This is a genomic window from Haloarcula sp. 1CSR25-25, assembly GCF_032027985.1.
Lineage (GTDB): Archaea > Halobacteriota > Halobacteria > Halobacteriales > Haloarculaceae > Haloarcula.
This window is the reverse complement of the sequence record NZ_JAHYBW010000011.1, coordinates 55221-109511: the sequence shown is the minus strand read 5'-3', so window position 1 is coordinate 109511 and position 54291 is coordinate 55221. Positions and strand designations below refer to the sequence as shown.

63 protein-coding genes and 2 pseudogenes (1 of these 65 cut by a window edge) are annotated in these 54291 nt (G+C 59.6%); 43 read left to right on the top strand and 22 right to left on the bottom strand.

Annotation, left to right across the window (positions count from 1 at the left end; translation table 11 throughout):
- Together KZ498_RS22415 and KZ498_RS22410 are read left to right on the top strand one after the other, a co-directional pair.
- A protein-coding gene (locus tag KZ498_RS22415; protein ID WP_211087819.1) for a hypothetical protein crosses the window boundary here: on the top strand, positions 1-37 show its 3' end. 239 nt of this gene lie to the left of the window's left edge; the window shows 37 of its 276 coding nt (coding positions 240-276); its start codon lies beyond the left edge, outside the window; the stop codon is at positions 35-37.
- Positions 38-64: 27 nt separating this feature from the next.
- Complete coding sequence (locus KZ498_RS22410) at positions 65-997, top strand: alpha/beta fold hydrolase (RefSeq protein WP_092893795.1); 933 nt, start codon at positions 65-67, stop codon at positions 995-997.
- A gap of 4 nt (positions 998-1001) precedes the next feature.
- On the opposite strand, the gene KZ498_RS22405 is transcribed toward KZ498_RS22410, so the two are convergent.
- Complete coding sequence (locus tag KZ498_RS22405) at positions 1002-1322, bottom strand: YHS domain-containing protein (RefSeq protein ID WP_058365802.1); 321 nt, start codon at positions 1320-1322, stop codon at positions 1002-1004.
- Positions 1323-1737: 415 nt separating this feature from the next.
- On the opposite strand from KZ498_RS22405, the gene KZ498_RS22400 reads away from it, so the two are divergent.
- From KZ498_RS22400 to KZ498_RS22380, 6 genes are all read left to right on the top strand, one after another.
- Positions 1738-3210, top strand: a complete 1473-nt coding sequence (locus KZ498_RS22400) for an AarF/ABC1/UbiB kinase family protein (RefSeq protein WP_312621738.1) — start codon at positions 1738-1740, stop codon at positions 3208-3210.
- 72 nt (positions 3211-3282) lie between these two features.
- The gene (locus tag KZ498_RS22395; RefSeq protein ID WP_119713009.1) at positions 3283-4011 is read left to right on the top strand and encodes an SDR family NAD(P)-dependent oxidoreductase; all 729 of its coding nucleotides are present in this window, start codon (positions 3283-3285) and stop codon (positions 4009-4011) included.
- Between the two features lie 178 nt (positions 4012-4189).
- A complete protein-coding gene (locus KZ498_RS24800) occupies positions 4190-4372 on the top strand; it encodes a CBS domain-containing protein (protein WP_396276179.1) in 183 nt (60 codons plus the stop codon).
- Between the two features lie 40 nt (positions 4373-4412).
- A complete protein-coding gene (locus KZ498_RS22390) occupies positions 4413-5090 on the top strand; it encodes an IS6 family transposase (protein WP_312621736.1) in 678 nt (225 codons plus the stop codon).
- 35 nt (positions 5091-5125) lie between these two features.
- The gene (locus KZ498_RS22385; protein ID WP_312621735.1) at positions 5126-5440 is read left to right on the top strand and encodes a CBS domain-containing protein; all 315 of its coding nucleotides are present in this window, start codon (positions 5126-5128) and stop codon (positions 5438-5440) included.
- Positions 5441-5499: 59 nt separating this feature from the next.
- Positions 5500-6135, top strand: a complete 636-nt coding sequence (locus KZ498_RS22380; protein WP_312621734.1) for an adenylate kinase — start codon at positions 5500-5502, stop codon at positions 6133-6135.
- A gap of 259 nt (positions 6136-6394) precedes the next feature.
- Here the strand turns inward: KZ498_RS22380 and KZ498_RS22375 are convergent, their stop codons facing one another.
- The 4 genes from KZ498_RS22375 to KZ498_RS22360 all read right to left on the bottom strand — a co-directional run bounded on the left by KZ498_RS22375 (position 6395) and on the right by KZ498_RS22360 (position 10808).
- Positions 6395-7495, bottom strand: a complete 1101-nt coding sequence (locus KZ498_RS22375; RefSeq protein ID WP_220581182.1) for a succinylglutamate desuccinylase/aspartoacylase family protein — start codon at positions 7493-7495, stop codon at positions 6395-6397.
- Positions 7492-8109: an isoprenylcysteine carboxylmethyltransferase family protein gene (locus KZ498_RS22370; protein ID WP_220581183.1), complete on the bottom strand. Its 618-nt coding sequence runs from the start codon at positions 8107-8109 to the stop codon at positions 7492-7494. Before KZ498_RS22370 ends, KZ498_RS22375 begins: the two co-directional genes overlap by 4 nt.
- A gap of 5 nt (positions 8110-8114) precedes the next feature.
- A complete protein-coding gene (locus KZ498_RS22365) occupies positions 8115-10487 on the bottom strand; it encodes a copper-translocating P-type ATPase (RefSeq protein ID WP_396276177.1) in 2373 nt (790 codons plus the stop codon).
- Between the two features lie 123 nt (positions 10488-10610).
- Positions 10611-10808 (bottom strand): heavy-metal-associated domain-containing protein, encoded by a 198-nt coding sequence (locus tag KZ498_RS22360; RefSeq protein ID WP_115821780.1) that lies wholly within the window; start codon positions 10806-10808, stop codon positions 10611-10613.
- Between the two features lie 132 nt (positions 10809-10940).
- Between KZ498_RS22360 and KZ498_RS22355 the strand changes: the two genes are divergently transcribed.
- The 7 genes from KZ498_RS22355 to KZ498_RS22325 all read left to right on the top strand — a co-directional run bounded on the left by KZ498_RS22355 (position 10941) and on the right by KZ498_RS22325 (position 17142).
- A complete protein-coding gene (locus tag KZ498_RS22355) occupies positions 10941-11531 on the top strand; it encodes an AsnC family transcriptional regulator (RefSeq protein ID WP_115819513.1) in 591 nt (196 codons plus the stop codon).
- 160 nt (positions 11532-11691) lie between these two features.
- Positions 11692-14298, top strand: a complete 2607-nt coding sequence (locus tag KZ498_RS22350; RefSeq protein WP_277524693.1) for a copper-translocating P-type ATPase — start codon at positions 11692-11694, stop codon at positions 14296-14298.
- A gap of 20 nt (positions 14299-14318) precedes the next feature.
- Positions 14319-14543 (top strand): hypothetical protein, encoded by a 225-nt coding sequence (locus tag KZ498_RS22345; RefSeq protein ID WP_220619845.1) that lies wholly within the window; start codon positions 14319-14321, stop codon positions 14541-14543.
- Positions 14540-15541, top strand: coding sequence for a DUF63 family protein (locus KZ498_RS22340; RefSeq protein ID WP_312621726.1), 1002 nt, complete (start codon positions 14540-14542; stop codon positions 15539-15541). Before KZ498_RS22345 ends, KZ498_RS22340 begins: the two co-directional genes overlap by 4 nt.
- A gap of 2 nt (positions 15542-15543) precedes the next feature.
- A complete protein-coding gene (locus KZ498_RS22335; protein WP_312621725.1) occupies positions 15544-16002 on the top strand; it encodes a hypothetical protein in 459 nt (152 codons plus the stop codon).
- A 13-nt stretch (positions 16003-16015) separates the two neighbouring features.
- Positions 16016-16720 (top strand): DUF1405 domain-containing protein, encoded by a 705-nt coding sequence (locus KZ498_RS22330; protein WP_312621723.1) that lies wholly within the window; start codon positions 16016-16018, stop codon positions 16718-16720.
- A gap of 41 nt (positions 16721-16761) precedes the next feature.
- Positions 16762-17142 (top strand): plastocyanin/azurin family copper-binding protein, encoded by a 381-nt coding sequence (locus tag KZ498_RS22325; protein WP_312621722.1) that lies wholly within the window; start codon positions 16762-16764, stop codon positions 17140-17142.
- A 23-nt stretch (positions 17143-17165) separates the two neighbouring features.
- Here the strand turns inward: KZ498_RS22325 and KZ498_RS22320 are convergent, their stop codons facing one another.
- The 3 genes from KZ498_RS22320 to KZ498_RS22310 form a co-directional block, all read right to left on the bottom strand.
- On the bottom strand, positions 17166-17678 hold the full coding sequence (locus KZ498_RS22320; RefSeq protein ID WP_312621721.1) for a metal-dependent hydrolase: 513 nt from the start codon (positions 17676-17678) through the stop codon (positions 17166-17168).
- A gap of 57 nt (positions 17679-17735) precedes the next feature.
- The gene (locus KZ498_RS22315; protein WP_312621719.1) at positions 17736-19034 is read right to left on the bottom strand and encodes an APC family permease; all 1299 of its coding nucleotides are present in this window, start codon (positions 19032-19034) and stop codon (positions 17736-17738) included.
- A gap of 92 nt (positions 19035-19126) precedes the next feature.
- Complete coding sequence (locus KZ498_RS22310) at positions 19127-19423, bottom strand: hypothetical protein (protein ID WP_310916819.1); 297 nt, start codon at positions 19421-19423, stop codon at positions 19127-19129.
- A gap of 480 nt (positions 19424-19903) precedes the next feature.
- Here KZ498_RS22310 and KZ498_RS22305 point away from each other — a divergent pair, with 480 nt between their 5' ends.
- On the top strand, positions 19904-21238 hold the full coding sequence (locus tag KZ498_RS22305) for a permease (RefSeq protein ID WP_310909326.1): 1335 nt from the start codon (positions 19904-19906) through the stop codon (positions 21236-21238).
- 170 nt (positions 21239-21408) lie between these two features.
- Here KZ498_RS22305 and KZ498_RS22300 read toward each other — a convergent pair whose 3' ends face one another.
- From KZ498_RS22300 to KZ498_RS22280, 5 genes are all read right to left on the bottom strand, one after another.
- Complete coding sequence (locus tag KZ498_RS22300) at positions 21409-22089, bottom strand: isoprenylcysteine carboxylmethyltransferase family protein (protein ID WP_220619855.1); 681 nt, start codon at positions 22087-22089, stop codon at positions 21409-21411.
- 6 nt (positions 22090-22095) lie between these two features.
- Entirely contained in the window at positions 22096-22650 is a 555-nt protein-coding gene (locus tag KZ498_RS22295; protein WP_310902004.1) for a DoxX family protein, read from the bottom strand.
- A 95-nt stretch (positions 22651-22745) separates the two neighbouring features.
- Positions 22746-23714 (bottom strand): NAD(P)/FAD-dependent oxidoreductase, encoded by a 969-nt coding sequence (locus KZ498_RS22290; RefSeq protein WP_312621703.1) that lies wholly within the window; start codon positions 23712-23714, stop codon positions 22746-22748.
- A gap of 314 nt (positions 23715-24028) precedes the next feature.
- Entirely contained in the window at positions 24029-26806 is a 2778-nt protein-coding gene (acnA, locus tag KZ498_RS22285; protein ID WP_312621702.1) for an aconitate hydratase AcnA, read from the bottom strand.
- 101 nt (positions 26807-26907) lie between these two features.
- Positions 26908-27576 (bottom strand): S16 family serine protease, encoded by a 669-nt coding sequence (locus KZ498_RS22280; protein WP_310897837.1) that lies wholly within the window; start codon positions 27574-27576, stop codon positions 26908-26910.
- Positions 27577-27785: 209 nt separating this feature from the next.
- On the opposite strand from KZ498_RS22280, the gene KZ498_RS22275 reads away from it, so the two are divergent.
- A complete protein-coding gene (locus KZ498_RS22275) occupies positions 27786-28319 on the top strand; it encodes a hypothetical protein (RefSeq protein ID WP_310897838.1) in 534 nt (177 codons plus the stop codon).
- On the opposite strand, the gene KZ498_RS22270 is transcribed toward KZ498_RS22275, so the two are convergent.
- Complete coding sequence (locus tag KZ498_RS22270) at positions 28312-28737, bottom strand: hypothetical protein (RefSeq protein WP_310897839.1); 426 nt, start codon at positions 28735-28737, stop codon at positions 28312-28314. The genes KZ498_RS22275 and KZ498_RS22270 overlap by 8 nt on opposite strands.
- A 60-nt stretch (positions 28738-28797) precedes the next feature.
- Entirely contained in the window at positions 28798-29445 is a 648-nt protein-coding gene (locus KZ498_RS22265; RefSeq protein ID WP_142980476.1) for a plastocyanin/azurin family copper-binding protein, read from the bottom strand.
- Positions 29446-29561: 116 nt separating this feature from the next.
- Here KZ498_RS22265 and KZ498_RS22260 point away from each other — a divergent pair, with 116 nt between their 5' ends.
- The 3 genes from KZ498_RS22260 to KZ498_RS22250 are packed head-to-tail and all read left to right on the top strand — an operon-like array spanning position 29562 to position 30481.
- Entirely contained in the window at positions 29562-29912 is a 351-nt protein-coding gene (locus KZ498_RS22260; RefSeq protein ID WP_142980477.1) for a helix-turn-helix domain-containing protein, read from the top strand.
- 2 nt (positions 29913-29914) lie between these two features.
- A complete protein-coding gene (locus KZ498_RS22255; protein ID WP_049983676.1) occupies positions 29915-30202 on the top strand; it encodes a hypothetical protein in 288 nt (95 codons plus the stop codon).
- 3 nt (positions 30203-30205) lie between these two features.
- Positions 30206-30481: a hypothetical protein gene (locus tag KZ498_RS22250; RefSeq protein ID WP_115819528.1), complete on the top strand. Its 276-nt coding sequence runs from the start codon at positions 30206-30208 to the stop codon at positions 30479-30481.
- Positions 30482-30493: 12 nt separating this feature from the next.
- Here the strand turns inward: KZ498_RS22250 and KZ498_RS22245 are convergent, their stop codons facing one another.
- The 4 genes from KZ498_RS22245 to KZ498_RS22230 form a co-directional block, all read right to left on the bottom strand.
- Positions 30494-31393 (bottom strand): universal stress protein, encoded by a 900-nt coding sequence (locus KZ498_RS22245; protein WP_115819529.1) that lies wholly within the window; start codon positions 31391-31393, stop codon positions 30494-30496.
- A 24-nt stretch (positions 31394-31417) separates the two neighbouring features.
- Positions 31418-31951, bottom strand: a complete 534-nt coding sequence (locus tag KZ498_RS22240; RefSeq protein WP_142980802.1) for an SRPBCC family protein — start codon at positions 31949-31951, stop codon at positions 31418-31420.
- 33 nt (positions 31952-31984) lie between these two features.
- A complete protein-coding gene (locus KZ498_RS22235) occupies positions 31985-32284 on the bottom strand; it encodes a hypothetical protein (RefSeq protein WP_246058030.1) in 300 nt (99 codons plus the stop codon).
- 136 nt (positions 32285-32420) lie between these two features.
- Positions 32421-32993 carry a DoxX family protein gene (locus tag KZ498_RS22230; RefSeq protein WP_103428182.1) on the bottom strand — a complete coding sequence of 191 codons (573 nt, stop codon included), beginning with the start codon at positions 32991-32993 and terminating at the stop codon, positions 32421-32423.
- A 382-nt stretch (positions 32994-33375) separates the two neighbouring features.
- Between KZ498_RS22230 and KZ498_RS22225 the strand changes: the two genes are divergently transcribed.
- The 3 genes from KZ498_RS22225 (at position 33376) to KZ498_RS22215 (ending at position 37049) form a co-directional block, all read left to right on the top strand.
- Positions 33376-34779, top strand: coding sequence for a permease (locus KZ498_RS22225; protein ID WP_310921665.1), 1404 nt, complete (start codon positions 33376-33378; stop codon positions 34777-34779).
- Positions 34780-34911: 132 nt separating this feature from the next.
- Positions 34912-35499 (top strand): MarR family transcriptional regulator, encoded by a 588-nt coding sequence (locus tag KZ498_RS22220; protein WP_142980804.1) that lies wholly within the window; start codon positions 34912-34914, stop codon positions 35497-35499.
- Positions 35500-35624: 125 nt separating this feature from the next.
- The gene (locus tag KZ498_RS22215) at positions 35625-37049 is read left to right on the top strand and encodes a multicopper oxidase family protein (protein WP_312621688.1); all 1425 of its coding nucleotides are present in this window, start codon (positions 35625-35627) and stop codon (positions 37047-37049) included.
- A gap of 229 nt (positions 37050-37278) precedes the next feature.
- Here KZ498_RS22215 and KZ498_RS22210 read toward each other — a convergent pair whose 3' ends face one another.
- Both KZ498_RS22210 and KZ498_RS24795 read right to left on the bottom strand, forming a co-directional pair.
- Positions 37279-38151 (bottom strand): potassium channel family protein, encoded by an 873-nt coding sequence (locus KZ498_RS22210; protein WP_312621687.1) that lies wholly within the window; start codon positions 38149-38151, stop codon positions 37279-37281.
- Between the two features lie 225 nt (positions 38152-38376).
- Positions 38377-39113 (bottom strand): annotated as a pseudogene (locus KZ498_RS24795) (DUF4396 domain-containing protein).
- Positions 39114-39440: 327 nt separating this feature from the next.
- Here KZ498_RS24795 and KZ498_RS22200 point away from each other — a divergent pair.
- The 11 genes from KZ498_RS22200 (at position 39441) to KZ498_RS22150 (ending at position 48166) form a co-directional block, all read left to right on the top strand.
- Positions 39441-39737: a hypothetical protein gene (locus tag KZ498_RS22200; RefSeq protein ID WP_312621685.1), complete on the top strand. Its 297-nt coding sequence runs from the start codon at positions 39441-39443 to the stop codon at positions 39735-39737.
- Positions 39738-39798: 61 nt separating this feature from the next.
- Positions 39799-40161, top strand: coding sequence for an SHOCT domain-containing protein (locus KZ498_RS22195; protein ID WP_312621683.1), 363 nt, complete (start codon positions 39799-39801; stop codon positions 40159-40161).
- 524 nt (positions 40162-40685) lie between these two features.
- A complete protein-coding gene (locus KZ498_RS22190; protein ID WP_312621682.1) occupies positions 40686-41105 on the top strand; it encodes a DUF302 domain-containing protein in 420 nt (139 codons plus the stop codon).
- Positions 41102-41431 (top strand): SHOCT domain-containing protein, encoded by a 330-nt coding sequence (locus KZ498_RS22185; RefSeq protein WP_312621681.1) that lies wholly within the window; start codon positions 41102-41104, stop codon positions 41429-41431. Before KZ498_RS22190 ends, KZ498_RS22185 begins: the two co-directional genes overlap by 4 nt.
- A 769-nt stretch (positions 41432-42200) precedes the next feature.
- Complete coding sequence (locus KZ498_RS22180; RefSeq protein ID WP_312621679.1) at positions 42201-42575, top strand: SHOCT domain-containing protein; 375 nt, start codon at positions 42201-42203, stop codon at positions 42573-42575.
- 44 nt (positions 42576-42619) lie between these two features.
- The gene (locus KZ498_RS22175) at positions 42620-43606 is read left to right on the top strand and encodes a beta-propeller fold lactonase family protein (protein ID WP_312621677.1); all 987 of its coding nucleotides are present in this window, start codon (positions 42620-42622) and stop codon (positions 43604-43606) included.
- Between the two features lie 24 nt (positions 43607-43630).
- Positions 43631-44353, top strand: coding sequence for a class I SAM-dependent methyltransferase (locus tag KZ498_RS22170; protein WP_312621675.1), 723 nt, complete (start codon positions 43631-43633; stop codon positions 44351-44353).
- A gap of 88 nt (positions 44354-44441) precedes the next feature.
- On the top strand, positions 44442-44750 hold the full coding sequence (locus tag KZ498_RS22165) for a thioredoxin family protein (protein ID WP_312621674.1): 309 nt from the start codon (positions 44442-44444) through the stop codon (positions 44748-44750).
- 128 nt (positions 44751-44878) lie between these two features.
- Positions 44879-46222, top strand: a complete 1344-nt coding sequence (locus KZ498_RS22160) for a M20 family metallopeptidase (protein WP_312621673.1) — start codon at positions 44879-44881, stop codon at positions 46220-46222.
- A complete protein-coding gene (locus KZ498_RS22155) occupies positions 46219-47334 on the top strand; it encodes an aminotransferase class V-fold PLP-dependent enzyme (RefSeq protein WP_312621671.1) in 1116 nt (371 codons plus the stop codon). The genes KZ498_RS22160 and KZ498_RS22155 overlap by 4 nt, the downstream gene beginning before the upstream one ends.
- A 52-nt stretch (positions 47335-47386) precedes the next feature.
- Positions 47387-48166, top strand: a complete 780-nt coding sequence (locus KZ498_RS22150) for a plastocyanin/azurin family copper-binding protein (protein WP_312621670.1) — start codon at positions 47387-47389, stop codon at positions 48164-48166.
- A 78-nt stretch (positions 48167-48244) separates the two neighbouring features.
- Here the strand turns inward: KZ498_RS22150 and KZ498_RS24790 are convergent.
- Positions 48245-48352: pseudogene (locus KZ498_RS24790) on the bottom strand (IS5/IS1182 family transposase); the annotation flags it as partial.
- Positions 48353-48856: 504 nt separating this feature from the next.
- On the opposite strand from KZ498_RS24790, the gene KZ498_RS22145 reads away from it, so the two are divergent.
- From KZ498_RS22145 to KZ498_RS22105, 9 genes are all read left to right on the top strand, one after another.
- Positions 48857-49153 carry a hypothetical protein gene (locus KZ498_RS22145; protein WP_312621668.1) on the top strand — a complete coding sequence of 99 codons (297 nt, stop codon included), beginning with the start codon at positions 48857-48859 and terminating at the stop codon, positions 49151-49153.
- Between the two features lie 60 nt (positions 49154-49213).
- Complete coding sequence (locus tag KZ498_RS22140) at positions 49214-49576, top strand: SHOCT domain-containing protein (RefSeq protein WP_312621666.1); 363 nt, start codon at positions 49214-49216, stop codon at positions 49574-49576.
- A 521-nt stretch (positions 49577-50097) separates the two neighbouring features.
- Positions 50098-50520, top strand: coding sequence for a DUF302 domain-containing protein (locus tag KZ498_RS22135; RefSeq protein ID WP_312621665.1), 423 nt, complete (start codon positions 50098-50100; stop codon positions 50518-50520).
- 2 nt (positions 50521-50522) lie between these two features.
- Positions 50523-50876, top strand: a complete 354-nt coding sequence (locus tag KZ498_RS22130) for an SHOCT domain-containing protein (RefSeq protein WP_312621663.1) — start codon at positions 50523-50525, stop codon at positions 50874-50876.
- A 123-nt stretch (positions 50877-50999) separates the two neighbouring features.
- Positions 51000-51308: a thioredoxin family protein gene (locus KZ498_RS22125; protein WP_312621662.1), complete on the top strand. Its 309-nt coding sequence runs from the start codon at positions 51000-51002 to the stop codon at positions 51306-51308.
- A gap of 19 nt (positions 51309-51327) precedes the next feature.
- On the top strand, positions 51328-52092 hold the full coding sequence (locus tag KZ498_RS22120) for a plastocyanin/azurin family copper-binding protein (protein WP_312621661.1): 765 nt from the start codon (positions 51328-51330) through the stop codon (positions 52090-52092).
- Between the two features lie 238 nt (positions 52093-52330).
- Positions 52331-52678, top strand: a complete 348-nt coding sequence (locus KZ498_RS22115) for a hypothetical protein (protein ID WP_312621660.1) — start codon at positions 52331-52333, stop codon at positions 52676-52678.
- Between the two features lie 656 nt (positions 52679-53334).
- The gene (locus KZ498_RS22110) at positions 53335-53655 is read left to right on the top strand and encodes a hypothetical protein (protein ID WP_092893749.1); all 321 of its coding nucleotides are present in this window, start codon (positions 53335-53337) and stop codon (positions 53653-53655) included.
- Positions 53656-54000: 345 nt separating this feature from the next.
- The gene (locus tag KZ498_RS22105; RefSeq protein WP_092893748.1) at positions 54001-54222 is read left to right on the top strand and encodes a hypothetical protein; all 222 of its coding nucleotides are present in this window, start codon (positions 54001-54003) and stop codon (positions 54220-54222) included.
- The last annotated feature ends 69 nt before the right edge of the window (positions 54223-54291 follow it).

Genomic DNA, 54291 nt, shown 5'->3' with positions numbered 1-54291 from the left:
TTCCATCCTGTATGCGCTCTATGCGCCGAATCCCTGAATATCCCACTCGACAAAGTGTTTCGGTATGTCCTCATCTGACTTCCCTCTGGGATACGTCAAGTTCGACGATGTTCGAGAGTCGGTCCCAGAATCGACACCCATTCAGGTGTCAGAATCAGTCACACTGGAGACACTGCATCTTCCTGGTCCAGACCCAGCAATCGTATTTGTCCACGGTGGTCTCGGGTCACTTTGGAATCCGTACCCACAGCTTGACGCTTTTAAAGGGAGGCACAAACTAGTCACGTACGCGCTCGCCGGCAACGGAGAATCGACCACACGCCAAGAGCAGACCCTTTCGGGACATGTTTCCGATCTCGCGAATCTCCTCGATGAACTCGACATCGAGTGCCCTATCGTCCACGGCCACAGTTATGGTACCGCCCTCGCAATCGAGTACGCGAAGCGCAACCCGACGGCCGGGCTCGTTTTGCATGCTGGGGGTGACCACGACCTAACACCCACGTGGGAGAAACCGCTCTTACGACTGTTTCTCGCACTACAACTCTACAAGATTCCCGCGAACGACGCGCTCATACGGCAGTTAGCCTACAGCGTAGGCTTCCACGAAGGGACGTCACGTGCCGTTGTCGAAGATTTCCTGCAATCGAACCCACTTCCCCACCGTCGCTCAGCGTGGACGACTGTCACCGAGGCCTTCTGGGGGTACGACGGTCGCCTCGATATTGAGCGAGTCGATGCCCCAACGCTCGTCATCCACGGACCAGCCGACGGTATTGTTCCCATCGAGCGGGCACGCGGAACCGCGAGGCGGATTCCTGAGAGCGTTTTCTGCAGGCTACAGCGTACCGGTCACGTCGCTATGATTGAGCGCCCGAATGCGTATAACAGTCTGCTTGAAGCACTCATCAAGACGGTTCGAGAGGACCGGGATTTGGAAATGACGGTTCGAGAATCGGTCGACGAAAACGGTAGCGAAGTATCCGAAGTTCGCTAAGGAATCACGATCGTTCTGCTGCTTTATTCGCCCGTTCGAGATCGAACTGAAGGTCGGTATCGTCCTCGAGACCGACGCTCAGCAATTCCGGGTCGGCGACCGTCAGGTTGAACTCACCGACGGCGCGGCCGTAGTGCAAGCGCGGTACCATTACGCCACTCGCATCACAGAGGTGGGGTCGTGGCTCGTCGACGAATCGCTTCGGGTGCTCTTCGAAGAAATCACGACAGTCGGACGAACAGAAGTAGAACGTCGTCCCCTCGAAATCGGCGGTGATTTCGCTTGAGTCGCTGGCTTCCATACCGCAGACCGACTCAACTGGCATACTGGCAGTACGCCTCGCCCTTCCATAAACGTCAGTCGGCCATTTGCTACTGTGCGTAGGCTCCCTACTCGGTGTATACTGCGGGCTGTTTCTCGAAGCGCTGTCGACATTCTTCGCTACAGAGATAGTACGTCACCTGGTCGTGCCGGACTGAAGCTACCGCTTCGTCAACTCTGAGTTGCATACCGCAGACGGGATCCCTCGGCATTCTGTTCACAGATCCGTCTCCAAGCCGATTGGGTATTTCGAAGTAGGTCGACGGGCACGTATTAAGGGCCGTCGGAAGAACTCTATGACAACGCCCATGGTTCGATTTCTTCTCCGTCTAATTCGTATTCTTGGGACGTTCACCCCGTTCATCCTACGCTTTCTCCGTGATCGGCATCGGTTTCTGATCGTCGGTGGGTCACGCACTGTGCCACGGGACCAGCACGAGCAGCGTGCCCGCCGTCTACGGGAGGCGATGCTCAACCTTGGGCCGACGTTCGTAAAGATCGGCCAAGTTCTCTCGACGCGCCCAGATCTCGTTCCGCAAGTGTACGCGGAGGAGTTCGCAGTGCTCCAAGATGCGATTCCGGCGGGTCCGTATCGCGAGATGATTCCGGCTCTCGCCGAAGACGTCGGGTATCACTCGTACGACGACTTCGATCCCGAACCCATCGCCGGCGGATCGCTAGCACAGGTCTATCGGGCGACCTATCAGGGAAAACAGGTGGTCGTGAAAGTAAGACGCCCCGGAATCAAGGACCTCATCGAGACCGATCTGCGCATTATTCGTCGCCTCGTTCCCCTTGCATTGTTTCTCGCACCTGATCGGTTCAGTTTCTCACTCCGGAACATGGCGGACGACTTTGAGCGCATCATTCTGGAGGAACTGGACTTCGAGCGAGAGGCCCAGATGATGGAGGAGATTCGGGAAAATTTCGCTGCCGACGAGAATGAGACCGTTACGATCCCACGCGTGTTTCGTGACGTCTGCTCCGAACGTGTCCTCACCATGGAGTACGCCGAGGGAACGAAGGTTACTGACCTCGAGGAACTCGAAGCGAAGGGCTACGATCCGGAGAACGTCGCCCGACGAGTGGCGAATGCCTACTTCACGATGGGACTCGATCACGGTGTGTACCACGGCGATCCCCATCCTGGAAATCTCGCTGTCGACGATGATGGCCGCATCGTCTTCTACGACTTCGGGATGAGCGGTCGGTTCACGCCGGCGATGCAAGCGAGCGTGATCAACCTCTATCTGGCCGCTGTCAACCGGGATGTCGAATCCCTCATCGACGAACTTGTCGCCCTTGGTGCACTCGATCCCGACGCCGACAGGGCCGCCGTCGGCCACGTTCTCGAGTTAGTTATCGATGACCTCGAAGGGAGTGGTGATGTGAACTGGCAGCAGATAATCGACGTGGTCGTCGGAATGCTCCGAGAGTTTCCGTTTCGTATCCCGCCAGACGTGATGTTAGTCATTCGGGTGGGATCGATCGGTGAAGGTGTTCTTAGACAGCTCGATCCCGAGTTCAATATCCTCGCAGCTGCGCAGGCGTTCCTCCGTGAACACGGCTTCCTCCAGCGAGCAGCCCGGATGAAACTCGCCGAAGCTCAGTCTGACATCGAAACCTCCCTCTGGGCCCTCCTCCGGCTACCCACGAAATTGGATCGTGAACTGGACGCACGAGAACAGGAACGCACAGTGATACCTCAGGAGATCGCACAGAGCCAACGACGGCAGACTCGTTCGATCGGGTACGCCATCCTCGCAGGAGGAACATTTGTAGCGAGTGGTCTCGCATTATCCGTAAGTCAGATCTCTGCTACTGTTGGGGTCGTCGTCGCACTCGGCTTCACCATTTTATTCATTCATTCATCAAGGCAACAGCGTCGATAACTGATATCTCGAATACGGAGTACCTCCACGACGCCTCAAACTATTTTGTGGCGTCTATGCGAAGTACCTGATATGCTCAAAGATAAAGTTGCGATCATCACTGGTGGTGCAACCGGGATCGGCAAAGCAATTGCTTCGAAGTACATTGATTACGGAGCCGAAGTCGTTATCGCAGGTCGCACGGAAGAAACCGGCCGAGAGACTGCCGAAGAACTCGGCTGTGAATTCCACCAATGTGACGTCACGGAGTATGAGCAGGTAGAGACCCTCGTCAACAGTACGGTTGACGAATACGGACAGCTTGACGCAATCGTAAACAACGCTGGAATTGGCCAAGTAGGGTCCATCGAAGAAATGTCGCTCGAAGAGTGGGATACGGTCATTCAAATTAATCTCACGGGGGTTATGTACGGCTCGCGGGCGGCGATCCCGTATCTCAAAGACAGTGAGGGGTGCATCATTAATGTCGCGTCGATTTATGGCCTCGTTGGTGGTCCTGGATCACCTGCCTATTCGGCAGCAAAAGGTGGTGTCGTGAATTTCACACGAGAGCTCGCCATCGACTACGCCACAGAAGGGATACGTGTCAATAGTATCTGCCCTGGATTCGTTGAAACGCCGATGACAGACGACTACCTCGACCAGGAACAGTTCTACGAGTTCGTCCGAGACGAGACACCCATGCAGCGAGTGGCCGAACCCGAGGAGATCGGCGGCATTGCGATGTTTCTCGCCTCTGATGAGGCGACGTACATCACAGGCACAAACATTCCTGTCGACGGAGGCTGGACTGCCCACTAGTAACTACGGTCGCACATTCACCACACTTGGTTCCAACATTACGCGGGAGACCAGTCGGATAGTAGCAGCGCAAAACGTGCTACTATCTACCGAAGGCAAGCACCGTAACTCCCTGAGATGCTTCTATGAAGTGAGGAACTGCCGCCATATTATTTAGTCTCTCTAACCAACCCCCAGTATGGAACAGAATCGATCCGATCTCACACTACGTGTTGGGAGTATCGCCGACGAGTCAGTTGGTCGCGTTATTCCGGATACGTCGGTAGCAGAGGTCGCCCAAACGATGGTCGCCCAAACCAAATGTGCCCGCTACGTCGTTGTGGAAGAAAACGACCAGCTCGTGGGGGCACTGTCTAGTTAGGCCAGTTTGAGGAACGAGCAGGTCGAAGAGTAAGGTGTCTATGCCACTCTCAGACCTGCTCAGCGAGTGTTTCGCGGTGGAATTAGATGAATGTTGGGAGCGTGAGCGGACGGCGACGCCCGTCAGGGCGTTCGCCGTCCGGCTTCACGCGACCGGTTGTTCGCTCAGAGAAACAGAAACGATTCTGGCCGCTCTGGGCGTCAACCGGTCGTATCAGGCGATCTTTCAGTGGGTGCATCGGATCGCTGACAGCGGGTGCGACCCGCCGTCGGCGCAGCCGACGCGGGTCGCGGTCGACGAGACCGCTGTCAAACTGAACGGCGAGCTGTCTTGGCTGTATGCTGCAATAGACCTCGACACGAAGTTGATCCTTGGCGTCGACGTGTTTGCTCGGCGTGGCACCGAGCCGGCGGCTACGTTCCTCCGCGAACTAAACGAGAAACACGACCTCTCAGACGCGGTGTTTCTGGTCGATGGCTACGGCTATCTGACTGCCCTGGCTCGAATCGGGTTGAGCGGTCGGCTCGACTACGTCGATCGAAACCAGATCGAAAAGTGGTTTCAGACGCTCGCGATGCGGATCGACCGCTTCCATCAGTCGTGGGTGGGCAGTCGGCCGAGCGTCCGCCGGTGGCTTGCAGTGTTCGTGCAGTACTATAACTTTCATCGACCGCATCAGTCGCTGAACAAACGGACGCCAGCAGAGGTGCTAAACTAGACAGTGCCCTCGTGGGCATCATTACAGATCGAGATTTGATTGGCGCGCTCCTCACGCCAGATAGTGAGTTCAACGTTCTCGCAACGGATCAGAGCGAATCCAACATAACCGCCGGAGATGTGATGACCTCCGACCCCCTCACCGTAACGCCTGAGGCGGAGGTACCGAGGGTACTGCGACAAATGAACGAGGCGGCTGCCCGCCATGTTCCCGTTGTCGAAGATGGCTCAGTTGTGGGGATCGTCACCCTTGACGATCTCATCACTCACCTCGCGGGAGAAGCTGCCCATGTCTCCGCACAGATGGACAATCTCTCCGGGATCATCCGGTCAGAGTCCCAGAGAAAGTAACCTCCGCATCTGAGACTCTCGATACGTGTCTTTTTCGTGACTGACATCAAAAGAGAGACATGGCCGAACCACGGATTCTAATCCTCGGTGGACCAGGCGCAGGAAAGGGGACGCAGAGTAGAAAGGCTTCTGAGGAGTTTAATATAAAGCATATCACTACCGGGGAGGTCCTTCGGGCAAATAAGGACAGGGATATTTCAGAATTTGAATCAGAGTATGATGTCCCGCGCACATATATGGATCAAGGTGAGCTTGTTCCGGACGAGGTTGTCACTCTGCTCGTTAAAGAGGCTCTATCGCAAGTCAATGGCTTTGTTCTGGATGGGTATCCCCGCAACGTAGAACAGGCTGAGGAACTCAATAATATGACCGACGTTGACGTTATTCTATATCTTGACGTAGACGAGGAGGAACTTGTTCAACGACTCACGGGTCGCCGTATAGACCCAAAAACAGGGGACACTTATCATATAGAATACAGTCCGCCTGAAGATCCTGAAGTTGAAAGACGACTTGAGCAGCGGGATGACGATACCGAGGAGACAGTCCGTGAACGTCTACGTGTATTTCGTGAGACCACTGAACCAGTTATTGAATACTACGAAGAACGAGGCCAACTGGAACGTGTCGACGGAAAACAGTCTCCTGATGAAGTCTGGGTTGACGTAAGGAAAGCGGTTGAAAACGCGCAATAGGTCGCGAAAAAGTTGGGGTGAGCGTTACTATACCGGGCATCACCTAGCAGATCTGTACAGTTTACACACTGGTACCCGGCGAGTCTGTAGTTGAGAGGGCACAATCTTGCTGAGGTGATCTCGACGATGTTCGATAAAAGCCGACCATCATACCGTACGAATTAGAACTTGGAACGGTTATTGGCCGAAGAACGAGCCAGTAGGCAATTATGGGGGGCTCTCCGAACCGATGAAGAGCCTGTCAGCAGACGCTGGCCCGTCAAGAGAGCGGATCTCGTCCTTCATACTCACCGCTCTCACCATATTCCGGCCGCTGGAAACCACCCTCACGGTAGACATCGAACTCACCCCGCTCGATGTCGTCCCGGATGATGTCTGCGGTCGTTTCGTCGACGCTCACGAAGTGACACAGCGGATGCCCCGGGTACGCGACTGCGTTCTCGAGTACACCGACGACGAGGCCAGTTGACGGTGCACGAACGACTTCGACCTCATCTTTGAAGTGATCGGAGATAGTGAACAGCTGCTCCCCGTCCTCGACGAGCGGCTGTGGGCCCCACTTCATATCGACGAGTCCGCCGGTGGCAGCACGAAGCCACGTCTTCTCACCGTCGCGTGCGACCACACGCGTCCACCCAGGCCAAGAGACCGGCCGGTCTGGCAGAACCTCATGTTCAGCGAGGACACTCGCCACGCAGTGAAGGGCGCGTTCGAGATGCGTCGATTGGAACCGGTGGGCGCGCCCCATCTCCACAGTTACGGTCGGAACTCCCGTCTTCGATGCTGCCTTTCGGAGCGTCCCGTTTGAGCCTTCACCGTCGAGAATCACGCTCGTTCCGAATGCACGGGCGATGCGTTCGACGTCAGAGTCGCGCATATCTGCCCGAACGTGATACATCGTCGTCCTGTTGCGCGTCGAGGTGTGGAAATCCAGCCCTAGGTCGCACTTCGAGACGAATTCCTCGAAGATAGTATGGGCGAGACGTTTCGCCATCGTTCCCTGTGGATTCCCGGGGAACGACCGGTTGAGGTCCTCGTCATAGATCGGGATGTAGCGCTGTTGGGCCATGAATCCCGGGACGTTCAGTACGTGGAGGCAGACGAGTGCCCCGTGGATGTCCGGGGGACCGTAGGTTTCTGCGACCTCTTGGACGATCTTGATGCCGTTCAGTTCGTCGCCGTGCACGGCAGCACTGAGGAACATCGCCGGGCCATCATTCTCTCCGTTGACGACCGTGACCGGAATGTCGATCGGGTCGCCGTGGAAACTTGTTCCCACCGAATAGCGGAACTGGCGCTTCTCTCCGGGTGAGATGGTTTGGCCGCCGACCTCAATCGGTTGTGTCGCGGATCCAGTCATTGAGAATCACTCTCGGACTGCTCTGAATGTGTCTGCGCTGCACGTCTACTGGGTTTACCAAGGAATCGTGGAACCGCCTCGCAGTATGACTCGTATTCGCCCCCGTACTGCTCGCGGAGCCACGGCTCTTCGGCGAGTGGTGCGAGCAGGAACCACACGATTCCACCGATAGCGAGAATGACCGTTTGAATCGAACCTGCGAGGAGGCCTCCGCTGGCGAGCATGGTGATGAACCCCACGTACTGTGGATTGCGAGAGAAGCGATACGGTCCCTCAGTTTGAAGGTGGCCTTCGAGACCACTGCTCTCCCAGAATCCGAGTGTCCACATCGCCCAGATAGACAGCGCTGTGCCTGCTACGAAAACAAGCACACTGACGAGTTGCACCACCACCGGTGGTTCGTACCAGTGCCACCAGTCGAGGTATGCAATGCCGAGCAGACCCACGACGTATAGCGTCCAGGCTGTCCAGCTGACCCAGAACGTCCAGTTCCGCGTCCCATGCGGCCAGAACCGGAATGTCGGACTGACGATGGTGGCAAGGAGGCCACCCAGTAGGAGTCCCCCGGATAGGAGACCGACGCTGAACAATGTCTGTGTCGCCTGGAGTGCCATAGGGATCACGCACCAATGCCGGGCACGGAAATATCGGCGCTGCGGAGACGACGGGCGTTGATAGCGACGATGATTGTCGAGAGAGACATGAACACCGCGCCGATCGCCGGCGACAGCAGGATACCGATAGGCGCGAGGACTCCGGCAGCGAGTGGGAGCGCGAAGACGTTGTAGCCGGTCGCCCAGACCAGATTCTCCTGCATCTTCCGGTAGCTCGCCTTCGAGAGCTTGATGAGACGGACGACATCCAGGGGATTGTTGTCGACGAGGATGATATCGCCCGACTCGATGGCGACGTCGGTCCCTGAACCGATGGCAATACCGACATCTGCTCGCGTGAGCGCCGGCGCGTCGTTGACGCCGTCGCCGACCATCGCGACCAGTTTCCCCTCGGACTGGAGCGCTTCGACTTTCGTGTCCTTTTCGTCGGGGAGTACCTCCGCGAAGTACTGGTCGATGCCGAGTTCCTCCGAGACAGCCCGTGCGACGTCCTCCGAGTCACCGGTCAGCATCGCCACCTCGATATCCATCGCGTGTAGCGCCTCGATGGCCTGCCGGCTTTCTTCCCGAATAACGTCCGCCAGCGCGAATGCTGCGACGACTTCGGATTCGTCGTGGACCAGGTAGATAACCGTCTCTGCGTTCGAGCCAGCTTCCTCCGCGAAGGCAGCGATTTCGTTGGACCGCTCGATACCGAATTTCTCAATCAGGTTCGGTCCACCGATATGAACCGTCTCGCCGTCCACAGTGGCTCTGACGCCGAGACCGCGGAAATTCTCAAAGTTCGAAACCTTCGCTCGCTGGATATCCCGTTCCTCGGCGGCGTCTCGGATGGCGCGAGCGATCATATGCTCGGAGTCACCCTCGACACCAGCGGCGACTTCGAATGCTCGCTCTTCAGTCCAGTCGCCTGCCGTCTCAACGCCGACGACGCCCTGTTCGCCCTTCGTGAGGGTCCCGGTCTTGTCAAACATCACCGTGTCCAGATTTCGAGATTCCTCCATGGCGATGCGGTCGCGGATGAGCATCCCGTTTTGGGCAGCCGTGGAAGTGTTGATCGCGACCACGAGCGGGACGGCAAGTCCAAGTGCGTGGGGACACGCGATGACCAGGACCGTCACGACGCGCTCGAGGACGGTGATGTTGTACCCGGTGGCGACGACCCACGCGACGGCCGTAATCGCCGCGACGCCGAGTGCAATGTAGAACAGCCAGCCAGCTGCCTTGTCGGCGAGCAACTGGGTTCGAGATTTGGACTGCTGGGCCTCGTCGACCAGTCGCATGATGCCCGCAAGCGCCGTTTCGTCGCCAGTCTTCGTGATTTTGACGCGGAGACTCCCGTCCTGGTTGACCGTCCCGGCGACCACCTCTGATCCGGGCTCCTTCCCAACTGGTCTGGATTCGCCGGTAATCATCGACTCGTCAACGGACGACTCGCCCTCGACGACTTCGCCGTCGGCAGGCACGCTCGCGCCCGGGCGAACGAGCACGACATCGTCCTCGCCGAGTTCGGAGACGGGCACTTCCTCGGTATCTCCACTCTCGGTGATACGCTCGGCGGTATCGGGCATGAGTTTCGCGAGTTCGTCCAGCGCCCCCGAGGCCGCCCGGACCGACCGCATCTCCACCCAGTGGCCCAGCAGCATGATGTCGATCAGCGTGACGAGTTCCCAGAAAAACGGTGTCGTCCCTTCGAGAAACAGACTCGCGATCGAGTAGACGAACGCCACCGATATCGCCAGCGAGATGAGCATCATCATCCCCGGCTCGCGGTTTTTCAGTTCCGTCCGGGCCATCGAGAGGAAGGGCACGCCACCGTACGCGAAGATCACGACCGCAAGTACCGGCGTTATCCACGTACTCCCGGGGAACGTAGGGGCCGTATAGCCGAAGACGTCCTGAATGAATTCGCTGAAGACGATGACCGGAATCGAGAGGACGAGCGACACCCAGAACCGCCGCCGAAACATCGCCTCGTGGCCCGAGTGATCCGTGTGATCGCTGTGATCCCCGTTTCCACCCCCGTGTCCCTTCTCGTGGGCGTTACCACCATGGTCGTGCTCGTCGTGTACGTGCTCTGCTTCTGTAGAGTGAGCGTGCTCGGCCGCAGCGTGGCGGTGCGGGTGTTCGGCTTCGTGGTCGTTATGTGCGTGTTCGTCCGTGGATTCGGACTCCGTGGTGGCGTCTGCCGCAGTGTGAGTGTCGTCCTTCGGGAGTTTGGACTCCGGCTCGGATGACGCGTGGGCTGATGCTCGTGGTTCCGACTCTGCTTTCAATCGGCAAATTCGACAACAGTAGACGGGTCCTTCGGATTGATGCGAGGGGTGCCCCTCTTTAGAGGGATTTTCGGATGTCTCGTGGTCTGGATTGTTGCTCATGGCGTGGGTATTGGTGCCGTCCCTTATTATGCTGTCCAGACCCTGATACGGCGCGGTACCGTCAAGAGGGCCGGTGTCGAACGAGAACGGCGGGGCACTTGTGGACGTGCGTTCCGGCGGTTCTCAGGCGTGGGCGGTGTATCCAGCGTCCTCGACGGCTTGAACGAGTGACGTGACGTCAGCATCGCCATCGACGCTCGCCTGTTCGGCCTCGCGATCGGCAGTCGCGTCGGTCACGCCGCTCACTTCTCGAAGCGCGTCTTCGACTGTCTGTTCACAGTGACCGCAGGTCATTCCTTCGACAGTGATGGTCTGCGTCATACACTGGTACATACGGGAGGGGAATCTTTGTCAGTTTCTGCTTCGAATCCAAAGTCTATCTTGGAAGTGAGATGGCATTCAAATCTTGGCGCTGGGAAACAATATTGTGGTTCGGGGGTTCAATGGGGAGATATGCGTGATTTAGACGAGACAGACATGGAGATCCTCTCGCTACTAGCAGAGGACGCGCGACGCCCGTTCAGCAGCATCGGTGAGGAGGTGGATCTCTCGGGGCCAGCCGTATCAGACCGCGTGAAACGGTTAGAGGAGGCCGACATCATCAACGGCTTCACCGTCGACGTGAATCGCGCACAACTGCGAGCTGGCGTTCCGGTGTTCGTCCAGCTCGAAAACGATACCGCTGCCATCGAGTCACTTCGAAGCCGGCTCCACGACGCGGATGGTATCGAACACCTCTTCGTCACTGCCGAGGGGAAAATATGGTTCTACGGTCGTGCGGAAGGACAGAACGTTCGCCGGTGGGTCGAGGGTCTCCTCGAAGACGCGCCATCAACGGAGTACTCGGTGACGCTCGTCGACGACCTCGAATGGACACCCTCACTCGACGGCACCGAGTTCGCAATCACGTGCGCCGAGTGTGGAAATACGGTCGATAGCGAGGGCGAATCCGCTCGAATCGACGGAGACATCTATCACTTCTGTTGTCCGTCGTGCCGTGGCCGCTTCGAAGACCAGTATCAACGTCTCGAAGACGGAGTCTAGTTGTAGCCGCGATTTCCGCTCCAGATCGGCGGAGTCGATATTGGCATCCTTCGGTAGTGGAACGGAACTAGGCCTTTGAATCTAAATTCTATACTGGTCTAAAGCACTGGTCTCGAAACAGTAACTGCACTAAGGAAGGACTACGTAGTATAGGACAAGAATGGGAACGCGAACTGCACATCTCGACATCACAGGGATGACCTGTGCTAACTGTTCGGCGACAGTTGGCGACGCGCTAGGGTCCCTCGACGGCGTCGTTGAGGCGAACGCGAACTTCGCCACGGATGAAGGCTCCGTCGAGTACGATCCTGACGAGGTATCGCTCGAAGAGATATACGAGGCGATCGAAGATGCCGGGTATGGTGCGGTGTCTGACACAGTGACCATCGGCATCTCCGATATGACCTGTGCCAACTGTGTACAGACCAATGAGACTGCCCTAGAGAACACACCCGGTGTCATCGCGGCCGAGGCGAACTTCGCCACCGACGAAGCCCAGGTCCGGTACAACCCCGCGGACACGTCGCTGGATGCACTCTACGATGCCATCGAGAGCGCGGGCTACTCGCCCGTCCGAGAGGACGGCGACGACAGCGACTCTGGCGAGGACGCGCGCGACGCCGCGCGACAGGCTGAAATCCGTAAGCAGCTTCGACTGACCCTGTTTGGTGCGGTGCTGTCGGCACCTCTCCTCTTTTTCCTCGCCGAGAAGTTCCTCCTCGGCGGTGGCGTCCTCCCGGAGACCATTCTCGGAATCGAGTTCGGCTGGGCAGAGTTCCTGCTGGCGACGCCCGTCCAGCTGGTGCTCGGTTGGCCGTTCTACAAGAACTCGTACAATGCGCTGGTGAACAACAAGCGCGCCAACATGGACGTCCTGATCGCGCTGGGCTCGACCACTGCGTACGTCTACTCTGTCGCAGTCCTCTCAGGGCTCATCGCGGGCGGCCTGTACTTCGACACCGCCGCGCTCATCCTCGTGTTCATCACCCTCGGGAACTACCTTGAAGCCCGCTCGAAGGGCCAAGCCGGCGAGGCGCTCCGCAAGCTGCTGGAGATGGAGGCCGAGACCGCCACCGTCGTCGATGAGGCCGGCAACGAGGAGGAGATCCCACTTGAGGACGTCGAGGTCGGCGATCGGATGAAGGTTCGGCCTGGCGAGCAGATCCCGACCGACGGGGTCGTCGTCGATGGCCAGTCAGCGGTCGACGAGTCGATGGTCACCGGCGAGTCTGTCCCCGTCGAGAAGAGCGAGGGTGACGAGGTCGTCGGCTCGACTATCAACGAGAACGGCGTGCTCGTCGTGGAGGCGACGAAGGTCGGGAAGGACACGGCGCTTCAGCAGATCGTTCAGACGGTCAAGGACGCCCAGTCGCGCCAGCCCGACATCCAGAACCTCGCCGACCGCATCTCGGCGTATTTCGTGCCGGCAGTCATCGCCAACGCCGTTCTCTGGGGTGTCGTCTGGTACCTGTTCCCCGGAGCGCTCGCGAGCTTCGTCGAGTGGCTCCCGCTGTGGGGTGCCGTGGCAGGTGGACCTGCAATCGCTGGAGGGACCGTCACCGTCTTCGAGTTCTCGATCATCGTGTTCGCGTCGGCCGTACTGATCGCCTGTCCCTGTGCGCTGGGCCTTGCGACGCCTGCCGCGACGATGGTCGGGACGACTATCGGTGCACAGAACGGCGTCCTGTTCAAGGGCGGTGACATCCTCGAACGCGCGAAGGACGTCGACACGGTCGTCTTCGACAAGACAGGGACGTTGACGAAAGGCGAAATGGAGCTCACCGACATCGTCGTGTTCGACGGTGACGGACAGCCTCTCACGGATGGCGGCGATACTGCTGCAGATGGTGGCCAACTGACCGCTCGTGACCGTCTCGGTGAGGAAGATGTCCTTCGGCTCGCGGCCACGGCCGAACATGCGAGCGAACACCCGCTCGCCCGTGCCATTGTCGACGGCGCCGAAGAGCGGGGGATCGACGTGAGCGACCCGGACCACTTCGAGAACGTCCCCGGCCACGGCATCAGAGCGACTGTCGGCAACAGTGAGGTCCTGGTCGGGAATCGGAAGCTCCTCCGTGACAACGGGATCGACCCCTCGCCCGCGCAGGACACGATGGAGCGCCTCGAGAACGAGGGGAAGACGGCAATGCTCGTCGCCTACGAGGGCGAACTCGTGGGTGTGGTCGCCGATGCCGACACAATCAAAGAGAGCGCGAAGGACGCTATAAGTCAGCTCCAAGAACGTGGTGTCGACGTGATGATGATCACCGGCGACAACGAGCGGACCGCCCGCGCGGTCGCCGAGCAGGTCGGCATCGCTCCCGAGAACGTCCGCGCGGGGGTTCTCCCCGAGGACAAATCCGATGCCGTCGAGAGCATTCAGGACGAAGGCCGGAAGGCGATGATGGTGGGCGACGGCGTCAACGATGCGCCCGCCCTCGCCGTCGCGTACGTGGGGACCGCCATCGGCTCGGGGACGGACGTGGCCATTGAGGCGGCGGACGTGACGCTGATGCGCGACGACCCCCTCGACGTCGTGAAGGCCATCCGCATCTCGGACGCGACGCTCGCGAAGATCAAGCAGAACCTCGTGTGGGCGCTCGGGTACAACACCGCGATGATTCCGCTGGCGTCGCTGGGCCTGCTCCAACCGGTGCTCGCTGCCGGTGCGATGGCGTTCTCCAGCGTGTCGGTGCTGTCGAACAGCCTGCTGTTCCGACGGTACACCCCCGATCACGACTACAAACTGCTCGGGAAGCTGCGCTGAATACCAAAGCCACTTGATCCATGTCCTCTATTTCCCGCCGCAAGGTGCACGCGTACCTCGTCGAGACGGCCGATACTGAGCCCACGTACCTTCGGGCTCGGGATATCGCTAGCGACCTCGACGGATCGCCGAAAGCCGTCGCACAGTATCTGAGCCAGCTCCAGGACGACCTCACCGACGTGTCGCTCGAACAGTGGGGACGCTCGAAGAGCACGACGTGGCGACTGGAGGTGAGCGAGTCGTGAGCACCGTCACTCGCCGCGTCGAATCCGCCCTCCCCGCCACTGGAACTCGGGAGTGGTGGGTCCTGTATCTGCTCGCCCCGGTCGTCCTCGTCGGTGCAGCACTCCTCGCATTCCCGACGCTCGTCTACGACCGATTCGTCTGGCAGTATCTCTGGGGCCCGGTCGTCGCTGACGCTGCCGGCCAGCCAGTCACGCACGAGGGAATACGGGCCGTCCGCGGATACAACGCCGTGAACACGGTGACGTACCTCGCGGCCGTCGTGTACAGTCTCCCCGGGCTCCGAGCGTATCTCGACTCCCTCGATGTCACGTACGACGCTCGACTCGCGTACGGGTTCGCGCCAATCATCGTTGCTGGCGGAGCGATGCGCGCCCTCGAGGATATCGGCCTGCTCGGTGACTACGCCGTGCTGTTCATCACGCCGTCGATCTACTTCGTCGTCACCGCCGTCACCGTCCTTTCACTCGGCGTCGGCGCACTCGCGCGTAACCGGAATATCGGGTCCATCCCGTCGATAGTCGGTCTCGTTGGAACGGTCTGGGCGATTGGTGCCGTCGGGTGGGCGCTCTGGCACGGGCTCTCGACGTCGGCTCCACTCCGCGTGTGGGTGCCGGTCGCGACGACGGGGATCGCCCTCGGTGTGACCGCGCTCTACTACTGGGGAGCGAGCGTCGTCGATGTCGCACACCTTCGACACCCGTTGTTCCTGCTGGCCGTCTTCGGCCAGATGTGGGATGCGGCGCAGAATCTCATCGGCGTCACGTTCCTCGGCTATTCACCCAAGCTGGTTGTGACGAATCTCGTGTACCAGGCGACCGGATTCTCGGGGTCGACGTTCGTCCTCAAACTCCTCGTGACTGGCGGTATCGTGTGGTACCTCGCGGACGCGAAAGACGAAATGAACCACACCTGGTGGTGGCTCATGACGTTCTTCATCGGGGCGATTGGGCTCCCGATGGGCGTCCGTGGATCGCTTCGGATGATGCTCGGAGTCTGACAATGGAGACGATGAACACGAACGGTACGACACGACAGTACGGCGCGGCAATCGCACTCGTCTCGGGAGTCTACTCGCTGCTCTCCGCGACAGGTGGCACCGGGATGATGGGCTCGAACAGCGGGCTCCTCATGGCGCTTCTCGGCGTCGTCGTGGTCGTCCACGGCGTCGTTCTGCTGACGCCCTATGCGGATCGGCTCGGGAACGCGAGTGGTCCCCTGATGATCGGCTACTCGCTCGTGATGTTGCTCAACCAGGCGCTGGTCGGCGTCACCGGGAGTGTGAACTGGGGAATGGGTAGCGAGATGGGGTCCGGTATGAACGGCGGGATGAGCGGCGGCATGGGCTCGTCGATGACTGCCGGGATGGGCTGGGACCTCGGAATGGTCGCGCTCGCAGTCCTGATGTTGATCAGCGGCGTGATTATGGCGAACCGACGAAACGACAGCACAGGGATGTAATTCGGCGAGACGAATGACATCCGCACCTACAGCGACCACGAATCGCCTGCCCAGCTACCTTGCCCCACTCCCTCGGCGCGTCGAGGACCTCGCACTTCGGTACGCGTGGGTCATCGTTGTGATCAATCTCGCCGGAACGGCGTTCGGCTTCTGGTACTACCGCTTCCAGCTTGCTCAAACCCCGCTCGTCATGTGGCCGTTCGTCCCCGACAGCCCCGCCGCGACGCTGTTCGTCGCGCTCAGTCTCGCCGCGTGGAAGCTGGACTACGACGTCGAGTGGCTCCACATGCTCGCGTTCTTCGGCAACCTCAAACTCGGTCTCTGGACGCCGTTCGTCCAGCTGGTTCTCAACGGGCCGGGCGGTATCGAACCCTGGCTCTACTGGTTCCTCATCGTGAGCCATCTCGCGATGAGCCTCCAGTCGTTCCTGATCTATCGCTACGCCGAGTTCTCGGTCGGTGCGGTCGCCGTCACCACCGTCTGGTACGGCCTCAACGACATCGTGGACTACTTCGCGCCGCTCGTCGGGGAGTTCCACCACACGTTCCTGCGGGCCGAACTCGTCAACGGCGCACTCGATCACTCGGTGCGAGCGCACGACCTCGCAGCGGCCGCGGCCGTGACGCTGACGCTCGCCGCGACGTTTCTCGCACTAGCGACACGGGTGAAGAAGCTCGAAACAACTGAGGAGTCCTCCGCACGAGGGATGCGCCGATGAACGGCTGTTCACGACGGTCGGTACTTCGCCGGAGCGGGAGTATGCTAGCAGTCGGGGCAACCGCGATTGCTGGCTGTCTCGGAGGTAGCGGCCCGTCGGGTCCGACGGTCACGATGACGGGCGACCTCCGATTCGATCCGGCTGACGTCGCAATCGACCCCGGTCAGCAGGTTACGTGGGTGAACGAGAGTGGAGTCCCCCATACCACATCGGCATACGGAGAAGGGATTCCCGACGAGGCGTCGTACTTCGCAAGCGGCGGCTACGAGTCCGAGCAGGCTGTCCGGCAGAGTACGTCAGCGAGAGGGTTTCTCGAACGAGGCGAAACCTACAGTTACACGTTCGACGTCACGGGGACGTACCAGTATTTCTGCCTGCCACACGAGGAAAGCGGGATGGTCGGACGTGTCATCGTCGAATGACCACGAGAGTCGACCTCACTCGATCACTGACGGTGGGTCGATGGGTATCCCGGCATTCCATCGGCCATCCATAGCCAGAGCCCCAGTATCGTGACGACGGTTTGCCCGAGTACATACGGGGTCGGAGACAACAGCGCGAGCAGGTCTCCGACCGTCTCGACGTGGTGATAGTCAGTTACGACCGGCCAGAACAGAAACAGTAGCGTCTCCTCGGGGACGAACAGGTAATCCACGAGGTCCGCAGCGAGGTGTGATCCATATCCGAGCGCGTACGCCGCGCCGACTCCCCACCGGGCCCTGTGTTTCGTGACATAGAAGACAATCAGGACGACGAGTGCCGCGGTGAACACCGAGTGCGCGACCGACCGACTCGGGAGCGATGGAAGTACAAACGCGAGTGGTTTGTCGACGAGATCCGGGAGCAACGCACCTCCGAACAGGGCGAAGATCGGGACATCGTCACATCGGTCAGTAGGGCCACCAGAAATGCCTCGATAAACGAGATACGCGACTGCAGCGTGGACCCAAAAGAGCACACTCGACAATACTGTCCAGGTTACGTAAACCGTTCACGCACTGCTGCCCCGTCAGCATCACACGCCATCGATTTCGGAGCGAATAGTCTCGCGCTCGAAGTAGAGGATCTCCAGTCCCAGGAGGACGACCGTCACAACGAGGACCACACTGAAGACGGCGGGTTCCATCACGGCGAGGTGGTACACTAACGAAGGGAAGAACAGTACTGCACCCACCACGCCGACGGCGGGGAGGGTCCCTGTGCGAAGCCCCGCTCGATGCCTGAACGCGAGGAAACTCATCGATCCAAAGACGGTGATGAAGGCAAGCGACGCGAACGACGTGATTCCCTGAAGACTACCGTAGGCGGTGAACGCGGCCGTTATCAGGCCCAAGACGAGAAGCGTTCGCGTTGGAGCACCGTCGGCATCGGCATCTCCGATCCGGTCAGGAAGTAGGTCGTCTTCAAGCATTCCCGTCGCAAAGTGGGCCGCCGAGAACAGCGTGGCGTTGATCGCGCTCCCAGTCGAGAACAGTGCCGCCACGGAAATGAGGATGAACCCCATCTGCCCCATGAACGGTTCGGCCGCGATGGCGAGTGACACCTCGGGGTTCGCGGCGATCGTTTCGGGCCGAAGCAGACTCGTCGTGACGACTGCCACGAGGACGTACAGCCCGAGAGACGCGGGAATTGAGAGATAGATCGCCTGCGGGATGGTCGTCCGGGCGTTCCGAAGACTTCCCTCGTCGTAAAAGAGTAGCTGCCAACCCTGAAAGGCGACGAACGAGAGGGCAGCGGACATGAGCAACCCGCCCGTCGCGACGGAGGAGAACCCGGTCGTCAGCTGTCCTGTCCGCGCTCCAAAATAGAACCCCCACACACCGAAAATGAGGAGAATCCCGACCTTTGCCGCGACGAGGAGCACCTCGGTCACGCCACTCGCCCGGGCGCCGAGGACGTTCAGCAGTACAAACCCCAGGACGCTGAGAACCGACACGACGGGGCGGAGTGGAACCCCGAGGGCTGTTTCGACGCCGAGAAGTTTCGTCGCGAAACTACCGAATGCGAACGCGTACATCCCCATCGACCCGATATAGCCAAACAGAAGCGTCCACCCGACCATCCCAGCGACCGTCGTCGACTCACCGAACTCCTGTAAGAAACTGACCGAGCCGCCGGACACGTCGCCAAGCCGCTGGAGACGAACGTACGAGTAGCCAGCGCAGAACGCGACGACACCGCCGCCGGTAAAGGCGAGCCACGCCGCAGGCCCCGACATTTCCGCAACGACGCCAAGTACGGCGAAGATCCCACCTCCGATCATACCACCGAGCGCAATCGAGACTGCACCGAGACGGCCCAGCTTCTCGCTCATCGTCTCTCCGTTGGGGCGCCATCTTTAGACTTCTTGTTGTTTAGAATCCAAACCACCTCAGCCTGGGGAGTAGAAATCGTCTACTTCGATGCTCAGGTTCCGAAAAGCGAGTAGAACCACGCTTCAGTATCTGGATGGAGACCGTTATGAACCGCTTGGACCGCCGCAGCGACTGACACGGCGAAGATAGCGTGAACGAGATGTGTCGGAACCCACCCGACCACGACTGCACCCGCTCCGAGGACGGCAGCACAGAGGGCTCCAACGCCGATTCTAAAAAAGAACGGCCGCTGAATCACCAGCACGGTGTCCCCGTAGAGCAGGATGTAACAAAGGAACGCAAGCCCACCAGCGATGACTGCCGAGAGTAACGAGAAGAGGAGCGCCATCATCGGGATTCTCCCCTAGAATACCCAAGTCGCGGGTGAATGTACCCGAGTGCGCCGAGTACGGCCACGAGACTAAGGAGAGCACCGGTTTCCACTGCAGCGAGCGGGCCATGCGGAAGCGGTGTGAGCATCCCGAGATGGGCGATCCCGAACAGTAACCCAACGAGCGGTACGCCAACGAGTAGGTGCCCATATATTCCCTCGTACTGGTGCCAGATAGCGGGCGTTTTACTCACCGTGTACACGGTGCTCGCGAGAATGATACCCGTCACGAGAAGTTCGCTAAAGGACGTGAGCATACGACTATCCTCCCCAGCCAGCCACAAGTCAATTACTCCGCACCCGAAGTGGCGTACCCCTTGATTCCAAATTCCACTAGGGTTGTGATGCCGGTATCCAAAGGATCACAAACGAAATATCCCAGAGATGTAGCCACAACCGCATTAGGAGAGGAGCCCCTAGATGTAGGCCACCACGATAATGGACAGATCAGATTACGCGATCCTCTCGGTCATCGCCGTAATCACCGTTGCCATCGGCATCGTCACGACGACGAAACCGCTCGGAACGTTTTTCGTGGAGAGCACGAGGCAGGCCGCGACGACCACCGCCGCGATGGCGTGGATCACCTGGTGGGCGCTCGTGATCGGGTTCGCCATCGCCGGCGGCGTCGAGGCGTGGGTCTCGACCCAGCAGATTTCGGAGCTGCTCGAGGGACACGGGCCTCGCTCCATCGGCCTCGCGACGTTCTTTGGGTTCGTCTCCTCGTCGTGTTCGTACTCGGCGATCGCCACGGCGAAGAACCTCTACAAGAAGGGGGCGTCGGCTGCGGCGGCGCTGGCGGCGTTCCAGTTCGCCTCGACGAATCTCGTCATCGAGATCGGCATCGTCATCTGGTTGTTGCTGGGCTGGGAGTTCCTGCTGGCCGACGTGGTCGGTGGGCTGCTCCTCATCGGCCTGATGTCGGTCGGCTTCGTCTACGTCGTCCCCGACAAGATTCTCGATGAAGCCCGCGAGAACGTCACCGACGATGAGGGCATCACTGTCCAAGACCCGGTCTGTGGAATGGAGGTCGATCCCGAGGAGACCGACTACTCTATCGAGCATGGTGGGCAGACGTATTACTTCTGCTCGCAGTCCTGCAAGGACTCCTTCGACCCTGAGGAAGCGAACACGTCGATTCCGGAGAAAGCGACCTCGTGGTCGGGGTGGAAATCGCTCGCGGACAAACAGTGGAAGGAGTGGGCGATGCTGTGGGACGAGATCGCCATCGGGTTCATCTTCGCCGGCCTCATTGCCGGGTTCATCCCCGAAGCCGTCTGGACGAGCGTCTTCTCCGGGGCCGTGTTCGGTTTGCCGGTGTACGTCCTCTGGACGGCCGCGCTGGGTGCGATCATCGGCGTCGTCACCTTCGTCTGTTCGGTCGGGAACGTCCCGTTCGGGACCGTCCTCTGGACGCGCGGGCTCCCCTTCGGGTCGGTGCTGTCGTACATCTTCGCGGACCTCATCGTTCCGCCGATCATGAAGGCTTACGACGAGTACTACGGGACGACGTTCGCGGCGGTGCTGTCCCTGATGATCTTCGTCACCGCCGTTATCGCCGGGTTCGTGGTCCACTTCCTGTTCCTGGGCCTGGGCCTCATCCCCTCACGAGCCTCCGCGCAGATCGCCGAAGTGTCCATCGAACTCAACTACAAGCTCGTGTTGAACGTCCTCGCGACGGCGTTCTTCGCGTTCCTCTACTGGCTGCACAAACAGGATTCGGTGGCTGGCGGGGAACGCGGTGAGGAAGGGCATGCGGCGATGACGGACTGACGGGTATCTACCTGCTCACGTAGTTCACAATATGAATTTCGTCTATCAATAATTCGACGACACAGACAAGGAACATCCACGGTGTCGGGCAATTAATCCCTGACTCCCTTCCACTGCCCAACCACAGTTTCGATACGAATACCATTCATTCCAGAGCGGTCTCGTCGAAGTCATGGGTCTTTGAGATCGTCACTGCTGCTACGAGACTCAGCCACGAGATCGCGCCACTGCTCCCAGCGGGGGATAAACATCGGCACTTTGCGCTGATAAGTGCGGTAGTCCTCACCGAATGTATCGATCATATCACGCTCTTCTCTCCGTGCAAGCCACGTAAAAATCACAACGACGAGCGGAAATAGAGCGACAGAGAAGATTGTCGGCCAGTGAATGATGCCCTCGCCAAACAGAGCGATGAACAGACCGGTGTATTGTGGATGGCGGACGTACCTGTAAAGCCCGTCTGTGACCAGTCGGTCGTCCTGTCGGGCACGATAGACTTGTCGCCATCCCTGAGCAAACAGGCCGATGCCGACAAACGCCACAGCGTAGCCGAGGAGCATTGATACGAACATACCCGTTTCGCCAAACCCGATCAGTGTAGACCAGAGATTGGTACTGACGTACTCGCGGTCCAGACCGAAAAACCGGACCAGCAGATAGATCGTCAGTGGAAACCCGTACATCTCCGCATATAATGCGATGATGAACGCCTGTACCACTCCTGCGCCGACCCACTCCCGCCAGCTGTCAGGAGCGAAGTACCGATAGAAGAACCAAGAAACGACGACAATGAAGATAATCGCGAGGCCCCAAGCACCGGGATTCGTAATAGTGGTATCTATTGATGACACGCTTACTTACCCGAGTAGATACTGAGTCCAGGGATGCCGTTCGACAAGCGGCACTCCACCAACCTCGTACTGTTCAATGTACGCGTCAAGGCCGAGTATCCGTCCCGCACCGAACGCGGCGACTGAGAGGAACACGAGCATGTACGCGAAATCACCGTTGATGTAGCCATGTGTGACATCCCAGTTGCCGAAATAGAACATGAGCATCATAAATGCCCCCCAGAACGCAGCGAGCCGAGTGAGGGCACCGAACAACAACCCGAGGCCGATAAGCAGCTCTCCCCACGGTACTGCAACGTTCACGAAGTCAACAAACCACGGCGTGTTCCCCATCGCGACGAACAGATCAGCGAGTGGACTCCCGCTATTCGGAACGGCCCCGGTGAGATATCCACCGGCACTAAAACTCCCCGAGAGGACCTTGTCGAGACCACTCTGGAAGAACGCCAGTCCCATCATCAACCGAAGCGCGAAGATAAACCAGACACTCAACGTGTGTAGTCGACCGCTTGCGGTGAACCCCCCGATCGTACTTTCTAATTGAACTTCTTGAGATGCCATATCGTGCTAATTCCCGGGAAGGTGTTATAAAATCGCGGTGGGATCTCGCCATACCGGAATAAAGAGCCCTTTTCGGGGTGATCTCTCCGATACCGTCATACTGGCTGAATAGTATCGTATTCCCAGGCGTCTGTGACGGCGGCATACGTCTGCTTGATTACAGCCGGGTTGGAGAAGATCCGAGCAGCCACCCGTGGATGCCCCAAGAAGCGACGAAGAACCGCCCGTGGGGATCGATCGATGTCTTCGATGTCGATTCCAGACACCACTTGGACGGCATCACCGAGAACGGTCATCTGACGCGTCTCGACGAGGTGCCGCATAATCCGGGCGAGCAGGTACTCCCCTTTCATCGTCCGATAGAGTCGGTCTGGATACTCCTGAAGGCTTCCCTCCGCCGTCAACTTGGCTGCGAGATACGACGACTGAATTGCTTGCGAGATCCCCTTCCCGGTCAGCCGATTCGCGAGTCCAGCCGCATCCCCGACACGAACGACGGGCCACTCAGGTAGATAGGTCAGCGCAGGATCGAGACTCGGTCCTTCGGGGATGATAGCGATATTCGTCTGACTCCGAGATGGTATCGGCCAGCCGTTTCGTTCGCACGCCGCCTCAAATTCGGCTATGTAATCGGCCGGGCGTTCGCTCTCAGTCCACCCGATGCCGACGTTTGCCCGCTCGGGCGATTTCGAGAACGCCCACGCGTACCCGGTATAGCCCTCAAGAACGATCTGGCTATTCGGGTAGATATCTGAAAAGTCGCCCTCCACGTCAGCATTGAGGGCGATCATCCGACCCGCGTACTCGTCCGTTCTCCCTCGAACTTTGCTGGTAATCGACGGTTGGCCAGTCGCGTCGACCAAGAGGTCGTATTTATCGGCCAACGTCCGGAACTCCGCCTTCGTGATCTGGTGGTTCTCGTGAATCGAAACGCCCTTTTCAGCGAGGCGTTCGGACCATCGTCGTTCAACGATGTTTCGGTCGGTGATGTACGTATCGGAGGCCGGGAATCTCCCACTCCCGGTGTGCTGTCTGCTGGATGTCGTTCCGTCGTAGATATCCACACGTAACTCCGGAAGAGCATTGACGAACCCATTCGCCGACATCGAACGGAGTGGAATCTTCGAGACGGCCGTCATCGCTTCCCCACAGTTGACTCGTTTGTCGTCGTACGACTGACGTTCGAAAAGGTCTACTTCGAAACCTCGCTTGGAAAAGCCTTCAGCAGCGGCGAGACCGCCGACTGCTCCACCGAGTACTGCCACGCGTTGGATTCGCGGTAACGGTTCAGACGACTGCTGTGAGCGAGAGCGGAAACTTTCAGATCGTGAAGTAGTTGTTTCTAATACCATTTGTCACTCAGGATAGTTGCCCCTTATTAGTCCTCGGTGAGCAGTCGGCGGAGTACTAGATGCAGGATTCCGCCGTTCTCAACGTATCGAACGGCTGCGGGCGTCCCAACTTGTGCCGTGACCGGGAACTCGACTCTCGAGCCGTCGTCCCGCTCTGCAACGACGGTCAACTCGTCGTTCACGTCTAGGCCGTCGTCCAATCCACGAATCTCAATCCGCGCCGACCCGTCGAGACCGAGGGATTCCCACGAGTCACCGTCAGCGAACTGCAGCGGGAGGACACCCATGCCGACGAGGTTGTCACGGAAGATGCGCTCGTAGCTCTCCGCGATGGTTGCGCGAACGCCCAAGAGGTCAGTCCCTTTTGCGGCCCAATCGCGGCTCGACCCGGTGCCGAGTTCTTCGCCGGCGAACACCACCAGCGGCGTATCATCTTCCCGATAGCGGCGGCTCGCCTCGAAGACGGTCGTCTGCTCGCCCGTCGGCTGGTGAATCGTGTAGCCGCCCTCGACGTCGTCGAGCATCTCGTTCTCGATGCGAACGTTGGCGAAGGTGCCGCGCATCATCACCTCGTGGTTGCCCCGGCGGGCACCGTAGGTGTTGAACTCGTGAGGTTCGACACCCTGGTCGACGAGCCACTCGCCGGCGGGCTGCTCCCGAGAGAACGGTCCGGCCGGGCTGATGTGGTCGGTGGTGACGGTGTCCCCGAGCAGCATCAGGGTGCGAGCGTCGGCGATGTCGCTGACACCGGGCTCCTCCAGCGGGAAGTCCTTGAAAAAGGGCGGCTCGCGGATGTACGTTGAGGAGTCGTCCCACTCGTAGACGTCGCCGGTCGGGGCGTCAAGGGCCTCCCAGCGTTCGTCGCCTTCGAACACCTCGGCGTACTTCTCCTCGAACATCGAGGCGTCGACGCTGTCGTGGACTGCCGCGTGAATCTCGTCGGCGTCGGGCCAGATGTCCGACAGGTAGACCGGCTCGCCGTCCCCGTCGGTGCCAAGCGGGTCCGTGTCGAGGTCGATGTCCATCCGACCGGCCAGCCCGTAAGCGACCACGAGCGGCGGACTGGCGAGGTAGTTCGCTCTGACCTTCGGGTGGATGCGCGCCTCAAAGTTCCGATTGCCCGAGAGGACGCTCGCCGTCCAGAGGTCCTCGGCGTCGATGGCGCGCTCGATGGGTTCGGGGAGTGGCCCGGCGTTCCCGATGCAGGTCGTACAGCCGTAGCCGACGACGTTGTAGCCGAGGTCTTCGAGATACGGCAGTAATCCCGAGGCTTCGAGGTATTCGGTGACGACGCGGCTCCCGGGCGCGAGGCTAGTCTTGACGTACTCGGGGACATCCAGGCCGTACTCGACGGCGTTGCGGGCGAGCAGGCCTGCGGCGAGCATTACCGAGGGGTTCGACGTGTTCGTACAGCTGGTGATGGCGCTGACGACGACGCTCCCATGCCTGATTTCGGTTGTTTCGCCGTCAAGATCCACCTCGACCGTGTCGTTTAGTTCGCCCACGTCCGGTTCCGGGAGGTCGGCGTCGGGGCGGTCGGCGGCGACGCTGCTCTCTCCCAGCCAGCGGGTGAGCGCGTCCTCGTCGAGTTCGTCGAGTTCGTCTTCGAACTCGCCGTGGACCAGCCCCCGGAAGTGGGTCTTCATATCGTCCATCGGGACACGATCCTGGGGTCGCTTTGGTCCCGCGAGACTCGGCGTGATCGTCGAGAGATTGAGCTCGACCGTCTCCGTGTACTCGGGGTTCTGCTCGCCGAACAGTCCCTGTGCGTCGAGATATTCGCGAACGAGTTCGATGTGCTCCTCGTCACGACCCGTGAGTTCGAGGTAGTCGAGCGTCGCTTCGTCGACGCCGAACATCGAGATTGTCGATCCCTGCTCGGGGGCCATGTTCGCGATAGTGGCCCGGTCGGGGACCGTGAGGTTCGCCACGCCGGGACCGAAGAACTCGACGAAGCGATCGACGACGCCAACCTCGCGAAGCTGTTCGGTGACGTGAAGCACGAGGTCAGTCGCAGTTGCACCCTCGGGGAGTTCTCCGGTAAGGCGGACCCCGACGACTTCGGGAAGCTTCATTGTGATGGGCTGGCCGAGCATCGCGGCTTCGGCCTCGATGCCACCGACGCCCCAGCCGACGACGCCGATGCCACCGATCATCGGCGTGTGGCTGTCCGTGCCGACGAGCGTGTCGGGGAGGAGCCAGTTCTCGCCGTTCCGCTCGCGGGCGTGAACGACCTGCCCGAGGTATTCGAGGTTCACCTGGTGGACGATACCGGTGCCCGGCGGGACGACGCGGAAGTCGTCGAACGCCTGCTGTGCCCACTTGAGGGCGCGATAGCGTTCGCCGTTGCGCTCGTACTCCAGTTCGACGTTCTTCTCGTAGGCATCCTCGGAGCCGAAATAGTCGACCTGGACGCTGTGGTCGATCACGAGGTCAATTGGAATCTCTGGCTCGACGATCGCGGGATCCTTGCCTTTCCGGTCAACCGCTGATCGGAGCGCGGCGAGGTCGACGACGGCAGGGACACCGGTGAGGTCCTGAAGAACGACTCGTGAGGGAGTGAACGGGAGTTCGACGTCCGGCACGTCAGGTTGCCACGACGCGACGTTTCGAACGTCCTCGGCGGAGATCGTGTCGCCGTCGACGTTCCGGAGGACGGATTCGAGGAGGACACGGATGCTGACCGGGAGACGGTCCAGTTCACAGAGTCCCGCCTCTTCGAGGGCGGTGAGGTCCGCCATCCGATAGGCATCTCCGTCGAACTCGAACTCGCGTATCGCGTCGAAAGGATCGGTTTCGGCCATACCCTGAGCTACGGCGCCCCGGCTCTTGAATCGTTTCCCGTGGGCGATCTGACGACTGGATCATCGCTCCCATGGATTTCGTCGGCCGTGGGGCACTCCGGTCACAGAATCCGGTCGAGTGCATCTGTAATCGAGGGAGATTCGACGATTCGGAACCCTTGAACAGCCACGTCCGTCGGTTCGCCCGCCGGGACGATCAGCTCCCGTGCGCCGACTGCTCGCGCCGCGCGGGCTTTCGTCTCGATCCCGCCGACGGGGAGCAACGTGCCCTCGTCGTCGACGATCCCCGTGATGAGCGTCTCCTGTGAGAGTGACTCCTGACGGAAGCTGGCGACGAGTGCGACGGTGAGACCGGCCTCCCAGCTCTTCCCGCGGAGTGCGAGTACACCAGAGGCGGGGGGCTCGAACGTGACGTGCGTCGCCGTGTTGGTGAGCGACCCCCCTGTGAGACGTGTGGCCGTCTCCCTCGCCTCTCGGAGCGCGAGCTGGAGGTCGTGACGGATTTCGATCCCGTTCAGGTTCACGAACAGCTCACCCTCCCCGTCGGTGAACTCCACCTCGAACGGGACGATGAGACCGTCACCGAAGCTGTCGACCGCTGGAAGGTAGTAGCGCGTTGGGGCGGGAAGCGTGGCCCCACCCGCAAGCGTCGCCAGCGACTGAAAACCCTCCCCCGCTCGCGTTAGACCGAGAACCACCCCAGCGCCGCCGACGCTCCCCAGGCCGAGTCCTGCGAGGAACCCCCGCCGTGACAGAATCGTCTCTTCCACTCGCCCTACAACGTCTCTTTCCGTATCGGACGGGCGAGAGACGGACGCGGAGTCATCGGTGGGCATAGCAGTATGGTGCGTGGCTACGCTGGGTTCCCGTGGTACCATGTAACAGGGGTGCAGTAATAAATGCTCTTCGTGTACGCGTTTCGAACGGGTACGCCTATTTCGGTGCGCGCTGACGTATAGACACTGTCTCGTCACCACTCATGACGCTCCAGTATCGGTCACTGGTCGGGCTCGTGGGCGTGAGCAGCGTCGTGACCGGGGTTGGCGTGTGGATCGCCTACCAGTTCGAACTTCTCTTGCTCGGAGTGACGACCGTCGCGACCTGGACACTTCTGGTCGGACTCGTCGAGGAGGCATTTGTCCGGTTCGTCCCATTGATACTCGTCTTCTACGGCTGGAGTTACTGGCGAGGCCAGCTCCTCTCGAAGACCGAGGGGTTGCTCGCGACCGTGGCTTCCGGGCTGACCGTTGCGCTCCTCGAACTCGTGCTCAAACTCGAGTACCTGTCGCGGCTGGAGGCGACAGTCCAGTTCGACTCGCTCGTGCTCCCGCTGGTGTTCGTCCACCTGCCGTTCGCGTTACTCGCCGGGCGGTTCGCGTACGCACTCGGGGAGCGGATTCACGGCTCCGACGACATCGGGTTCCCATCACTCTCTCGACGAACCCTGGCGGCGCTCGTGCTCGGGTATCTCGCCCTCGCGTTCGCCCACGTCGGGTACAACGTGCTCATCTGAGAGCCGCTCGAACAGAGGGAAGTACTGCAAGACCGACGATCACCACACCCTGGATGAGGTGGGGATACTGCAACCGTTTCCCGAATCCGATGACGACCCCTTCGACGAGGACCCAGACGACGAGCGCGACGCCGACGGCGATAGCCGCCGGCCACGCCCATCGTTTTCGACGGTAGAGACCCCACACGACGACCAGCGGGAACACACCGAGGATACTGAAGAGGATGAGACCGGGAACCAGATAGCTATCGAACGGGAAACCAGCCAGAAGCGTCGGCGAGATTCCAATAAGACGCCCCGAGGGAGCGAGGATGAACTGGCCGCCGCCGGCGAGTCCCGACACACCGAGCACACCAATCGTCGCGATGAGTGCCCAGAGCGCGAGTGGTCGATCTTGGTGCTGTGTTGAAATACCCATCCGTCGACGCTCCTCCGTCCTGATGAGAAGTGCTTGCTACGGTGGGAAAGCTATGTGGGTCTACTGGCTGTCCTCTTCGTGGTCGTCGCCGAGTGCCGTCCGAATCATCCCATTGAGTTCTTCGAGCTTCTCGCGGACGCGCTCGGGCTTGTCGGCCGGCGGCTCTTCGAGTGCGACCTGCTCGTGGGGGTCCGGCTCGCCGACGATGACGCTACCGATCATCCCGAGGCTCTCGTGGGGCGTACAGTAGTAGTGGTAGACACCCTCGGTCTCGAAGGTGTGTTCGAACGTCGCACCCTGCTCGGAGACGATGCCGCTGTCCCACGCGGCTGCGCCGTCGGGGACGAGCTGGGGCTGGTCGTTGTCGGGGTGGTAGGCGGTCGTCGAGTGACTCCCACTCTCGTTGTTCCAGGTGACCGTTCCCCCGACGTTCACCCGCACGACGTGGGGCTCGAAGTGGTAGCCCCCGTCCTCGGTGATCATCCGCACCTCGGCCGTATCGGACGGTGCCCCGACTGCTTCGTCGTGGTCATCCTCGTCGTCGCTGTGACCGGACTCCGTGCCGCCGTCGTCGTGGCCAGTCTCAGTCGGCGTGCCGTTTGCCGCTCCGCCATCGTTGTTCTGCGTTCCAGTGCACCCGGCAAGCCCAACGACTGCCGCACCGCCAGTCAGCTGGAGCATCCGTCGACGCGTGAGTGAATCGGTCATGGCATCGGTCACCTTACAGGTGAACCTACACGGTCTGGGCATATAGTCCGGAAAGCAGATTTGCTGGGTCAGCAAATCGGCGTTCCTTTATATACCCACCCACAACAACACGGATTGTGAGTGAGGAGCGAGACATCTCGGGGATTCTCGAAATCCTTGACGACGACTATGCACGCGCCATCCTCGAGGCGACTCGCCCAAAACAGCTGTCCGCCAAGGAACTCAGCGAAGAGTGTGACATGTCAGTCTCGACAGTTTCCAGACGGGTCAACACGTTACTGGAGTACGATCTGCTTATCGAGCGAACGCACGTTGATCCCGACGGTCATCATTACAGCGAATACGAAGCCCAACTCGACCGCGTCGAGGTCCAGCTCCTCGAATCAGGATTCGACATCCGTATCGAACTTCGAGAAGACGCGCCCGACAGATTTGCTCGGTTGTGGAACACAATGAGGAACGAATAACCATGCACCCCGGACTCATCGTCGCAAAGCTCGTCACAATGGTTCTGGGATTCGTGATCGCCTATCAGGCCTATCGAGGGTACCGACGTAGCAACAGTCAATCGATGCTGTACCTCGCGGTCGGGTTCGCCATTATCAGCTTCGGCGCGATCGTCGAAGGAATCTTGTTCGACGTGGTTGGCCTGACCTTACATAATGCGGGAACGGTGGCAACAACCATCGTCGCGATTGGTATGCTCACGATCCTCTACGCTCTATACGGACGTGACCCGCAGAAACTGGAGGACTGACTAATGGTGGATACGACAACAGCCGTTCTCGTGGCCGTCCGCCTGGCTGTCCTTGCCCTCGGTATTCTGATCACGTACTACAGTTTCGAGGCGTATCGACGAACAGGGACGTACTATATGAGAAACGCTGCAGTTGGCTTTGGAATTATTACCCTCGGTGTGTTCATCGAAGGAGTACTGTTCGAGTTCGGGGGGCTTGATCTCGCCCTTGTCCACATCATCGAATCGGTCGCCATCGGTCTCGGATTCGTGGTTCTTCTCATCTCGCTTCGCCGGTAGCTCGAGCCACGGCTATACTCCTCGAATGGTCAATACTGGCTCGTCCGAGTTCCGAAGAACCCGTTCGGTCACACTTCCGATGATCCGTCGTGAAAGGCTGGACCGTCCGTGTGTTCCCATCACGACGAGGTCGATTCCGTGTTGATCGCAGTAATCTCCGATTGCCTGATGAGGAACACCGTGGGTGATCTCAGCAGCGACTGAAACACCGTCGGCAGTTGCCCGGGACTGGACATCTTCGAGGACAGTCTCTCCGTTTTGCTCCAGTACTTGCTGCAGTTCGTCCCACGTCCATCCCGGACGAGACGCGTAGGCACCTCTATCCACAACGTAGAGGGCATGAAGTGTCGCATCGTACGTCCGAGCCAAATCAAGAGCGTGCGTGACTGCCTCTCGTGCGGGCTTACTCCCGTCAGTCGGGACGAGGATAGTCTCAAAGCCTCCCCGCATTCCGGGTTCTGATAGCGCCTGTTTTGCTTTGACACTGAGCACGGGGATATCGACAGTACGGACGAGTCGGGTCGTTACACTGCCGAGCAGGACTCGGTCGAGACCGGTGTGTCCTCGGGTTCCCATACAGACGAGGTCGATCCCGGTATCGGTGATGTAGGAACGAATTTCACGCGCTGGAATGCCACGGCGAACCTCAGTTACTGCGTCGAGACCATGTTCTGCAGCTCGAGTTTCGATCTGCTTGGTGGCGGCATCGCCAGCCTCATACCACGTGTCTGGGAGTGTCTCCAGGTCGGTTTCCAGCGCAGTCAGTTCCAGCTTTCGCTCGATGGGCGAACTGTCGACGACGTGGAGCGCGTGGACAGTTGCGTCGTATCGGCGAGCGAGCTCAAGTCCGTATTGGATTGCGGGCTCGACGTTATCGCTGCCATCAGTCGGGATGAGGATGTCGGTATACATGGTTGGATGAGTGCGTTGATGTTGCTACGGACTCTCGTCCGTCGGTTTTGGGGGCTTATGGGCTGTCGACTCGATGCGTTCCTTGAAGAAGACGAGCTCCTTGTTGGTGTGGTCGTAGAGCTTGGCCTTCCCGTCAAGAACGGTGGTAAAGAGCCGCTTTAGCAACCGGCCCCGGCGGTTATTCGGGAAGTCCATCCAGACGGCGTGTGACATCCGGGTTCCATCCTCAGTCTCTTCGAGCCGAATCGTACCACCTTCGGGGATTCGAACGGTGACAAGTCCACGAAGGAGTGGATAGTACGCTGTCCCAGTCCAGACCGCCACGTGTGGATGATCGATGTACTGAAATCGGCCGTGCAGATCGGCGTACATCCCAGCGACTTCTTCCGCCTGGTGGAATGTCGCCCCCTCTTGTGGGCGATTATCGGGTGTGTCGTATTCGAGTCCGTAGTGTTCCTCGGGGTTCGATGCCGTCCAGTGGACGGGGTCAGTTACGTAGTCCCAGATCTCCTCGGGCGATGCGTCGATGACGATTTCGGCTTTGTCAGTGACATACATGGTGGTCTCTCCACGCTCTCATTTTTCCTTCGCTCACCGTGCGAGCGCGTTGTACAACCACGCGAAGGCGTACACGAGAACGAAGCTAATGACAGTTGCCTCGACCATGCCCGCCACCGTTCCGACGACGGTCGGTTCGAAGAACAGGTGCCACTGTTCCATCATCGCTACCGCACCCTCGTACACTCCGACAGCACCGAAGACACCGAGCAGTAGCATCACGGCTGCTGCGACGATCGCTCCGGATGCCCCGAGTGCAATCGCGTTCAGTTCTCGGACTGCATCCTCAGCTTGGTCAGTACGGTTTGCGGTGTTGCTGGTAGTCGTGCTCATGTCTAGTAATACGTCGGCATGGTTCAATGCGATTGTCGTTACGATTCGAAAGCAAACGCCCGTCGAAGGGGACCACCGACGTTTCGTCGACATACGAAAACGGTACAGGAGGACGTTTTCGAGGCTTCCTTTCGAATCACCCGAGCAAGTACCGGAGCCACGGATTGGACTGCACGATCTCAAGGTCTTCGAGATAGGCATCCAGCCCGAGAATCCGCCCAGCACCGAACGCGCCCAGCCCGAACAGGAGGACGGCGTACACGATGTGGTCGTCGACGACCCACCCGTGGGCGACAGGAAGCCCTGCCAGAAGCCCGCCGGTCAGCGACGCGAGCCAGTAGAACAGCATCATCACCGCACCCCAGAAGGCGCTCCAACGGACGAACGCACCCAAGATAAGTGCGAGTCCGGTCAACGTGAGCCCCCACATATTGAGCTGGTCGATGAGTGGGTTCCCAGCCATACTCCCCCAGAATCCCATCAGCGGATTACCTTCCGGGACGGCGTTCATCAGGAAACCAGCGGCAGTCCAGTTGTTCTCCGGGTTGGCGTCCAGATACGTGACGAGCTTCGTGACGCCGCCCTGAAAGAGCGTCCACCCCATCACGATGCGAAGGAGGAACAGTGAGTATCCGACCCAGTGCTCGGAGTAGTCGAACGTGACGGGACGGCCCCAGATTTCCGTTTCGAGGGTTTCTGTCGTTGCCATAGTGCAGCTAGAATGATTCATTCATAATTTATTACAATTGTGCTTATTAAGGGGCGGATATCAGGGCGAGAAATCTTCGAATCGAAACCGACCAATGAGTATGGCCATCACTCCCGATTGCTGGTCTGCTCAATCTGATGGGTATGTATTCCCGTATGCACGCTCGCTCTGAGTAACCCGGAGTTCGTGGGGGCAGCGGTTTCAGACAGTATTAGACCCGAACAGTGAACCGCATACGCTCCCCTCGCAGTCGTTTGTCCCCGTGCGATGCGGCGAACCCAGTCGAAGCCAGCTCACGATTTTGATTCTATGGGTAAGTGACGCCCCCTGTTTTTGATTTGTAAGCGCAATCGACAAAGACGATGCCTGCGATGGTGTACATATGCAGGCCGCGCTCGTCGAGGGGATTCTCGAATCGCTACGGATCGGTATTGGATTTCTCTGGACAGCCGCGTGGGCGATTATTATGGGGCTCGCCATCACGAGTCTCGTCCAGGTCTACGTCTCGAAAGAGCGGATGGCCAACGTTCTCGGAGAGGGGAACCTGAGTGGACTCACAAAGGCGACACTGTTCGGCGCTGCGAGTAGTGGGTGTAGCTTCGGGGCCGTCGCCATCGGGAAAGGATTGTTCAAGAAGGGAGCGCATACAGTGAACTTCCTCGCGTTCATGTTCGCGTCGACGAACCTCATCGTGGAGTTGGGTCTGATGATTCTGATTCTCCTCGGGTGGGAGTTCCTCGTCGCAGAACTCCTCGGTGGCGTCATCCTCATCGCGGTGATGGCACTGCTCGTTCATCTGACGCTCCCCGAGAATCTCTTCGATCAAGTTCGCCAGGAACTGAACCAGCGAGACGACGAGGGGGGAATCACCGAGGATCCGACCTGCGGGATGGAAGGGAAAAACGAGTACTCGCTTACGACCGACGGGGGCGAGACGCTGAAGTTCTGCTCGAAGGGTTGTATGGAGACCTACGAGCAAGAGGCTGCCAGTAGTGGCGGGTGGCGCGACGAACTCTTCTCGTGGGGTGGGTGGTACAAGGTCGGGAATCAGTACCGCAAGGAGTGGTCGATGATCTGGAAAGACATCATCGCCGGCTTTCTGATTTCGGGGTTCGTCATCGTGTTCGTGCCACAGTGGGTGTGGAACTCGCTCTTCCTGCAGGGTGAGGGATTGCTCGTCAGCGCCGAGAACGCGATTATGGGTGTCACAATCGCCGTGCTCAGCTTCGTCGGGAGTATGGGGAACGTCCCGTTCGCCGTCGCGCTGTGGGGCGGTGGCGTCAGCTTCGCCGGCATCATCGCGTTCGTCTACGCCGACCTCATCACGATTCCCGTTCTGAACGTCTACCGGAAGTACTACGGCTGGAAAGTGATGCTGTACATTCTCGGCGTATTCTTCGTGACGATGGCCTTCACGGGCTTTCTCATGGAAGAACTGTTCAACGCCCTCGGCATCGTTCCGAATCTCACCGGCGGCCAGACCGCGTCCGAACAGACGTACTTCGAACTCAACTACACGTTCTACCTCAACATCATCGCGTTCGCGCTCTCCGGGTTCCTCCTCTACGTCTATCGTCGAGGATTGGGTGCTCCCGGCCAATACCGGGACCCCGTCTGTGGGATGCGGACCGACGATAGCGGGCCGAGTCTCACCCACGACGACGAGACGTACTACTTCTGCTCGAAGCGATGCAAGCGGTCGTTCGAGAAGCACCCATCCGAATTCGCACAGCAACACCCACAGCCCTCTGGAACGGGGACGTCCCAGAGTCATGAACACCACTGACCGTCATGTCTCGATACATCGTTCCGAAATCAAGCAGCCCCGAGACTAGCCTCGGTCAATCACAACTGGTACAGCGAAGTCTCACCAACTCTCGGGCATGAACGAGTATCACGCTAGATCGAGGTGGGAGGGATGAATCGACGGCGAGCCGATACGGTGGTCGGTTTCCTCGTCGCTGCCGTTCTCATCATCGGCGGTGCGCTCAGCTGGGATGCGTACCAGCAACGGCAAGCATTCGAGGAGATGGGATCGATGATGGGAATGTCGATGGGGGCGGTTCACGGAACGAACCCGCTCTGGTACGTCCTCGGAACCCTCCTCGTCTCGGCTGTCATCGGCGGGGGGTATCTCGTGGTTCGGGACGACCTCACCGGCACAGATGTACCCGATCACTCACAGGACGAGGTGGAGAGCGCAACCGCTCGTGAGAGCGCCAAATCACCAGAGATCCAGCCGAATGAAGCTATCAATCCGGAGTCCCAGCCACAGGCTCGCGTGTTAGACCTCCTACCGGAAGACGAACGCCGTATCCTCAAGCCGGTTCTCTCCTCGCCCGGCATCACACAGATCGAACTGCGGGACCGCTCGGACTTCTCGAAGAGCAAGGTGAGCCAGACGGTTAGTACCCTTGAGAGGCGCGGCTTGCTGTACCGCGAGCGCCAAGGGCGGACGTATCGCATCTATCCGAGTGACGACCTACAAGAGAAACAAATGAACTAGCAGGGAATCTCCGACGATTCAGAACCATTCACCGGCGTCGTAGGTGTTGAAATCAAACTGAGCGATGGCCATATGACCCTCCTTCAGCGCGAGGCCTATACTCGTCGACCACGAAAATAAGGGAAATGACCTCCAGAGGATTCTCCCGCCGCAGGCTTCTCCAGTTGACAGGCGCATCTACTCTCGGAGCGTTCGCGGGCTGCGCCGGTCAGCTCCCGGGCACCGACGATGACGGTGGTCGTGAGGTGACGCCACGCTCGACCGTCACTGACGAGCCAGATACGTCCGTCAGCCTCACCGCGGCGTCCGGAACCATTCGACCGTCCCCCGAGACGTCGACGACCAACTGGACGTACAACGAGCAATTCCCGGGACCGGAGCTGCGCGTTCAGGAGGGTGACGTGCTCAGTGTCGAACTGACCAACGACCTCCGAGAGGAAACCACGATTCACTGGCACGGTATTCCGGTTCCGAATCCGGTCGATGGCGTGCCGAACGTGACCCAAGACCCGATCGCGTCCGGTGAGACGTTCACCTACACGTTCCGTGCCGAACCCGCCGGGACGTACTTCTACCACAGCCACGTCGGGCTCCAGCTCGACCGGGGATTGCTCGGCCCACTGATCGTCGAAGAACCCGACCCACACGTCGAGTACGACCGCGAGTACGTCGTCGTCGTCGACGATTATCTCCCTGGAGAACCCCGCATTCCGTCGGACGGTGGGATGGGTGGCGGTGGTGGAATGGGTGGGGGAGGCGGGATGATGGGCGACGTTCGGCCACCGTACGAGGGGCTCCTGATCAACGGTCGACTGCCCGAGAACCCCCAGACATTCGACGTAACTGAGGGCGAGCGGATTCGCTTCCGGTTCGTGAATGCTTCCAGTGCGACGGTCTTTGGGGTGCGGATCGCCGGTCACGAGATGACGGTGACCCACGCCGATGGCCGACCCGTCGAACCCGTCGACGCAGACTCGTTCGTCTTCGGAGCCGGCGAGCGCTACGACGTCGTCGTCGAAGCGGCGAATCCGGGAAGATGGTTCGTTCAGGCGGACGCACTCGACGGGAACGAACCACCAGCCAGAGCCGTCGTCGAGTATGAGTCCACAGGTGGTGCGGCCACCCCACAGCCCCCATCATCCTCGAGTACCCGATTGCAGTACGGCGACCTTCGAGCACTCTCCTCTCTCGACGGTGTGAGCGGGCGTCCCGACCGGACGTTCGACCTGACGCTGTCTCGCGGCAGGGGTGAGTACGTGTGGACGATTGACGGACAGGCCTATCCGGACGCCGATCCACTAAATATTCGACCCGGGGAACACGTCCGGATTCAGATGACCAACCAGAGTCCAGTCGTCCATCCGATGCACCTCCACGGCCACTTCTTCCAAGTCGGTAACGCAGTCAAAGATACCGTCATCGTTCCGGGACATCGAGGTCAGGTGACGCTGGACTTCCACGCGGACAATCCCGGCCGGTGGTTGTTCCACTGTCACAATTTGTATCATCTCGATACGGGCATGGCGCGTGTCGTGAGATACGTCGAGTAGCTCGGTAGCGAGCTTCGAGTCGAACAAACGCCTCTGTTGCTCGCGTACTCGAATTCATGTTCATCGCCTATTACGGGGACTGGAAGACGTCCTCATTTGATACAGGACTCATACTCAAACGACTGCCACCCAGAAGTCAATTGAACCTCGACGTACGCTCTTGGTGGAGCGACGAAACGAAGATCGGTGTCTCAACGATGATTGAGAGTGGGGTGTTCACCCGTCAGTACTACTCCTCCCGGGTTCCCGGCCACTGGCGCGCGTCCGCCTGAATCAATCCATGCATGGTTTGGCGTCGCTCTTTCAGCTCTTCGAGTACGTCGTCGAACTCCTCGTCGGACACCGTAGGGACACCCGCCTTGTGTAGGACGGCGAGGTCGGGCAGCGGTGGATGCTCGTCGGACTGCGTCGCGAACGTACTGACCGTGTCGAGGTAGCTCTGAACACTCGACCGTGCGTTTTCGAGAACCGAGTTGCTGGGCCTCTTCGCCTCGGGTGTCGCTCGCTGCCAGAGGGTCAAAGCGTCGTCGAGACTGGCGACACACAATACGGCGGCGGCCTCGCGGTCGTCGGTGTAGAAGTAGTGTAGGACTGGGTAGGCTTTGTGGTTAGACGTTAGTTCGTTCAGCGCCGTGGTGATACTGTTGAGGGGGAGCGCGACGTCGTCGAACTCATCACCGTTCCAGGCGGTGGTGACGATCGCTTCGCCGTCCAGTCCGAGTCCGCTCACGTTCCGCGCGAACGTCCGTTTCTGCGTGACTGCGTCGAGGACGGAGAGGACGTAGGTGATGCTCAGCGTCACCAGCAACATCCCGCTGGCGGTCATCAGTGCAGTCAGGATCTGCCAGAGGCCATCTCGGGGCGCGAAATCGCCGTTTCCCAACGTGAACAACGAATACCCCACGAAATAGAACCGCTCGACCCAAGAGATAGGGCCTGTGTCGATGGTGTCTCTCAGAGCGTTCTCGGCACTCGCGAAGACGAACATCCACCCGCCCCAGAGCAGGGCGATCCACATCCCAAGTCCGAGGGCGAGAACCACCGGGCCGGCCAGCGCCGAATGCGAGGGCTGTAGGTTCCAACGCGTCGTAGCAGCTTCCAAGTCCCCCGCATCAGGCGTGCGGTAAGGGGTCCCGCACCGCCCTCGACCCAGAGGGTCGTCCACAGGGGGTCGACCACGGCCACGATGAGCAGACTTACGCCCAAGCCGAAGTAGAGATAGTTCACTGGTCTGTCGTTCTCCCCGAAGTCGATTCAAACTGAGCAGCGACAGACAGCGAGTTCATCATCGATGGTGGTGACGGCTGAATCATTATTGTACGATGGGCTAGTCGGCGGCCTGTGCCTGTCCGCCGCTCTGTCTCATCTCGGCCGGATTCTTCATGCCTTCCTTGACGCCGAAGTGGACTAAAACGGCGTTGACTGGGAACGCGAAAACGAATCCGACCGACAGTGAGAACGCCAGCGCCCCCCAGAACAGGAGGTCGCTGATGTGCGCCTGACTGGCGATCAGCAGGTCTGTCCCGATAGCAGCGATCTCCATGATGGTGATGCTCGGTGTCTCGCTGTAGAGGGCGTCGAGCATCGCCTCGCCGAAGCCGACGCCCTCCTGCATCAGCGGACCGACTGTCAGGGCGTAGCCGAACAGGTACGCGAGGGCGAACGTTCCTGCAGCAACGAGGAGCGTACTCTGGAGTGCGAGCAGGCCTGCGAGGAGCGCGAACCCGAGGACTTCACCGACCCCACAGCCCGAATAGCAGTGAGCGGTCGGCGGAAGCCACGTCGCCACAGCGAGTCGTTACTGATCTGGGTGCGGCCAGAGTACCAGTAGATGGCCAGGCCGAACGGCCCGGAGTAGAGGACGACCAGCGTCCAGACGCCTTTCATCAGCGATGGCAGTGCCTGATTCCGCTCGCGGATGTCCCACCAGAGGGTGCCGACGGACGCGAGGACGAGCAGCGCCCAGACACCCATCACGAGCGGGTCCGAAAGAATCGGTTTCATTACGTGGCGAACCGGTGCGAGCGCGTGTTCGATCTGTGTGAGAAGTCCCTGGAGTGGCATAGTCTACGAAATAGCTGCAACAATTCGAAGCTGTACGTTATCGTCCGCCGCTTGATGAATCGTTATACGACCTAGTAGGGCAGGGGACCTTTCTGCAGTTGTGGTTAACATTCCAAAGTAGCTCGTCTCACAACTGCTGGCTTCAACTAGGCCATGATGGAGAAGGAGGGCGAACTGAATCCTCATCGAATTCGGCGACTACGAACGATTCTGTTCCTGAAAAACGATTAGAACGCCCTATACACGTTCTCGAACGTTCTCCTACGTGGATTCACGCCCACGTCGATAACTCCCGAGCAGTCCTACGAGTAACCGAGGAGAAAGACAATGACCACCTTCAAACTCGGCGGCTGGCTGCTCGTGGCGCTCGCGATCATCGGACTCGCGTTCGCCGCCCCCGTAGTCAGCGCACACGGCACCGACACGGCTGCTGACGACGCGCCCACTGACAACGCTACCGCTGATGACTGGGCGGCCTGGATGGAGGCGCAGATGACCGAGCACATGGGCCCTGGTAGCGTCGAGTGGATGGAATCGCACATGGGTGTGACCGTCGACGAGATGGCCCAGGACATGGCTAACGACGACTACAACGGCGGGATGTACGGACAGGGCCACTGCTGATAGGCCCTGACCGTTTCGATCGCTTCGACCGAATACCGAAACTCACCACCAATTCACAATCATGACGCAATTCACCACTCACCTCGGACGCACTGCTCGTCGACTCGCGCTACTCGCCGTCCCACTGCTGGTCGCAGCGACTGGAACCGCTGCTGCCCACGGTAGTGGGAGCTACGGCGGCGGCATGATGGGCGGCGGCTGGGGCGGTATGGGCGGACTCGGCGGCTTCGGGATGCTCGGCGGCGGGATGTTCCTCTGGCCGTTGCTCCTGATCGGACTCGTCCTGCTCTTCGTGTACGGGACTAACCGCGAGGAACCGTCCTCTGGGCCGGATACTGCACTCGCTGAACTCCGCGAGCGCTACGCGCGGGGTGAACTCTCGGACGAGGAGTTCGAGGCTCGGCGAGCCTCGCTCACACAGTGAGTATTGACTCCCTCCACGTATCCTCCCATGTCTTCCACTCGCATTCGTATCGTCGGCTTGCACCTTCGGGGGTGCTACAGCGACCACGAGAGAGTAGACCTGAACGACGGGACGATTTGCTGGGTCAGCAAACGGACTCGGCCGGTTATGCCTCGTGCAATCGTCCATAGTATTGTGGAGAGAAGGAACGGACACACAAAATGTAGAATGAGCACCGGAGCTAACCTGACGACAAGGTCTCTCCAACTCCGTCGGGGACGACTCAAGCGATCTGAACAAAACTCGACGCGCGTCGATTCCAGTCACGGACTGACTCGAAACGCGCGTCACGACAAAACCGACCACCACCACAATGAACGACTCGCAACACAGAGCCCGAATCGACTCACGAGAACAACGCAGACAGGCTGCCGAACGCCGACGACTCCATGCATTCACCGCACCGGAGGCGTGGGGCGGAGCCGGACTGTCGGAAGCCCAGCGGCTAATCACGACCTTGGAAACCCAACACACGGAGTAAATCCATGACGTACACCATCACCACGACGATCGACGCACCGTTCGACGACGCTGTCGCTGCAGTCATGACCGCACTACAGGACGAAGGCTTCGGCATCCTCTGTGACATCGACGTCAAAACAACCCTGAAGGAGAAACTCGATGTCGACGTAGACCAATACCGGATTCTCGGTGCTTGCAATCCACCGCTCGCCCACGAAGGGCTCGTCGAAGAGCCAGACCTGGGTGCTCTCCTCCCGTGCAACGTCGTCGTCTACGAGACGGATGCCGGTGACGTCGTCGTGAGCGCCGTCGACCCACAGCAACTCGTCGCCATCACGGAGAACTCGGAGTTGGACGGGATCGCGACCGAGGTTCACGAACGCTTCGAGAGAGTGCTCGCAGTTGTAACCGACCAGCTTACCACGGAAAGTGAACTCCAATGACGACAACGAATCGAACCAGCACAGCGACGATCGTCCTCCTCGTACTCGGAGCGCTCGTCGTCCTTCCGCTCCTCACGATGGGCGGAGGGATGATGGGATTCGGCGGCTTCGGAATGCTCGGCGGCGGAATGTTCCTCTGGCCGCTCCTCCTGATTGGACTCGTCCTGCTCCTCGTATACGGCGTGGGTAATCGAGACCGGAGCGACGACACCGGCCAAGCCCAGGCAATCGAAACGCTTCGCGAGCGCTACGCTCGCGGAGAACTGACTGAGGACGAATACGACGACCGTCGACGAACGCTTCACAACGAACAACAGGGTTCGTAGGTCCATCAAAAGACCGTGCCGACGACCACCCGAAGACTCCGACGACCCGTCGAACCCGATGCTGCTGAACAGCCACGGTTAGAGGTGACCGGCAGATCAGCTCCGAATAACACCCAGACACGACCGTGACTTTCACACCATCGACCGACGCGCCGAAAGCAGCCAGTAAGAGCGCACAGGCGACGACGCGTCCGCGACTCCCGGCGAACAACTGGCGAGCCATCATCTGTCAGGGGCTCGCCCTCTGGGTCGTCGTCTTCGCTGGATTTCTGGGCCTTCCGCCGAGGCATCCGCTTCAGTTCGGGGTCGCGATCGCCACGATCTACGTGGTTCCGTTAGTTCCGATTAGTCTCTACCTGGACGTGCGTCAGGCCCACCGCACGAGTGGGTGTCAGCTCACCGTCAGGACGTATGCGAGGAATCTGGCGTGCGATTTCGCCAACTGTGTCCGGCGGGACGGCTCGCTCGGCGACGCCCGACGGGATTTGGCCGCGTGTGGTTCAGAGGGTCGCGATGCGTCCGACACACCGTATCCAGAGCCTGCTCTGGCCGGTGATTTCGCACGCAGTGACGGCAATCTCACCGCCGTCCAGGGGCGTCAGTTGTCCGCCGATCAGGTGGGAGGGAGTAGCAGCCCCTTCAATCGATGGGGGGCAAGTGTTGAGCGTAGACTTTCGAAAATGAACAGAAATTCCAATAAAACACAAGACCGTAGATTCAACTGTAGAAGGAGTACCAACTCGCACCCAACAAACCACATATTGCACTCATGACAAGCCTACTCGAAGCAGTACGGACGATCGGAGAACAGTTTTCGACCTCGGAATCCGGAGGATTCCTCGGTAGAAGTGGCCACGCCGCCCCACGCGCAATGCACGGCGGTCGTGGGAGGGGGCTTCGAGGACTCTTCGGCGGTGGAATGATGGGTCACGGCCATGGTCGGCATGGAGGTCGATCTGGCTGTTCGTCGCACCACTCGTCGCACGAATCTACCCCCTCGACGGAGTCTTCAGAGGCGGGATCGAGCGAAGAGCCCGCCGGTTCCGACCGCGCACTCGCGATACTCCGCGAACGGTACGCACGCGGTGAAATCGACGAAGAGGAGTTCGAGACGCGGCGAAACACGTTGAGAGAGATAAAATAAGAACCGGTCGGAAAACACAGCAACACAATCCAACAGATTCACACATGACTCGTAATTACACCAGACGGAACTGGCTGAAGACCCTCGGTATCGCAGGGAGCGTAACCGCCGGAGTTTCATTAGCCGGATGTTCGACCCAGGCACAGAACGGAGGAGAGGTCTACGTAACCAACCAAGGAAGTAACACCGTATCGGTAGTAGATTCAGCCGCGATGGAGGTCCAGACGACCATCGATGTCGAGGAACGGCCACATTTCGTTGCCTTTTCTCCCGATGGCTCGCGAGCGTACGTCGTCAATAACGGTGCGGACATCATCACAGTGATTGACACGGCCGCGCGTCAAGTGATGAGTACCATCGATGTGGGACCAAATCCGCTCCACACAGCGATCAGCCCCGAGGGCAACTACGCGTACACTGCAACTGGGGGTACCAAAGAGGTACGGCGTATCGATCTCCAAAAAGAGATGGTAGACCAAAAGATTCCAGTTGGAACGATCGCCCACGTACCGGCGTTCAGTCCGGACGGAAGCCAACTCTACATCGGTGGTGGTGAGAGCCAGAAGACGATTGTCATCGACACTGAAGCGGGGCAGATACTCACGGAAGTTCAAATCGGTCCGGTAACACACGTGGCGGAACCATCTCCGGATGGGTCGATAATCTACGCCTCCAGCCGCGGCAAGGACCAGGTCACCGTTATCGAGGCCGCTTCATTAAAAGTGAGCGATGTGATTGATATCGGCAGCGGGACGCACGGAATCGCGTTTCACCCCGACGGGCAATACGCGTACGCGACCAGCGAGTCGGCAAACATCGTGTCGGTGATAGACACCGCTACGAAGCAAGTGGAGGAGAAAATAGGCGTAGGAGAGACACCGCACATTGTAAAAGTGAGACCGGACGGACGTTACGCCTACGTGACCAATATCGGCTCCGGCAGCATCTCCGTGATCGACTTGGAGAAGCAGCAGCTGGAGACCGACGTGGAAGTCGGTTCAATGCCCACTGGCGTTGCAGTGCGCCCGTAAGGTCAATACTACAACTACAGAAGAATGACCACAGACGATTCACCATCACACCCGCTGTTTGCGGCCGTGTACGACCCGGTGACGAAACATGCCGAGGAGACACTTCTCCGGGAGCACCGCGAATATCTTACCAGGGATCTGAACGGAGCCGTACTCGATCTCGGGACAGGGACCGGTGCGATGTTCCCGTACTTCGAAGCGGCAACCGAGCACGATCCATCGCTCGTCTTCCACGCGATCGAACCAGATCCACACATGCGACGGCGGGCGGTACAGAAAGCGAATGATCTCGACCTCGACATCGAGATTCGCCCCGAGGGGGCGCAATCGCTTCCGTACGCCGACGATTCGTTCGAGGTCGTCATCGCGTCGCTCGTCTTCTGTACGATTCCCGACATCGACGCGGCACTCGACGAGGTCGCCCGGGTACTCAAACCAGGTGGCGAGTTCCGATTTCTCGAACACGTCCACGCTGACGGGTGGCTCGCGCACGTCCAAGACGCCGCAAATCCCGTCTGGCGGCGCGGCGCAGCCGGCTGTCATCTCAACCGCGACACGGCAGCCACCTTCAGAACCGACGATCGCTTCGAGGTGGCAGAGCTCGATGAGTTGGAAATCGGCATCCCGCCGGTAAAGCCGTTCGTTCGCGGAACGCTCGTCGCTCTCGACGAGCACCGGAATCCGTGGGAACGTGTCTTCGACCGCATTCCATCGCGGCTCGAGACACTGCTCACCCCGGAGCGGTGACCGTCCCTTCGAATCGAAGATCTCGTCGGGTCACGGGCTATGATATTGAATAATAAGTCCAATAACTACCAAGACCATATAGACACCTGTGACCGAAGTTATCCTCTTCACCCAGGAGACGTGTGGAGCGTGCGCCACGCAGCGACAGAAGAACGAGGGAATCGAAGACGAATTCTCCGACGTCGAGTTTCGCGAGGTCGACATCCAGCGGGATCTGGAGATCGCCGAGGAGTACGGCGTCCGCAAGACACCTACGATACTCATCCACGCGGACGGCGTGCGGGTCGACGAATTCATCGGCATCGTCGAGCGTGACGAGCTAGAAGCGGCGATCCAGGAAGCGAAAACCCACCGATCTGGGTTCGCACAACGGCTCGTCGATCTCGTTCGTGGATGACCACTCACAGAAGACAAAGCACACTGACCACTGATAATGAATGAAACCAGGTCCACTCCGAATAGTATTGTACGATTCGAACAAATAAACGTGCGATCGATCCGTCGTACCGCCAGAAACCACAGCCCATGACACGCTCCACTATCGACCCCGCTCTCACCTACCTCCGTGACCATCAGGACGACGTCGTTGACCTGGCGAGTACGCTCGTCGGATTCGACACGCAGAACCCACCGGGCGACACCCGTGAGACCGTGACGTGGGTCGAGTCGTTCTTCGCCGACCTCGACATCGAAACCGAACGAGTCGTCTCCGACCCAAAAAAGCCGAACCTCGTGGCGACCCTTCCGGGCTCGTCCGATCGAAGGCTCCTCTATCAGGGACACCTCGACACCGTACCATTCGACCCTGACGAGTGGACGTTCGATCCACTCGGCGAACGCGACGGTGACCTGATCTACGGCCGCGGCACAACCGACATGAAAGGTGCTGTCGCGGCGATGCTGACCGTGGCACAGGCGTACGCCGAAACCGACACAGAGCCACCGATGACCATCGACTTTGTGCTGGTGAGCGACGAAGAAGTCGCCGGCGATGCGGGGTTGCCGACACTCCTCGAGACGTGGGACGTCTCCGCCGACGCGTGCGTCATCGGCGAGACGACCTGCGAGCAGGGCCGACACTCGACGACAGTTGCTGATCGGGGGAGCATCTGGCTCACCCTCGCCGCGACGGGGCAGTCCGCCCACGGATCACGCCCGATGCTCGGGACGAACGCGATTCGATGTCTGTGCGACGCCGTCGACGATGTCGAATCGACGCTCTCCGAGACGACGTTTGATCTCGACCCCGTCGTCAAGGCGGTCGTCGACGAATCGGTAGAGTACTACGAACCACGGTTCGGTGAACGAACCGCACGGGATCTGTTCGAGCGACCGTCGGTGAACCTCGGCGTCGTCCGTGGCGGTGACCGCGTGAACGTCGTTCCGGGGGCCGCCGAAGCCCATCTCGACGTTCGGCTCACCGCTGGCGTCCATACGCCAGACGTACTCGACACCATCCGCGACATTGTGGCCGGTCACGACTGCGTCGAAATCACCGACGCGAACTGGTCCATCGGGACGTACGAGCATCCCGACGGGCCGCTGGCGAACGCCGTCGTCGCCGTGGCCAGCGACGTCACGGGAGACCGGGTCTACCGTCGCAGTGCGACCGGGGGTGGCGACGCGAAGAAGATGCGAAACGCCGGCGTCCCGACCGTCGAGTTCGGCCTCGGGACCGACACGGCCCACGCCGTCGACGAGTTCACGACGAGAGACGCGCTCGTCGGAAACGCCGAGGTGTACGCGCGCCTTCCGGCCGAACTCCTGAACCACCTCAACACCGGCTCGGAACGAGTCGACGCCACAACTAGTAGGATGGGAGACACCCATCTCCCGAAGCAGACCACGCAAACGGGTGACCAACAGTGACACCCGCCGAACTGCGTGCGTCGATCCCCGCACTCGACGGGGTGACCTACCTGAACACGGGTGCGCACGGGCCCAGCCCCAAGACAGTCGTCGAGCGAGTCGAGCGGTCTCTCGAATATCACGAGTACGAGTCTCCCGCCGACGAAGGACCGTATTCGACGGCGTTCGCAACCTACGAGGACGTTCGAACGGACGTCGCTGACTTTCTCGGCGCGGACGCGAGCGAGATTGCGCTAACACAAAGCACCACGGACGGCATCACCCGAATCGCCACCACCCTCGACTGGTCGCCGGGGGACGTCGTCGTCAGAACCGACCTCGAACACCCCGCAGGCATCCTCCCGTGGCGACGGCTCGAACGCGAGGGCGTCGAAGTACGCGTCGTCGAGAGCGAGGATGGCCACCTCGACCGGGATCAGTACACCGAAGCAGTCGAAGGAGCGTCGCTCGTCTGTTTCAGCGCCGTAACGTGGAACTACGGGACGCGCCTCCCGGTCAGCGAACTCGTCGACGTCGCACGTGACGCGGGAGCACTCACACTCGTCGACGCGGTACAGGCCATCGGGCAGTTCTCCGTGGACATCCGCGAGTGGGGGGCAGACGTGGTCGCCGGGGCCGGACACAAGTGGCTCCTCGGACCGTGGGGCGCGGGATTCCTCTACGTCCGCCGAGCGCTCGCCGACCAACTCGAACCACGGGCGGTCGGCTATCGCGGCGTGACGGAGCCGACGAGTGAGACGACGGAGTTCAAGCCGGGTGCACCTCGATTCGAGATCGGGACGACGAATCCGGCGGTACACGTCGGCCTCCGCGAGGCCATCGACCTCGTCGACCGCGTCGGACTGGATCGAACCGAGGACTACATCACGTCGCTCGCGGGACGATTCGTCGATGCGGTCCCTGACGATAGGCTGGTGAGTCCGCGCGATCCCGATTCCGGCCTCGTCACGGTCGACGTGAACGACCCCGAGACGACAGTCGAACGACTCGCCAACGAGGGCATCGTCGTTCGGGCACTTCCCGAACCGAACGCGGTACGAGCGTCGTTCCACACCTTTAACGACGAATCGGACGTCGACACGCTTCTCGACGAACTCGGCGAGGAGTGGTAGTCAGCGTATCCGGCGACCACGTAACGATGAAACACGCCACAGAAACCGACTCATGAACCCAACTAGAAGACAGTTCCTGCGACTGCTCGGTACTGGTGCCGTCGCAAGCGCGGGACTTACCGGAACGGCAGCCGCACAGGAGACACCCGTCGTGAAGATGGGCAACAACTACTTCGATCCGATCGGACTCCACGTCGACCCCGGTATGACGGTTCGCTTCGAGCTAGCGGCCGGAGCCCACTCGGCGACCGCCTACTCGGAGCGGATTCCGGCCGACGCTGACACGTTCGACAGCGGGACTATCTCCCGAGGGAGCTTCGATCATACCTTCGAGACACCGGGAACCTACGATTATTACTGCATTCCGCACCGCTCGGTGGGGATGGTCGGCCGCATCGTCGTCGGCAACCCCGGCGGGCCAGCCGAAGACAGTCAGATTCCGGACGGCGACGTGCCCGCGAGTCGGACAATCGTCGAGCAGAGCACCGTTCCGTACGGCTCCTCGTCGGGGACAGGGAGTAGTCGAACTGACGACGGAATGATGGGATCTGGCGGGATGGGCGGCGGAATGGGTGGTGGGATGGGCGGTTCCAACACTGGTGTAGACGGCGGGTCACTCGTGGGGGTGTTCGGCGGGCTGGTCGCCATGCTCGGCGTCGCTGGTGGAGCCGTCTACTGGCTGATGCGTCGGGGAGACGCTGAAACGTCTACCGACGCTGATTCGGCCATGGACGCACTCCGGGGGCGCTACGCACGGGGCGAAATCGACGACGAAGAGTTCCACGAACGTCGCGCCCGGCTCGAAGAGGGTGACAGCCACTTCGAAGAGTAAGCCAACTGCAGGTTCGTCGACGAAGGTCTTCGAATCGCGCGGTGTCAAATCGGTGCGGGTGAGGGTACTCGGCTAGCGGTATCGACTCACCGATGGACGGAGAGGTCTACGAGCGACGGCTCGCCGAGCCAAGTGTATCGCTTGCTCAACGAACCTGAGTAACCGCGACTTCGGGAGGGCTTCCATCTGGTCAGACTACGAGGCGAACCTGTAACTCTCTGAGGATTTCAACAGAGCCTCGACATTGTATCGTGGCCGAAGTAGCAACTCCAACACGCCATTTGTGATGATTTCCTTGTATTTCAACATTTCCTGATGGACAAACTTAGACATGAGTTTGATACTATGGTTTACAATCCAATCTCCAATAAATACACCGCCACAGTAAGATTCGATAGTAAAGAGCCGATCATACGCGGTAAATCGATGAAATTTCGAGCTCGCTCATTCGTTCTAACTTCGCCGTAGGTGGCCAAGCAGCTTATCACCCTTGGGGTATCTAATCGTTCAAAAGTACTCTTCAGAGTATTCAAAAAGTTACATAGCAACCGAATTCGGCACGGATGAACGGTTCTGTCCTTGGAAAACGATTAGAACGCTCTATACACGTTCTCGAACGTTCTCCTGCGTGGATTCACACCCACGTCGATAACTCCCGAGGGGTCCTACGAGTAACCGAGGAGAAAGACAATGACCAACTTCAAACTCGGCGGCTGGCTGCTCGTGGCGCTCGCGATCGTCGGACTCGCGTTCGCCGCGCCCGTGGTCAGCGCACACGGCACCGACACGACCGCAGACGATGCGCCCACTGACAATGCTACCGCCGATGACTGGGCGGCCTGGATGGAGGCGCAGATGACCGAGCACATGGGCCCTGGTAGCGTCGAGTGGATGGAGACGCACATGGGTGTGACCGTCGACGAGATGGCCCAGGACATGGCTGACGACGACTACAACGGCGGGACGTACGGACAGGGCCACTGCTGACGGCCCTGACCGTTTCGACCGCTTCGACCGAATACCGAAACTCACCACCAATTCACAATCATGACGAAACCCACCACTCACCTCGGAGGCACTGCTCGTCGACTCACGATCCTCGCTGTCCCGCTGCTGGTCGCAGCGACTGGAACAGCTGCTGCCCACGGTAGTGGAAGCTACGGCGGCGGTATGATGGGCGGCGGCTGGGGCGGTATGGGCGGACTTGGCGGCTTCGGGATGCTCGGGGGCGGGATGTTCCTCTGGCCACTCCTCCTGATCGGACTCATCCTGCTCTTCGTGTACGGAACTAACCGCGAGGAACCGGCCTCTGGGCCGGATACTGCGCTCGCCGAACTCCGCGAGCGCTACGCCCGTGGTGAACTCTCGGACGAGGAGTTCGAGACCCGACGGAGCTCGCTCACACAGTGAGGCCTTCTACCCCTAACATTTTTCCGTGTCTTCCACATGGATTCGTATCGCCGGCGTGCATCCTCCGGGAGGAGAGGAACACAAGAGAGTATCGTTAAACGATGGAGCGATTTGCTGGGTCAGCAAATGGACTCAGCTGGTTATGTATCCAGCAATCGTCCGTAGTATTGTGTAGAAAAGGAACGGACACACAAAAAATAGAATGAGAGATTTAGCGAACCCGACGACACGATCTCTCTGAACCCGTCTGGAATGACTCAAGCGATCTGAACAGAACCCAACGTGCGTTGACCCCAGTCACGTACTGACTCGAAACGCGCCCACAACAAAACCAACCACCACAATGAACAACTCGCAACACAACACCCGGACCGATTCACGAGACCAACGCAGACAGGCTGCCGAGCGCCGACGACTCCGTGCATTCACCGCCTCAGAAGCGTCTGGCGGCGCTGGATTGACCGAAGAGGAAGCAAAGAAGCTCATCGCGAGCTTGGAAGCCAAAAACACTCAATAGACCGATGACGTACACCATCACCACAACGATCGATGCACCGCTCGACGATGTCGTAACCGCAGTCACGACTGCCCTGCAGGACGAAGGCTTCGGGATCCTCTGTGACATCAACGTCAAAACAACCCTGAAGGAAAAACTCGATGTCGACGTCGACCAATACCGAATTCTCGGGGCGTGTAACCCGCCACTCGCCCACGAAGGCCTCGCCGAAGAGCCGGAATTGGGGGCCCTGCTCCCGTGTAACGTCATCGTCTACGAGACGGACGCCGGTGACATCGTCGTGAGCGCCGTCGACCCCCAGCAACTGGTCGGCATCACGGAGAATCCAGACCTCGACGAGATCGCGGTCGACGTGCACGAACGATTCGAGCGTGTCATCGCGACGGTCTCAGACGAGTTGGGAACGGTGCCGGAGGAGGAGGAGTAACAATGTCTTCGTCGAATCAACTCGACACCACGACCATCGTCCTCCTCATCCTCGGGGCAATCATCGTCCTCCCCATGCTCACCATGGGGATGGGGTTCGGTGGCATGATGGGCTACGGTGGCATGATGGGCTACGGCGGGACCACCAGCGGCTGGTGGCCACTCGTCGGGATGCTCGTCCAGCTGGTCTTCCTCCTCCTCCTGCTCGGTGGAGGATATCTCGTCTTCCGTCGCCTGACGGCATCGCAGTCGTCGCGGAATCCTGCAATGGAGGAGCTGCGTATGGCATACGCCCGCGGAGATCTCACCGAGGAAGAGTTCGAGGCACGTCGGAACAAGCTCGAACGCTCGGAGTGACGGTCCGACCACCAACCTCCGGCGTTACTCACGTCCGCTCCCTTGAAATCCGAAATCTGTGACCCTCACAGCTTTCGGATGCGAATAGAAATGTGCTAAAAGCACAAGACCATACTAGCTACTATGACGGAAGTTATCCTGTTCACGCAGGAGACCTGTGGAGCGTGCGCAACGCAGCGAGAGAAAAACGAGGGCATCGAAGATACGTATCCAGATGTCGAGTTCCGAGAGGTCGACATCCAGACCGATCTGGAGATGGCCGAGGAGTACGGTGTCCGAAAGACGCCAACGACGCTTATGTATGCGAACGGGGAGCGAACTGCCGAGTTCATCGGCATCGTCGACCGGGACGAACTGGAGGCAGCCATCGAGAGCGCCGGCCAGCAATCGCCCGGACTCGCGAACCGGCTCGCCAGCATCATCCGTGGATAACAGAAGCCAACCAGCTACAATGACAGACTACAGTAGACGCCAGTTCCTGGGAGCGCTCGGTGCCGGCACAGTCGCGAGTGCGGGATTCACCCAACCAGTCGCCGCACAGGAGACGCCCGTCGTGAAGATGGGCAACAACTACTTCGACCCGATCGGGCTCCACGTCGAACCCGGCACGACCGTCCGCTTCGAGATAGCGGCCGGAGCCCACTCGGCGACCGCCTACGAGAACCGGATTCCATCCGACACCAGCGAATTCGATAGCGCGGTCATCTCGTCGGGCGGGTTCGAGCACACGTTCGAAGAACCGGGCACGTACGACTACTACTGCATCCCGCACAAGTCGGTCGGGATGGTCGGTCGCATCGTCGTCGGCAGCCCCGGCGGGCCAGCCGAATCGAGTCCGATACCGGACGGCGACGTGCCCGAGAGCGACGCGATCGTCGAACAGGGTGCCATAGCGTATGGGTCCAGCACCGGAGGTGATGGGAACTCCGATGGCGGAATGATGGGTCCCGGGATGGGGTCTGGCCCGGGAATGATGAACGGCCGAAACGGTGGCTGGGGTGGCGGGCTGCCGATCGTCGGCGGGGCAGTTGGAATGCTCGGGCTGGTCGGCGGACTCCTCTACTGGGCACTGGGTCGAAATGACGCCCCTCCCGAGACTGGCGATTCTGCGATGGAAACACTCCAACGCCGATACGCACGGGGCGAAATCGACGAAGCGGAGTTCCAACGGCGCCGTGAACGGTTGGAGACTGGGGGAGACGACGCATCTCAGTAAGGCACAGTGTTGGTGGTAGATCTCTACACGTGTGAAGTCACTCGCCCGGGAATCCTTTGAGGACCTCCTCTTACGCCTAGTGCTCTGTCAACGGTGGACTGATGAGGTCAGACTCCCGCGGTCATAGCTTGTGGCCCGCTGACAGTTCTCTAACAGCGTGCAAGAGATAGAGGCCGAATTCAGCAAGGCATGTATTTAGCAACAGACCACGTAAAACACGAGAGCAGGGTAACGATGCATGGGAAAGAATGAACAGTCCGCAGAGGACGAGCGACCGACCGTTCGGATTCCGAAGTACAAGCGCGGCGACGAGGTCGTCGCGTGGTCCGAGGTTGATTCCGAATGGTGGGAACACGTCCAGCACGCCAAAGCGGTCCATGAGAATATCGTCGAAACCTATCGCCACGAACCCGGTGTCGAGTACATCGAGATGGGACGCGCTGAGGAGACCATCGGCGGTCACGCCACGGAGACTATCAATATCCTCGTCATCGACAGGAAAACGAGAGCGAGACTCGACGTACCCGACGAGGTAGAGGGAATTCCCATAACCGTCGAAATCGGCACCATCTCGGATACGGAGTAATCCCCTCAGTGAATACGAAGCTGTAGGGAGTTTGCAGTCTTTTCAAATCGTACGGATTTGCAAGATTCGCGCGCTGTATCCATCACGCTGTTTCTGACAGATTGCAGTTCTTTCAGGGTCCAGGGGCGAGACGAACAGCCTGCTGAACCAATCAATCGAGGATTGACGGACCACTAGGTACTCTTCTACGGACAGCAAGTCCGACCGCACCAGTCCGAATGTGTCGATGTCATTGTGATCCGTCACGTTCTACGTCTCCAGCGCTCTCGCCTGGTCGACACCGAACGGAGATGAATTGCGCGCAAGGTCGCAGTGAATGCATCCCACGAGACAACGGTCGGTAACATCGCACAGACGGTGGGTGACGTTATCGCCACCGATACCGACGACCTCGTCGTTCATCTGGCGGGGTGAGAGTGCACACGTAGCCGCGCAACTCGAAAGTCTCACCGATGTCGACCACGGCGAATCACCAACGTCCAGCTGAACAGTTGCCCCTACTCGACGACAATTGCTTACCCAATTACTTTGATAGTTGATGCCGTAAATATACTCTAGGTAGGACAGCCATCTCCTGACCACGAATAATGAACAGTACCGATTGACCAGACACCACAGTTTGAGGTGCGAAATTGACCGATAAACCACGTAATACGATGAGGAAGAACACAGTGACACGGACCGTTATCCGCTTCGCGATCGTCGTCGCGGTCGCAACGACGCTCACTTCGGGTATGATTGGAGCCGTTGCAGGCGCAGAGCATCAGAGTAGGGATACAGAGAACATCGAGGTTTGCCACGTTCCTGCAGGGAACCCCAGCAATGCGCAATTGATTACGGTTTCCGAGCAGGGATGGGAGAACGGCCACTCGAACCACGGAGATGATATCCGCATGGACGAGCATCCCTCGCATCATCCAGACCACCAGCATAGCGCGGAAACGATGTGTGAGCACCACGGGGAGCACGTCGCATAGGTACCTCACTTTGCGGGAAACCGAGTGCCAGATTCCGAGGACAGCGATTTATGCCGATAGCCACCGTACGTTCTACGAACCATGGTTCGGTGCTATATCTGTGGCTCGAAATGCGCTAGCGACGGCGAGGTGTTCGTCTGCGAGCACTGTGGGATCTCCTGCCACCGGCACTGTATGGAGGAATACGACACCGAGGTCTGCCCGAAGTGTGTCGGCGAGCCGATGATCGGAGCGATCGAGTTCTAGTCGCTCCGTCTCACGCTTACACCGCGGACAGCCCGGAGTCGAAGTATATGGATGTTCGACTGGCGAAATACGTTTTTGGCTCGTGCCCGTAGCACAGGTATGTCTACGACCGTCGAACCCCCCAACGTTGATGAGACGTGCGCCTACTGCGGATCGCATATCTTCGACCACGACCCGATCTGTGTGCGCGACTGTACCGACGACTGCGGGTCGCCGACCTACTTCTGCAACTACGCGTGTCTCTCGACCTACGTGGACAAACACAACTTGACGGCTGGCGACGCGTGCGAGTGGTCGCCTGACGACCCCCACTGCTGCTGAGTGCGCTCACCCCAAGCAAGACACGGAGCAACGTATTGGCCGCCACCCCGCCCAGGAACTACCAATGGA

Excerpts from the sequence above, each read along its gene's own strand:
- KZ498_RS22180 (WP_312621679.1), top strand. The coding sequence starts at position 42,201 with ATGACAAGCCTACTCGAAGCAGTACGGACGATCGGAGAACAGTTTTCG.
- KZ498_RS22265 (WP_142980476.1), bottom strand. The coding sequence starts at position 29,445 with ATGACCGATTCACTCACGCGTCGACGGATGCTCCAGCTGACTGGCGGT.
- KZ498_RS22130 (WP_312621663.1), top strand. The coding sequence starts at position 50,523 with ATGTCTTCGTCGAATCAACTCGACACCACGACCATCGTCCTCCTCATC.
- KZ498_RS22125 (WP_312621662.1), top strand. The coding sequence starts at position 51,000 with ATGACGGAAGTTATCCTGTTCACGCAGGAGACCTGTGGAGCGTGCGCA.
- KZ498_RS22230 (WP_103428182.1), bottom strand. The coding sequence starts at position 32,993 with ATGGCAACGACAGAAACCCTCGAAACGGAAATCTGGGGCCGTCCCGTC.
- KZ498_RS22315 (WP_312621719.1), bottom strand. The coding sequence starts at position 19,034 with ATGAGCGAGAAGCTGGGCCGTCTCGGTGCAGTCTCGATTGCGCTCGGT.
- KZ498_RS22245 (WP_115819529.1), bottom strand. The coding sequence starts at position 31,393 with ATGTATACCGACATCCTCATCCCGACTGATGGCAGCGATAACGTCGAG.
- KZ498_RS22225 (WP_310921665.1), top strand. The coding sequence starts at position 33,376 with ATGCAGGCCGCGCTCGTCGAGGGGATTCTCGAATCGCTACGGATCGGT.
- KZ498_RS22275 (WP_310897838.1), top strand. The coding sequence starts at position 27,786 with ATGACGCTCCAGTATCGGTCACTGGTCGGGCTCGTGGGCGTGAGCAGC.
- KZ498_RS22335 (WP_312621725.1), top strand. The coding sequence starts at position 15,544 with ATGGAGACGATGAACACGAACGGTACGACACGACAGTACGGCGCGGCA.
- KZ498_RS22325 (WP_312621722.1), top strand. The coding sequence starts at position 16,762 with ATGCTAGCAGTCGGGGCAACCGCGATTGCTGGCTGTCTCGGAGGTAGC.
- KZ498_RS22200 (WP_312621685.1), top strand. The coding sequence starts at position 39,441 with ATGACCACCTTCAAACTCGGCGGCTGGCTGCTCGTGGCGCTCGCGATC.
- KZ498_RS22375 (WP_220581182.1), bottom strand. The coding sequence starts at position 7,495 with ATGACTGGATCCGCGACACAACCGATTGAGGTCGGCGGCCAAACCATC.
- KZ498_RS22390 (WP_312621736.1), top strand. The coding sequence starts at position 4,413 with ATGCCACTCTCAGACCTGCTCAGCGAGTGTTTCGCGGTGGAATTAGAT.
- KZ498_RS22160 (WP_312621673.1), top strand. The coding sequence starts at position 44,879 with ATGACACGCTCCACTATCGACCCCGCTCTCACCTACCTCCGTGACCAT.
- KZ498_RS22220 (WP_142980804.1), top strand. The coding sequence starts at position 34,912 with ATGAATCGACGGCGAGCCGATACGGTGGTCGGTTTCCTCGTCGCTGCC.
- KZ498_RS22270 (WP_310897839.1), bottom strand. The coding sequence starts at position 28,737 with ATGGGTATTTCAACACAGCACCAAGATCGACCACTCGCGCTCTGGGCA.
- KZ498_RS22135 (WP_312621665.1), top strand. The coding sequence starts at position 50,098 with ATGACGTACACCATCACCACAACGATCGATGCACCGCTCGACGATGTC.
- KZ498_RS22310 (WP_310916819.1), bottom strand. The coding sequence starts at position 19,423 with ATGGCGCTCCTCTTCTCGTTACTCTCGGCAGTCATCGCTGGTGGGCTT.
- KZ498_RS22395 (WP_119713009.1), top strand. The coding sequence starts at position 3,283 with ATGCTCAAAGATAAAGTTGCGATCATCACTGGTGGTGCAACCGGGATC.
- KZ498_RS22215 (WP_312621688.1), top strand. The coding sequence starts at position 35,625 with ATGACCTCCAGAGGATTCTCCCGCCGCAGGCTTCTCCAGTTGACAGGC.
- KZ498_RS22405 (WP_058365802.1), bottom strand. The coding sequence starts at position 1,322 with ATGCCAGTTGAGTCGGTCTGCGGTATGGAAGCCAGCGACTCAAGCGAA.
- KZ498_RS22185 (WP_312621681.1), top strand. The coding sequence starts at position 41,102 with ATGACGACAACGAATCGAACCAGCACAGCGACGATCGTCCTCCTCGTA.
- KZ498_RS22120 (WP_312621661.1), top strand. The coding sequence starts at position 51,328 with ATGACAGACTACAGTAGACGCCAGTTCCTGGGAGCGCTCGGTGCCGGC.
- KZ498_RS22410 (WP_092893795.1), top strand. The coding sequence starts at position 65 with ATGTCCTCATCTGACTTCCCTCTGGGATACGTCAAGTTCGACGATGTT.
- KZ498_RS22350 (WP_277524693.1), top strand. The coding sequence starts at position 11,692 with ATGGGAACGCGAACTGCACATCTCGACATCACAGGGATGACCTGTGCT.
- KZ498_RS22240 (WP_142980802.1), bottom strand. The coding sequence starts at position 31,951 with ATGTATGTCACTGACAAAGCCGAAATCGTCATCGACGCATCGCCCGAG.
- KZ498_RS22360 (WP_115821780.1), bottom strand. The coding sequence starts at position 10,808 with ATGACGCAGACCATCACTGTCGAAGGAATGACCTGCGGTCACTGTGAA.
- KZ498_RS24800 (WP_396276179.1), top strand. The coding sequence starts at position 4,190 with ATGGAACAGAATCGATCCGATCTCACACTACGTGTTGGGAGTATCGCC.
- KZ498_RS22190 (WP_312621682.1), top strand. The coding sequence starts at position 40,686 with ATGACGTACACCATCACCACGACGATCGACGCACCGTTCGACGACGCT.
- KZ498_RS22175 (WP_312621677.1), top strand. The coding sequence starts at position 42,620 with ATGACTCGTAATTACACCAGACGGAACTGGCTGAAGACCCTCGGTATC.
- KZ498_RS22115 (WP_312621660.1), top strand. The coding sequence starts at position 52,331 with ATGGGAAAGAATGAACAGTCCGCAGAGGACGAGCGACCGACCGTTCGG.
- acnA (WP_312621702.1), bottom strand. The coding sequence starts at position 26,806 with ATGGCCGAAACCGATCCTTTCGACGCGATACGCGAGTTCGAGTTCGAC.
- KZ498_RS22250 (WP_115819528.1), top strand. The coding sequence starts at position 30,206 with ATGGTGGATACGACAACAGCCGTTCTCGTGGCCGTCCGCCTGGCTGTC.
- KZ498_RS22255 (WP_049983676.1), top strand. The coding sequence starts at position 29,915 with ATGCACCCCGGACTCATCGTCGCAAAGCTCGTCACAATGGTTCTGGGA.
- KZ498_RS22370 (WP_220581183.1), bottom strand. The coding sequence starts at position 8,109 with ATGGCACTCCAGGCGACACAGACATTGTTCAGCGTCGGTCTCCTATCC.
- KZ498_RS22345 (WP_220619845.1), top strand. The coding sequence starts at position 14,319 with ATGTCCTCTATTTCCCGCCGCAAGGTGCACGCGTACCTCGTCGAGACG.
- KZ498_RS22380 (WP_312621734.1), top strand. The coding sequence starts at position 5,500 with ATGGCCGAACCACGGATTCTAATCCTCGGTGGACCAGGCGCAGGAAAG.
- KZ498_RS22365 (WP_396276177.1), bottom strand. The coding sequence starts at position 10,487 with ATGAGCAACAATCCAGACCACGAGACATCCGAAAATCCCTCTAAAGAG.
- KZ498_RS22170 (WP_312621675.1), top strand. The coding sequence starts at position 43,631 with ATGACCACAGACGATTCACCATCACACCCGCTGTTTGCGGCCGTGTAC.
- KZ498_RS22330 (WP_312621723.1), top strand. The coding sequence starts at position 16,016 with ATGACATCCGCACCTACAGCGACCACGAATCGCCTGCCCAGCTACCTT.
- KZ498_RS22295 (WP_310902004.1), bottom strand. The coding sequence starts at position 22,650 with ATGGCATCTCAAGAAGTTCAATTAGAAAGTACGATCGGGGGGTTCACC.
- KZ498_RS22195 (WP_312621683.1), top strand. The coding sequence starts at position 39,799 with ATGACGCAATTCACCACTCACCTCGGACGCACTGCTCGTCGACTCGCG.
- KZ498_RS22105 (WP_092893748.1), top strand. The coding sequence starts at position 54,001 with ATGTCTACGACCGTCGAACCCCCCAACGTTGATGAGACGTGCGCCTAC.
- KZ498_RS22110 (WP_092893749.1), top strand. The coding sequence starts at position 53,335 with ATGAGGAAGAACACAGTGACACGGACCGTTATCCGCTTCGCGATCGTC.
- KZ498_RS22145 (WP_312621668.1), top strand. The coding sequence starts at position 48,857 with ATGACCAACTTCAAACTCGGCGGCTGGCTGCTCGTGGCGCTCGCGATC.
- KZ498_RS22355 (WP_115819513.1), top strand. The coding sequence starts at position 10,941 with ATGCGTGATTTAGACGAGACAGACATGGAGATCCTCTCGCTACTAGCA.
- KZ498_RS22150 (WP_312621670.1), top strand. The coding sequence starts at position 47,387 with ATGAACCCAACTAGAAGACAGTTCCTGCGACTGCTCGGTACTGGTGCC.
- KZ498_RS22140 (WP_312621666.1), top strand. The coding sequence starts at position 49,214 with ATGACGAAACCCACCACTCACCTCGGAGGCACTGCTCGTCGACTCACG.
- KZ498_RS22305 (WP_310909326.1), top strand. The coding sequence starts at position 19,904 with ATGGACAGATCAGATTACGCGATCCTCTCGGTCATCGCCGTAATCACC.
- KZ498_RS22235 (WP_246058030.1), bottom strand. The coding sequence starts at position 32,284 with ATGAGCACGACTACCAGCAACACCGCAAACCGTACTGACCAAGCTGAG.